Below are 55,081 nucleotides of genomic sequence, written 5' to 3' on the forward strand. Positions count from 1 at the left end.
ACGCCACTGATGACTGTTCCTTGGTACTCAGGTATGATCTTTGTGATGTTACTATAGTCCAAGGATCAAAGACCAATATTAAATTTACTTATGATGTTGATTACTACCTCCTGGATATTCTATTCCAATTACGCAATGAGTTTATCTTGGATGAAAATATAACTAGGGACCACATTGAATCGCTTTTGAGCGCACTTAGGGATAAAGTCATAGTAGTCTTTGGAGGGACAAGTGGCATTGGAGAGAAAATTGTAGATATCTCAAGAGGATATGGGGCTAAAGTGTATCCCTTCTCTAGGAGATTGGGAGTAGATGTCAGTAATCCTCAGGATGTAGAAAGGGCCATTAAGGAAGTCTACGAAAGGGAGGGAAGAATAGATTATATTATAAACACTGCTGGTATTCTTTATATGGGGCCCATTCAATCGAGAGAGCTTAAGGATATTCAGAATGAAATAAACGTTAATTATCTCGGATCTATTTATGTCACCAAATTTGGACTGAAGTATCTTGCTCCTAACGGCGCAATAGTGCTTTTTGGTTCTAGTTCATACACAAGAGGTCGTAGGAACTATTCAGTTTACTCTTCGACTAAAGCGGCTCTAGTTAACTTTGTTCAGGCAGTCTCTGATGAAATATCGGATAAAGGCCAGAGGATATTTATCGTTGTTCCTGAAAGAACAAAAACCCCATTACGGATCAGGAATTTTGGTTATGAACCGGACGAGACGTTGTTAATGCCGGAATCTGTTGCTTATGTGACGTTGCTGGCATTGACTTCTGGGATTACTGGAGTTCCAGTTCCCGTGAGAAAAAGTGTTGAAGAAAAAACACTTAGAAAACTTGGTTTAATTGACTAGGGGGGGAGATATTGTTCATCTCCCATCATATCAAACGAGAACTGGTTAATATTCCTAATAGATTCCTCCCAAAAAGGAGTGATGCAGTTTCTGTGATTACTCCTCGGATTGGTGATAATGCATTTTATGTGTTTGATTACCTATCGACTAGCACCGATTATGATGTCAAATTTTTATTTGTCCAATGGCCAATGCCTTCTAAATTGATGACCACTGTTCTTGAAAATATGAAAACAAAATACGGTGAAGATAAGGTCTTGTTTCTAAGATCTAGCAGGGGCTTAAAACACTACTACTCCTCGAGCTGGGTATTTAGTGATGGATATGTCGCTGTAACAAAACCTCTTGGAAATCAAAAAGTTGTTCAACTGTGGCATGGATATATTGGAAAAAGAATAGGCTATCTCAACCCCTCTACACCGGATGAAACTTCACTATTTCGGTGGACTACTTCTGTCTTTACAACTCAATCCTCGTTTCTTGCTCTTCAATTTATTGCAGAATTTGGATTGTCCCCTAATTCATTTGTCCTAACGTCCTCCCCTAGGTTTGATTTGATACTCCCTAAACAATCCAAAGATAGGGCGTTTAATGCACTTTCTTCAATGGGAATAGATACTTCATACAAGCATCTCGTACTTGCTGCACCAACTTTCCGTAGGGATAGAATGAATAATGTAGACCCTCACTCAAGTTTCAATATAATTTCTCATTATCTCTCTGAGGACGTGGAAAAGTTTCTGGTTGAAAATGATATTCTTCTGGTCCTTAAACCTCACCAGACCCTTACAAAATATCCTGAATATCTAAATAAGCTTTCTAAAGAAAGAGAAAATATAGTGTTTATTGATAATTCTATGTTATACTCCAATCTTCTGGGTATTACTAATATACTACCTGCATTTGATGCTTTAATAACAGATTATTCAAGCGTCTTTGTGGATTACTTACTTCTAAATAGACCTGTTATCTTTTATGTTCCGGATTATGAGGATGCAATAAAATCTTTGGGATACACTGTAAACTTTGATACGTATACTCCAGGCCCAAAGGTAAAAACAGTGAATGAACTTATATCCGCAATTGAGGCTGTATTATTTAGTGAAAAGGATCCATATCTCGAAAAACGAAAATGCATCAGGGATGTCTTAATAGAAAAATGGTACCCAGAGGATAATACTAAAATTTTGCTTAAAGATATTGGGTTTCTTTAGGGGTTAAGTTTTTTTGTTTACTTCCAGTAATGCTTTGGGAACATATGGGTCATCTAATTGATTGAGAGCAATTCTAATAACCGTTCTATCTTTATTTTTGTTTTATGTATGCTTTTTGATACCGTTCTGATCATGTAGGTAGGGATTTAAATTTCAAGATTGACAAATGAGCTATTCTCAACCCCACATTAATTTTGAGCTTGAACTGGTCTTATATACAGGCAAACTTTTCGAATTCTTAAAATACCGGTCGATATCTGAACTATAATTCCCAATTTAATGTAAAGAATCCTTTCTTAACTGTATTCTCGTAATGCCTCTGGTTGGAGTTGTTAGGGTTCAATGTTGATAAATAAGATACACCGTATTTAAAACACTTGCCACTCCTTGACTTACCACCGTCGCCACTGCCGCCCCGCTCGCCCCATAATTTAGTATCATAAAGTAATTCAGCATAACGTTTAGCAAAGCTGTGAACCCTGTTATTTTGGTAAAAGTTAGTTCCCTTCCGGTTGCATTCAAAAAGCTTCCAAATAACGAGTTCATGAACATGAATGGAATGGCAAAGGCTAGGATCCTGAGTACCGAGGCACTGTATAGGAAGCCCTCTCCAAACACGATAATGACTCCCCACTCTGCGAGTATGTAATAACCTGCTGTTCCAGCGATGCCTAGGGCTCCCAAAATCTGAAAGCTTTTCTTTAGCAGGATTCTGAGTGTTTTTCTATCCCTCTCCCAGAGTCTTGCCATAGACGGCATAGTTGTTGAGACGACGATATTTGGAACGAACAGGGAAACTTCGATCAGCGTGTAGGCTGCCCTGTAGATCCCAGTCTCATAGTCTCCACGCATTAGGCTCAGCATCACCATATCGGTACGGTAGTAGATGAGGGTGAAGAGACCAATGAGCCAAAAGGGATAGGATTTTCTGAGAAGGGAGAGCCATGCCTCCGGTTTGAAACGTATCTTGACTTCATTCGCAAACCGTGAACCCCACTTCATCCTCAGGAGTTCTCTAATTGAGTAGCCCACAAGGAGGGTTATTATGAATGGTCTGAGGGATTTAGAGAGGTAGAGAACAGCCCCCCCAACGAAAAACGCCCAGAATCTCTCGATGGTTTTTGCAATAGCCTCGTACTTCGTGACTTCATTGGCGTACATAAGTCTCACAAACACGTATGAAACCCAAGTGAGCATAGCCTCGGCTCCGGCCAGTATTATGAGAACCTTCATCCAGGCCGGCTTTGGGAGGGGTAGCGTTAGGATCAGGATTATTCCAAAATTAACTAGCGCCAACACGATCTTGAGTCCTAAGACATCTGGAAGAAGCTCTTCGGCTCTGCCCCTGTTTCTTGCAACCTCGCGCATAAAGTAGTAACCAACTCCGAGATCCGAAAAAATCCCCAGTAGCCCCACGTAGTAGAAAATGAACGAGTACTGGCCGAGTCCCTCCGGGCCTAGGGTTCTGCTTAGAATGACGATGATGCCGTAGGCCAATAACTTTGAAATGATCTCGGCACCAAAAAGCCAGCCTGCGTTTTTTATCAGCTTCAATTTTAAACTTTCGGTCATAGCGACTTCTCAATGGAAACGAGAATTAAAAACTTAATCCCCCCTCTGTATCTTCGCGTGTCCTCCGACCAGGCTCTTCTTCAGCTCGAGGTTCCTTATCTCGCACTTCTCATCGATTATAGAACGCCATATTGTTGCATTCTTAAGCACGGTGCCCTTGAAGACTATCGAGTCGCTTATATCTGAGTTCTCTATGACGCAGTCCTCTCCTATGTACGCGTATGGTCCTATTATTGATCGTCCCAGTATTTTCGTACCCCTCTTTATGACCACCGGCGGGATTATCTTTGAGTAGGGGCTTATCTGGATCTCCTCGATATGGCTCTCCTTTAGGAGCGTCTTGAGGGCCTCGAGGTAGCTGTCAGCGCTCCCGATATCGTACCAGAACTCAGAGAAGCGGTAGGCCCGTATCTCAATTCCCCTCCTCAGAAGCCAGCTGAGGAAGTACCCTGGCGCGTCTCTGTGGCCGTTTGCGAGGTATTCATCAATGAGCGCCATAACCTCCTTCGGAAGGGCGTAGACACCGGTGCTTATCAGCGTGGACTTCGGCACGGCCGGCTTCTCTTCGAAGTCCACAACCTTGTCTCCCTCCAGGAGGACAACACCGTATCTCTTGGCGAGCTCTGGATCGCCAACATCGTAGACCGCTATCAGAGGCTTCCCATTATATCTCTGAAGGAAGTCTTGGAGCGAGAACGAGAACAGGTTGTCGCCGGCGATAATCAGGTAGTCATCCAAACCGACCTCCTCGATTATCTTCTTCAGCGCTCCTATTGTTCCTAGCTTCTCCTCCTCGTGCAGGGTGTCCTCTACTATGAGTTTGACGCCCCATTTCTCAGCAAACGGCCTGAATCTGCTCTCGAAGAACCTGTTGGTCGAGATGTAGGTCTCAAGGTCGGTTTCCATAACCTTCTCCATTATGTGATCCAGTATTGTTTTGTCCCCCACCGGCAGGAGGGCCTTGGGGACGTCCTTCGTGATCGGCCAGAGCCTCGTTGCATATCCCCCGGCCATTATGACAGCCTTCATTGTTATCACCTAACGCCAGCATCATGTCTTGTTTTAAATCCTCACGAGCGCTCTAAACTGTGCTGGAAACTTATTTAAGTTCTTCCCTTTATCCTATCGAGGTGAGATAGAAATGAAAGTCCTAGTTACGGGCGGCGCCGGTTTCATCGGCTCCCACCTGGTTGACAGGCTTATGGAGAGCGGCTACGAGGTTATGGTCTTGGACAACCTGAGTGCTGGGAGCATCGACAACATAAGGCACTGGATTGGTGACGAGCGCTTTGAGTTCATAAATGGGGACATGATCGACGGGGAAACTGTGAAACGGGCCCTTGAGGGAGTCGATGCGGTCTTTCACCTTGCGGCCAATCCGGAGGTTAGAATAAGTGCCCAGAGCCCTGAGAAGCTCTACGAGAGCAACGTGACGATAACCTACAACCTCTTGGAGGCTATGAGAGATTCCGACGTTGAATACCTCATCTTCACGAGCTCCTCAACTGTTTACGGCGATGCTGAGATCATCCCCACCCCCGAGAACTATGGGCCTCTCAAACCGATAAGCGTCTACGGAGGGGCCAAGTTAGCGGCCGAGGCGATAATAAGCGGCTATGCTCACATATTTGGCTTTAAGGCCCTGAGCTTCCGCCTGGCGAACATCATCGGGAAGCGCTCGAACCACGGAGTTATATACGACTTCATCAATAAACTGCGGAAGAACCCGAACGAGCTGGAAATCCTCGGCGACGGCACCCAGAGGAAGAGCTACCTCCACGTGAGCGACACGGTTGAGGGAATGCTTCACATCTTTGATCACTTCAGGAAAAGCGGCGAGACCTACGACGTCTACAACCTCGGCAGCGACGACTGGATAACGGTAAAGGAGATAGCCGAGATAGTGAGCGAGGAGATGGGATTGAGTCCTAAGTTCCGCTTCACCGGAGGAGTTGATGGCGGAAGGGGATGGAAGGGCGACGTTAAGCTCATGCTCCTCGATATAAGCAGGGCGAAATCGACGGGCTGGAAGCCAAGGCTCAACAGCTACGAGGCCGTCAGAAAGACCGTTAGGGAACTGCTGGGAAAGGAGTGATTGATTGGTTTTTACCTCTATCATTTTCTTCGTCTTAGGCATTGTCACTCCTTGGGTATTGAAGACGTTACCCCCGGCATTTTGTACAACTTATTAACCGAAAATTTTAAATATCTTGGATGGTCTATTTTCATGACAACTACTGTTGGTGGTACAAAATGAAACGCGTGTTTGTTGTGGGATTGGTGGCCGTGCTTGTCTTCCTGGCCGGCGTCAAGTTTGGGGTTTCGTACTTCAGCGACGTTGCAAAGTCAGAAAACAACGAGTTCTCAACGGGTGAGTTCGACATCGGGATAAGCAGGGACGGGAGCAGATACTACGATGACTACAGGATCTTCGAGTTTGGGAATCTCCTTCCGGGCGAGGAAAAGACGATCCGTTTCTACCTCAAGAACCGCGGCGATTATCCAGTATCCACTATCTCAATGGTTCTTAACGTTACTGACCTTGAGGACGGCTCTCTCTCCAAGGCGGAAGTCCTCGTAGACAACACCCCCGACGTTGGAGAGCTGAGCAGGTATCTGGTGATCAAAGATTTCCGGGTAACGTTCAACGGCACCACAGTTACTCTCGATCGGTACAAAGGGAAATCCCTCAGGGAGCTCAACAACACTCAACTGAATCTCTTTAGCGGTAAACTTCCGAAAAACGGGGCCGTTGAGGTGACGATGACCATCCAGCTCTCGTCCGATGCCGGAAACGACTGTCAGACCGATACCTCGAAGGTGGCGATGCTCATCACAGCCTCCCAGTGAGCGGAAGCCACTTAAACCCCCTCTCCAATTTTCCCCTGCGATGATGAGTGATGGGCGAACCGACCGGTGAGGAAGGAAAGGTGATCGCTGAGCAACCCTTTTAAGCCCCATCTCCTACCTTTTCTGGGATGATGAGTTCAGCCTTGTCCGAGCTGTGACGAGGGAGTGACGGACTGACCGTCCAGCTTAGTTCGGAGGGTGGCCTTTGGAGGAGCTCTACCGCCCGATATGGGCCTCAGTAGTTGGGAACGTTCTCCTCGCCCTGTTCAAATTGATGGTGGGTGTTCTCTACTCCAGCATAGCCCTCATCTCCGATGGCGTTCATTCCTTAAGTGATGTGATTACCAGTGTTATGGGCTATTTTGGGATGAAGGTTTCCTCAAAGCCTCCAGATAAAAGTCACCCCTTTGGACACTCCCGCTTTGAACCCCTTGTGGCCTTCCTCATGGCTGAAGCGCTCCTTCTCGTGGTCTATGAAATCGGGAGGGATTCAATTTTCAGGCTTCTCCACGGAAATGTTATTGAGGTTAACTCCATCATGCTCGCAGTTACGGTTCTGTCGATCCTTGCAAAGGAACTCATGTTCCGCTACTCCCTCCACGTCGGCAGAAAGCTCCACAGCCAGATACTCATCGCCGACGCGTACCACCACAGGAGTGACTCGCTGAGCAGCGTGGCTGTTCTGGCTGGCTTAGGTCTCCAGAAGTTCGGCTTCAAGTACGGCGATGCTCTTGCCGGCCTTTTGGTATCGCTCTTCCTCGTGAAGGTCGCCTTTGAAATTCTTCTGGAAAACCTCGGCTACCTGACAGGTCAGGCCCCTCCCTTTGAGGTGTGCGAGGAGATAAGGGAGCGCGCCATGGGCGTCCCAAACGTCCTGGGAGTCCACGACCTCAGGGCGCACTACGTTGGAAACAGACTCCACGTTGAGCTCCACATAGAGGTTCCACCCTATCTGAGCCTGAAAGAAGCGCACGACGTCAGCGAGGAGGTTAAGGAGCGGATCGAGGAGATTCCAGAGGTTGAGAGGGCATTCGTTCATGTGGATATAAAGGGTGTTACTGAGTGATAGTGGCCGTAATTTCTCTCAAGTCCCTCAAAAACTCCTCCAAATGCTTCCGCTTGACGTGAGGCATGACTACGATCCTTATGTAGCCTCTATGGGCGCTTATTCCCCATCCCCTCGCCTTAAGCTCTTTTTCGAGCTCTTCGAGCTTTTTTGAGCCAAAGGAGACTATGTTCAGAACGGGTTCGCGGATGAGGTAAACTCCAGGGATCATCTTCAGCTCCCCCGCGAACCACCTGGCTAGCTCCATCTTCTCCTTGACGATTTCTTTGTATCCTTCGAAGCCGAGGTGCTTTATCATTGCCCACACGGCCAAGGCGTTGGCCCCTGGCCTTGTTCCGGTAATGGTTGCCTGCCATATCTTTCCACCGGCCAGATAAGGCGCTAAAATGCTTATGCTCTCCAAGAATTTCTTCTCACGGAAGATTATGCCTCCAGCCGGGATCGGCACCATGCCCATCTTGTGGGGATCTATCGTTATGCTCTTCACTCCCTTGAGCCTGAAATCGAAGTCCGGGATATTGTAACCGAGGGCTTTCGCAAAGGGTATCACAAAGCCTCCAAAGGCTGCATCAACGTGAAGGGGGAGGCCGTAATCAAGGGCCAGATCGCTCAATGAGGGGATGTCATCGACGACTCCCAGGCCGGTCGTTCCGGCTATTCCGACGATGCCTATCGTGTTGTCACCTATCCTCTCCTCAACCTCCTTCACGTTGACGGTGTAGTCGTCGTTAAGCCTTGCCCAGACGAGCTTCACACCGAGCATCTCGGCGGCCTTAATGAAAGAGAAGTGGGCGCTCTCCGGTAAAATCAGCTCCGGCTTTTCCACCCCTGCGAGGTTCCTCATTGCCCTCACGGCCAGGATGTTCGCCTCGGTTCCCCCAGAGACTATATGGCCGTAGCCCTTCTCCAGCCCCAGGAGGCTGGCCAGCATATCAACGGCCTCTTTCTCGATTCTCTGGCTCCCGACGTGAAGGCCGGGATCGCCCAGATTTCTATCGATGTACCTCATAACGACCTCTACCGCGAAGGGGTGAGGATAAGTGCACATCGAACCCAGGATTTTTCCAGAATCGAAAGTCAGATCTTCCCCAGTCTTATCTTCAAGCTCTCCAAGGACATCTTCCTCGCTCGCTCCATTCATCGGAAACCTCATTCTCCCACCAGCGTTCCATCTCAGTGGGGCAATTTAAGCTTTTGCCCGTGATTTTAACCTTTTGATGTATGCCTTAAAGAGGATCGGCGTCGTGAGGGCGGTGAGCATCGAGACGGTTATAACGCTCGCGAATATTCCCTGATCTATTAAGCCGGCGTTGAGACCGAATGTCAGGACGGCCAGCTCCAGGCTTCCCCTTCCGCCCATCCCGATTCCTATAAGGGCCGAATCCTCCCAGCTGAGGCCGAAGAGCTTTGAACCGATGCCGCAGCCGAGGAACTTTCCGAGGATGGCCGATGTGTACAGGGCTAGGATGAGGGTTGCGCTGACCTCCTCTAGTGGTGGGTTGAACATCAAGCCGACGTAGATAAAGAACAGGGGTATGAAGAACTCCGTGAGAACGACTTCGAGATTTTCTATGAGCTCGTTGAGTTTTATGCGGGTGACTATCATCGGGTCCTTCCTCTCGCGTAGCCTGCTTATCGTGAGCCCGGCTAGGTATGCGCCTATTATCTGATTGAGACCCACCCACTCGGCTATTATGGCCAGTGTGAAGGTCAGGATCAGGGTGAAGGTGAAGAACACGTTGAGGTTGCGGACAACGTTCTTGAACCAGCGGGCGCGTTTGAAGACGTGTTCGGAGATGAGGAGGATTATGGCAATGAACGTGAATATCTTAACAGTCAGCACTCCAAACGCGGCCGCGTTGAGGTTTCCCCTGGTCATCTCCGTAACGATGCCGATCAGATATACGGCCATTATGTCGTCTGCAAAGGCCGCTCCCATGAGTATTGAGGAGACCTCGCGCTTTACCCTCTCCTTTACGAGCACCCCGCTGGTTACCTCGATCGCGGTGTTGCCGAGAACGACACCTACGAATATTGCGGCCGTCGTTCCCCTTCCGAAGAGCTCCATCGTGAGGAATCCGAATACGAAGGAGAAGAGAACTCCCAGGGCCGCTACTACCGTTGCCTTCTTGGTGTTCTGAGCTATCGCCGAGAAGTTGCTAGTTAGCCCCATGTAGAGCATCATCATTATGAGGCCGAACTGGGCTAAAACTTCAAGCTGTTCGCTGGGACGGATCGCGTTGAGGATAAATGGCCCCAGAAGTACGCCGGCGCTGACGTGGGCTATTATGGGGTGTATCTCGGCTTTTTCCATGAGCCACTCCAAACTTTTGGCAACGACCAGCAGAACCGCCAGGGCAGCCAGAAAGTCCACGTCATCCCCTCCTCAGGAGCAGGGTCCCTATTATCCAGAGAACCATCAGAACCACCGCAAGGATCATGGCGAGGGTCGCACCCCTTCCTGTGCCGAATACTATGGGAACGGGGCCTATCATTATCACTCCCCCGCCCTCAACCTGGGAATCGCCCCCGTAGGCTGAGATCAGCGTTCCCACGAAGACCAGCAGGAAACCTATGAATATCAGGACGATTCCCCCCAATATCAGAGCCTCTCCCCTCATCACTTTGAACCTCTTCCCCCAGCTTTTAAAATTAACCCGCCGCCGCTAGCCTTTTTAACCCCGCCCCCTACCCGGTACAGGTGGAGAACTCCGATGCTGGTCATAGTGGATCTCGATGATACCCTCTGCAACACGTGGGATGCTGGAAAGAGCGCCCTCCTGAGGCTGGGACTGCATCTCATAAGGAGGAGAAAGTTCAGGATGATAAAATACCTCCTCTTTCAGGGCTACCGTGAGCTTGAGGACGTTGAGACCCTTCACCGCATGGATCTGGAGGAGATCGCGGAGGAAATATTCCGGAGGGTCTACGGCGAGGTCCCGAGGGAGGAACTTGTGGAGAGCCTCCGTGTGGTGGACGCGGTCTTCTTTTCCAAACTGCGCCTCTATCCTGACGCACTCCCCTTCCTTGAAAACCTCAGGGGGATGGGTGCCAGACTGGTTCTCGTTACGGATTCCTCATCCCGCTGGCAGAGGAGGAAGATAGACTACCTCGGCATAGGGAAGTTCCTCGACGGGATCATAATAAGCGGGGAGACCGGGTATTCCAAACTCACCCCCCACAACTTCCGCCTTGCCCTCTCAAAGTTTCCGGATGATGAGGTCTATGTGGTGGGGGACCGGGACGATACGGACATGTCTGGCGCGAAGGCCATAGGCGCGGTGGGCATACTCGTCAGGAGGGGCTATTTCAAACGGAAGGGGGCTAAAAGGGCTGACTACGTCGTCAGGGACTTAAACGAGGCCTTGGAGGTGATAAAACGTGAACACGAGCTTAAAAAACGAGCTGAAGCGTAAGGCCCTTCACCTCACGGGACTCAGCGTTCCAATCCTCTATATCTTCACAGACACGAAGTTCATCCTGACCTTCATTGCCTTGGCCTTTGCCCTCTTCGTTGTTCTGGAGCCTTTCAGGATAATCGAGGAGCTGAGGGACAGGATTAAGGTTCGGCTCCGCCTTATAAACCCTGAGATGGTGGCGGGGATAGAGGTTCTGGAGAAGCACGTTAAGGACATAGAGCGGACTCACGAGAGGGGCAACGTTGCGGCCCACATATATTTTGCCCTTGCATCGCTCATCGTGGTCTACTTCTTCAGCGAGGAGATTGCCATAGCCTCCGTTACCCTGGCGACTCTGGGAGATGCCCTGGCGGCCATAATAGGCAAGAACTTTGGGAGGCACAGATTCGCGAACGGAAAGAGCCTGGAGGGCAGCCTGGCCTACTTCGTGACTGGACTCCTTGTCATAACCCCTCTCCTGGGAATTAAGGCCGCGGTTCTTGGCTCGCTAGTTGGGACGCTCGTCGAGTTCTACGGGGTTCCTCCCGACGACAACTTCTCCAATCAGGTGTGCGTTGCCCTCGCCCTCTACCTCTTCTCCCTCCTCTGAAGAGCAAAGTATTTATAGCCCAAGTTTAGTATCACCTTTAGTGATAAGTAGGTGGTGGTTGCCATGGTGAACTTCATATTCGGTATTCACAACCATCAGCCCCTTGGGAACTTTGGATGGGTCATGGAGAGCGCTTATGAGAGATCTTACCGGCCGTTTATGGAGACGCTGGAGGAGTATCCGAACATGAGGCTTGCCGTCCACTACTCGGGCCCTCTCTTGGAGTGGATAAGGGACAACAGGCCGGAGCACCTCGATCTCCTTCGCTCGCTCGTCAGAAAGGGTCAGCTTGAGATAGTTGTTGCTGGCTTCTATGAGCCTGTTCTCGCCTCAATCCCCAAGGAGGACAGGATAGTCCAGATTGAGAAGCTCAAGGATTTTGCTAAGAACCTTGGCTACGATGCCAAGGGCGTCTGGCTCACCGAGAGAGTATGGCAGCCCGAGCTGGTGAAGAGCCTCCGCGCTGCTGGAATAGACTACGTCATCGTCGACGACTACCACTTCATGAGCGCGGGCCTCTCGAAGGAAGAGCTGTTCTGGCCCTACTACACCGAGGACGGTGGTGAGGTTATATCCGTCTTCCCGATAGACGAGAAGCTTCGCTACCTAATCCCATTCCGCCAGGTTGATAAAACCCTTGAGTACCTCCACTCCCTTGACGACGGGGACGAGAGCAAGGTTGCGGTCTTCCACGACGACGGTGAGAAGTTCGGCGTCTGGCCCGGAACCCACGAGTGGGTCTACGAGAAGGGCTGGCTCAGGGAGTTCTTTGACAAAGTTTCCAGCGACGAGAGGATAAACCTCACCCTCTACTCCGAGTACCTCCAGAGGTTCAAGCCGCGCGGTCTGGTTTACCTTCCGATAGCCTCATACTTCGAGATGAGCGAGTGGTCCCTTCCGGCAAAGCAGGCCAAGCTCTTCGTGGAGTTCGTCGAAGAGCTGAAGAAAGAGAACAAGTTCGACCGCTACCGCGTTTTCGTTAGAGGTGGAATCTGGAAGAACTTCTTCTTCAAGTATCCGGAGAGCAACTACATGCACAAGAGGATGCTGATGGTTAGTAAAGCTGTCAGGGACAACCCGGAGGCAAGGGAGTTCATCCTCAAGGCTCAGTGCAACGACGCCTACTGGCACGGCGTCTTCGGTGGTGTCTACCTCCCGCACCTGCGCAGGGCCGTCTGGGAGAACATTATCAAGGCCCAGAGCCACGTCGAAACTGGAAGCTTCGTTAGGGACATCGACTTCGATGGTAGAGATGAGGTCTTCATAGAGAGCGAGAACTTCTACGCCGTCTTTAAACCAGCTTACGGCGGGGCCCTCTTCGAGCTTTCCTCCAAAAGGAAGGCCGTTAACTACAACGACGTGCTCGCGAGAAGGTGGGAGCACTACCACGAGGTTCCGGAGGCGGCGACTCCAGAGGAAGATGACGGAGAGGGTGTCGCCAGCATTCACGAGCTTGGGAAGCAGATTCCGGAGGAGATAAGGCGCGAGCTCGCCTACGACAACAGTTTGAGGGCTATCCTTCAGGACCACTTCCTTGAGCCCGAAACCAGCCTCGACGAGTACAGGCTGAACCGCTACGTCGAGCTTGGAGACTTTATCACAGGTGCCTACGACTTCAGCCTCTTCGAGAACGGCATAACCCTTGAGCGCGACGGGAGCGTGGCCAAAAAGCCCGCCCGCGTTGAGAAGTCGGTTAGATTAACCGAAGACGGCTTCATCGTTGACTACACCGTCAGAAGCGATGCCAGGGCCCTCTTCGGCGTCGAGCTTAATCTGGCGGTCCACAGCGTTATGGAAGAACCCAGGGAGTTTGAGGCGGAGAAGTTCGAGGTGAACGACCCCTACGGTATTGGGAAGGTTGAGATAGAGCTAGACAAAAAGGCAAAAGTATGGAAGTACCCGATAAAGACACTCAGCCAGAGCGAAAGCGGATGGGACTTCATCCAGCAGGGCGTCAGCTACACGGTTTTGTTCCCGGTTGACGGAGAGCTGAGGTTCAGGCTCCGCTTTAGAGAGCTCCTCTGAGGCCTTCTTCTTTTATGCTCTGTTAAAATCTGACGCAGATCCCTTCAAGCTCACTGTTGATGGACTTTATGATGTGGAACTCAATCATTCTTCCCATTTTGGAGGTTCTGATGACGGTAGTTGCCATATCTTCAAGTAAATTAAGCACGAATTTGCGGTTCTCTGGAAGGATGTCACTGTTCACGAGGAGTATCGTTATCCTCCTATCGTCCCCTATGTACTTGGCAAGCTGATCGATTATGAGCTGGACCGCACGTTCCGAGAGATTCAGGGCGGTGAAGAGCTTCTCAAGCCCGAAGGCGAGGGTTAGAACCTGGCCCTTTTCCTCGGAGAGTACTGCTCTGTACGCTTCATTGAACTTCTTTGACAGTATAACTGGCTCGGAAATGTCTTTTATCTTAACCCTTACGTTTCCAGCAGTGCTTCCTCCGCCAAGTTTTATCACATCTACGTTCTCCAAGGAGCTGGTTTCCATTCCCATAAGTTTCATCTTTGAGATCAGCGTTGAATACGCATCCAGTATATCCACAACAACAAGCTTTATTCCCCTTTTCCGGGCCCAAATTGCCGTGTGATACACCCCGATACCCATACTGCCCTCTCCACTCCTCTCGAAAAGCACAGTCTCCCCGGGTTTTACACTCTCCCAGATTGTTATCAAAAACATGTCCCGTAGGTTCATTGGAACTGCCTCCTAGTTGGTACTTTATGTGTCCAGACCTTAAATGGATTGCGTCCTGATTTTCTCTAGATGGAATAATTAGGAAAGCCAGTGGGGGCTATGTTATCATGCCCCTTTTTCTATTGAGTTATTTTGTGTTCTCCATTGCGCCTCTGATTTTGAAGTCAATAGGCTCCTCCAGCCCCCAGAAGCGGCAGAATGAACACACTTCACCGCTGGATGGCATACCGCAGACCTTGCACTCCCTCAGCTCGGTCTCCTCAAGTTCGGCCTCGAAGAGGTGCTTCTTTCTCAAATAGCCTTTAACGAAGTTTATCTTCGTCCCGGGCCTCTTCTCCTCCATCTCGTTGAGAATTCCCTTCCACTCCAGGGTCGTTGCCCCCCTCGCGTGCGGGCACTCGTCTATCTCGTACTCTATGCCGTTAGCTAAAGCGTATGCAACAACCTCCCTCTCCGTGAGCTCGTAGAGCGGCTTTACCTTCTTGACGAGCTTGCCGTTGAACTGGGACGGAGTTACCGGCCCCTGCTTCGCCAGATACTGCGTGTTCCAGTTCATTATGTTGTTGAAGATGAAGCTGGCCTCGTCGTCGAGGTTGTGGCCGGTTGCTACCGCGTCGAAGCCGTTGTCGTAGGCGAACTTGTTGAAGATGTAGCGCTTGGTTAAGCCGCAGTAGGAGCAGGTAGGCCTCCTCGTCCTTACCTCTCCAATCCCGTGACCCAAAAGCTCCTTTACACGGACGATGTGAAGAGGAGCGCCTATCTTCTCGCACTGCTCCCTGGCGTAGCGCTCGCCCTTCTCCGAGTACTCACCGATGCCCAGGTTTATGTGGAGGCACTCTATATCGTAGCCGAGCTTTTTGAGAACGTGGGCGGTAACGGCAGAGTCCTTGCCCCCGCTGACGACGACTAGAACCCTCTCGTCCGGCCTCAGCATCTTGTAGCGCTCTATCGTTCTCTTCACCTTCCTCTCAAAGTACTCGGTGAAGTGCTCCTCGCAGAGGTACATTTTTGGGTAGTGGAGCTTGATGAAGGCGGGTTTCTCGCAGAACTTGCATTTCACAGGCATTCCCTCACCCCCGCCCGGTTTCGAAGACGGTTTTAAAAACCCTTTCACCGGAAGACTTTTTAAAGCGCCCTCTAACTTCCAGCGGTGGAATCAATGGGATGGCTCTCATCACTCCTCTGGGCCTTCTGGTACATCCTTCCGGCTTACTTCGCCAACGCTTCCCCCGTCCTCGTTGGGGGAGGGAGGCCGATAGACGGCGGCAGGAAGTGGAGAGATGGAAAGCGGATCCTCGGCGACGGAAAGACTTGGAGGGGCTTCATCGGGGGGGTTCTAATCGGAACAGTCGTTGGCATTCTCCAGTACGTTCTAACCCCCAGCTTCTACGGCTCCCTGGGGGAGGCAGTTCTCCTGGCTTTCCTCCTCTCCTTCGGCGCCCTCGTCGGTGACTTAGTGGGGAGCTTCATAAAGCGCCGCTTTGACCTCCCCAGGGGCTATCCGGCAGTCGGCCTTGACCAGCTCGGCTTCCTCATAAGCGCCATGGCCTTTGCCTATCCCGTTAAAACGATATCCTCCGGGCAGATGCTCGCACTCCTAATACTCACCCCTCTGATCCACTGGTCCGCCAACTACTTTGCCTACAAAATGGGCTGGAAGAGCGTTCCCTGGTGATGGCCACTTCTGTCCCCTTAACTTTTTAAGCCCATCGTTGAGGCCCCGCCGATGGTAAGGGTTTACGTCGAGAGCTACGGCTGTACAAGGAACAGGGCGGACGGCGAGATAATGGAGGCCCTCCTTCTCAAAGCCGGCTACGAGTTAGCCGAGACTCCGGAGAATGCCGATTACGTAGTCGTCAACACCTGCGCCGTTAAGGATCCAACGGAGCACAAGATGGCCAGGAGAATCCGCGAGCTGATAGACTCCGGCAGGAGGGTGATAGCTACAGGATGCCTCGTCCACGTTAACCCCGACGTTATAGACCCCCGCGTCTCCGGAATCCTCGGGGTTAAGAGCTTGGACCGGATAGTTGAAGCTATAAACGCTGCCGAGCGCGGTGGAAAGCTGGTATCGGTTGAAGGCTGGCGTGAGAGGAATCCCGACAAGCTCGAACTTCCACGGCTGTGGAAATCGGGGGTCGCCTTCGTGGTGCCGATAAGCGAGGGCTGTCTCAACGCCTGTACCTACTGCGCCACTAGGTTCGCCCGTGGAGTTCTCAAGAGCTACAAGCCGGAGCTCGTGGTGAAGTGGGTAAAGGAAGCTCTCGCAAGGGGTTACAGGGAGATACAGCTCTCCAGCGAGGACACAGGTTGCTATGGCTTCGACATCGGCACGAACTTAGCTAAGCTCCTCGATGAGATAACGGCGATTGAAGGGGATTTCAGGGTTAGGGTAGGGATGATGAACCCAAACCACGTCCTAAAGTTCCTCGATGAGCTGATAGAGGTCTACCAGGACCCGAAGATCTACAAGTTCCTCCATCTGCCGGTCCAGAGCGGGGACGATGACGTGTTGAGACGCATGGGGAGGACGTACACGGTTGAGGAGTTTGAGGGGATAGTCCGCGAGTTCCGGGGGAAAATCCCGGGTTTGAACCTCAACACTGACATAATAGTCGGCTTCCCTGGAGAGAGCGATGAGGCGTTTCAGAACACCGTCGATCTCGTGAGCAGGGTCAGGCCGGACAAGATAAACGTCTCCCGCTACTCACCGAGGCCGGGCACGATAGCGGCGAAGTGGAAGCAGATCCCGGGCTGGAAGGCCAAGGAGAGGTCGAGGATCCTTCACAGACTCCGCCTCCAGATAGCCTACGAGATAAATCAGGCCTACCTCGGAAGGAAGGTTGAGGTTTTGGTGCACGGGGCCGGTGAGAAGGGGGGAGTTGAGGGGAGAACGTTCAACTACAAGGACATCATCCTCGATTCTGGCGAGGCTGGTATGCTGGGTGCGGCCGAGGTGACCTGGGCAGGCTCCACCTATTTAAGGGGCACACTCCTGGGTTAGAACGTACTATTCCCCGTTGTCCTCCCTTTCCAGCATCTAGAGTTTCTACGTGACGATGATGGTATTTTTGGGATTTCTTCAAGATGTGGCCGACTGGGCTGTAAAATAACCACCTTGTCTTGTTGTTGGTCCAAATATGCCCCGAGATGCCTGTAAATTGTTTAAGAAACGTTTTTATAGTTCAATTTCCAAAACTGACGTCTGAGGATCTAATTGGAGGTGTGTTAAATGCGCAGAAGGGCGAATCAGAAGAAACTCATCCCGCTTGTTCTGGCCCTGCTGGCAACGATGGTCGGGGCGGCTCTGGCTGTGCCAGCCATTAATGTGAGTGTTCAGGAGCTTGACAAGGGAACTGGGGGCTACACTCAGACAGTTTCAAGTGCGGCTGTTAACTGGGAGCTCCAGTTCCAGGGCGGGCAGTACGTAGTTACCGGGGCAATTATACATCTCAATCAGGACCCACAGGGCAATGGACATGTGTATGTTGTGATCAATGGCAATAACTATGAAGCTCAGTACGATTCAAACAACGGGTACTATACTGTAGCGTTCAGTCCAGCCCTCAGTCTTGACGATATCTCCAACATCAACACGGTCACTATAGTCTACCAGGGACAAGAGGTTAACGCGTGATCCAGTATTGCCCTTTTCTAAATTTCTTCTTCACCTGTTAATGGCCATGACACGCCACCACGTCCCCCTAAAACCCCTTAGTCTCTCCCTCGTGTTCCTTCTCTTCGCCCTAGTCGTAACTCCTGCTCTTTCGGTTCCTTCCATCAGCTTGAACGTCCAGTCGATAGAATCCTGCACCGCTGGGAGATACTACATCGACGTCAACATCACCAACCTCGAAGGAGCTACCCTAGTCAATCAGACCTTCAACGTAACTATCCCCGCGGACAGAATACCTGCCTATTCCCTGCTCAAAGCTGGCAACGTCTACGCCGTCGATGAAAACGGGAACCCTCTCTACTACTGGGTCATGAGGAGGACATCGAAAGTTTTCACTGTCTTCTTCAGGGTTCCCAGGATAGAAGCCAACGGCTGGAGGGTTGTAAGGATCTACTACGGCTCCGACAATCCTTACAGGGGTTACAGAAAGCCTGGAAAACTTTTCGTTTACTTCGAGAACTTCAACCGGCTTAAAAACTATCCTCACGTGGACACGGGCATCTTCGGTAACTCACAGTCCTTCGCGGATGGTGAGTTGCAGGTGAAGAACGGAAGACTCGCGGTAAATTCCACACTTTCCAGTGGCACCTCAAAGGAGGCCCAGCTCACCACGCTGACCGTTGATGGTTCATACGAGATAGTCTTTAAGTTCCGCAGGGGATCTGATGCCCAGAACTCCACCAGCTATCCCTTTTACATGTTCATCTACGACCCTGATTGGGAAGGCTATGATTACATCGGGATCCGTGAGAAGGGTTCTAGGTTCAAGTTCGAGTTCGGGAACGACTGGAACGGGAGAAAGATGGGCTCAAAAGCCGGAAAACAGTACTATCTCGGCGAGATACTCGTGACTCCCTACAACAGCACCGGAAGGGTTGAGAAGTTCTCAAATGGAAAAACTCTGGTCTCCCATGGGTTCGAGAATTACTACGAGTTCTTTTACTCCACCGTCTCGGTGGGCTTCGGTCAGGCCAACGGAGGCTCTTCCACCGTTAATCTTCTAGCCTATGTGGACTGGGTTTATGTAGTGCACCGTGTTAATTACGACGCTGAAATCGGTGAAATGGGAGTGGAATGCGGCTGTAATTAGGTGGTGTTAAATGGTAAGACACCGGATAGGTCTAATCTCCCTGATCTTATACTCTCTCCTTGCGTTTGTCCTCCTAATCGTGGTTTTCCACTTCGCCTTCGGCTTTCAGTACGTCGTCATCCTGACGGACTCGATGAAGCCCACCATAAACCCCGGTGATCTCGTGGTTACCAGACCCGTTTCTCCAGATGAGCTCCACGTCGGCGACATCATCCTCTATCGGGTGACGGTGGGGGATTCCACGTACAGGATAACCCACAGAATCGTCGATGTTAGAACCGACGAGGATGGAAACCTCTACTACGTCACTAGGGGGGACAACAGAAAATACGCGGATCCCTGGAGGGTTTATCCGGATCAAGTGGTTGGCAGGGTGGTTTTAAGGATCCCCGGGGTTGGCAACGTTCTTTTGAGGGCTCCGCTCATAGCGGCAGTCTCGTTCATAGTGCTGATGGCTTCTATAGCCTATGAAATCGGAGTCATCCTGACGGAGGGGGAGGACTCTGAGGAAAGGGAAAAGGCTCTTCTCCAGAAAAATAGAAGGATGTACATGGTGAGGCGGGCCAGGAAGCCGGGGAAGGGTAACCTCTGATTACCACTTCTCCTCTGGGACGGCCTCTTTCTTTGCCGGAATGAGGCATAGGAACTCAAATGTCTCGGTCAGGGCCTTGTAACCGTGGGGCTCGTTGGGCGGAACGTAGAGAAAGTTCCCGGCCTTGACGTGGACTTCTTCCTTTTCGTTCGTTATTATTCCATCTCCCTTCATGATGAATATCTCGTGCTCCCAGTCGTGCTGGTGGATCGGTATTTCAGCGTCCTTTTTGAGGACGAAGTACCTCATGGCGAAGTTCTTAGCACCTAGCTTTGGATAGACGAGCCACCTTATAGTTACTCCCTCAAAACCTGTGTCCTCCTCCGGAACGTCCGTGTAGTGTCCGACGAACATGGTATCACCGGGGTAATGTGGGAGGGGAAATATTTAAACCTGGCGGGCCGCTCCAGCTTCGACCGCGGCGTTGTAGAGAGTGAGGAGTCTTTCGTAGGCATCTTCTTTTATCTCGGCCAGCTTCCCGAACAGCTCTGCAACTTTCTCCTCGCCCGTGAGCCTCTTGAGCTTTCTGTAGACGTCCCTGCCTATCATCTCCGACAGCAGGGCCATCCCAATGGCCTCTTCGACGCTTCCCACCTTGAGCATTTCACGGCACACCGGCAGGGTGTCTAGGGGTGGGGCGTTGAACTTCAGCGGTTCCATGCCGGGATAGAGATCCTTGAATAGCCCCCTTATCTGCTCCGCGTGCTTCCTCCTCTCCCGGGCCAGGGTCATGAACTCGGCGGCCAGGGCCCCCTCCACGTGATCCGCGAGCCACTCGTAGGTTTCCGCACCGCACTCCTCGTTGCATATTGCGTAGCTCAGGAGTTCGTAGCCGTTGAGGTTCTTCAGGAACGTCTCCACGTCTTGTATAATATCAACGTCTATCGCCATTTTCACCACCGTATATGGGTAGATTTTTTGTTGTATATACCATTTTCTTTGGGTTTGTTTCAATGAGAGTTTAAGCAATAGGAAAGCTTAAGTAGTGTAACCGTGCCCGTGAACGGTACTGTGATTCTTACGGGATTAGTTTTTCCGCGGGAGTACACAGTTTCGTCCGCCGGCGGTAGTGTGCGAGGTTATTACGGCGGGAGGGTTCGGATTAGGGCTTATCTCGGTGATGACGGGCTCCCCGATGCTTGGAGTGGTGTTGCACCGAAGCTGGAGCCGATATCCGGGATCGCCGTGAGTATAACGCCCGAGGTGCTCGACGTGGTTCCGGGGAGTAACGGGACCTTCGAAATTAGAATCTCGGCGGGAAGTGCAGCCTTCCGTGGAGTTTACCCCGTTTACATTGTTGCCTTGGGGGAGGACGGCTGGAGGGGATGGGCGGTCGTGGACGTGAAGGTGGATGGGTGAGCACAGTCTTCTGGGGAATTTTTGCTTTCCCAGCCAAAAAGTTTTTATTTGGTTTTTCCTTTCCCCCACCAGAAACGGTTTGAGTGCCTGTTCTAAAAAGAGGAGAGGGGTAAGAGCGATGCCAACGGTCAAAGTGGATCCAGAGGAAATAAAGAGGATCAAGAAGGAAATTGAGGCCCTGGAGAAGGAGAGGAGCGAAATCCGGGCCAAGCTCGACGAGCTCGAAAAGGAGCTCCAGAGCTGGATTCAAAAGAGGGACGAGAAGAACAAGGAGGTTCAGCAACTTCGCCAGAAGGGCAGGGAGTACAAGGCCAAGAGGGATGAAATCAATGCCCAGATACAGGCCCTTAAGAAGAACCGTGAGGAGATCAACGCGAAGCTTGACCTTCTCTATCAGGAGATACTCGAATATAGAACCAAGAGGGACGAGTACAACCAGCTTAGAAGGCTCAACATGCCAGCGGAGAAGATCCAGGAGAAGATCGAGAAGCTCGAGTGGGAGCTCCAGACCAACCCGAAGATAACCCCCGAGAGGGAGAAGCAGATCGTCGACCAGATCCAGGTTCTCGCGACGGAACTCGAGATAATCCAGCAGGCGGACAGGTTCCATAAGAAGCTCGTGGAGACCAGGAAGAAGGTCGACCAGCTTAAGAAGGCCAGGAGGGCCATAAGCCTCGAGATTCAGAAGTTGGCAAACCAGAGCCAGCAGTTCCACGAGATGATGATCAAGGCCTTCAACCAGGCGGACGAGGTCAAGAAGGAGGCCGACGAGTACCACGCCAAGGTCGTCGAGCTCCGCGACAAAGTCAGGGAGGTCAGGAGGCAGCTCAGGGAGCTTGAGAGGAAGATACGCGAGTACGACGACAAGCACAAGGAGCTCATCGCATACAGGCTCGTCGCCAGGATGAGGGCCAAGAAGGACAACAGCTTCGAAAAGGCCGTCGAGGCCCTTGAGAAGTTCAAGAAGGGAGAGAAGCTCACCCTCGACGAGCTGCTGCTTCTCCAGAGGTACAACCTCGTCTGAGGCCTCACCATGGAAGTTATCAGGCACGAGGGGCCCGGAAGGCTGGGCCTCGTTCGGCTGGGGGAGCACTCGTTCAGAACCCCCGCACTGGCAGGGGTAGACTTTACACTCTCCCCGTTCAACTCCTTCTTCCATCCCTCTGATCCCGGTGATTACGACTTCAACCTATCCCCCTCAATTCCCCTCGGCTTCTACACGCCGGAGGAGGTCATTCAGAAAGCAATTGGAAGGCTCTGGAGCATTGACTATGAAGGCTTCAACGCATTCTACCTTCCCGCCCTTAGGAGGACGGAGTATCTGGATGAGTTCTTCAAGATAATCGAGAGATACAACTTCGAAGCCGTCTACCTTGGCAACTCAAAGATCATCATCAAAGAGTACCGCTACTTCGTGAGAATTCTGAGGGAGCTTCGCGAGAGGTTCCCGAACGTCATGATCATAGCCGATTTGGAGCCCTTCTTCTATCCCCTCGCCGTTTATCTCGGCGTTGACGCCTTCGACACGCGCTCGCTCAAGCTCTACGACTTTGAGGGCAAGGGCTTCACCCAGTTCTCGCCCTTCGTCTGGAGCGATACCCCAAACTCCTTCGACTTCGCTCGCAAAACCATACTCGAGGTCAGAAAAGCCCTCGAAAGTGGAAAGCTCCGCTATCTCGTGGAGAACTTCTTCCCGACCCAGTATAACGCGGGAATCCTCAGGATAGCCGACCTTGAGCACTCGGATTACCTTGAGAGGTACACTCCGATTCAGAAGGAGACCGTCTATTTCATCAGCGACGCCTCCATAAGGAGGCCCGAGGTGAAGAGGTGGCACGAGCGCGTTGCTGAGCGGTTTGTCCCATCCAAGAATGCCGAGCTGGTCCTCCTATTTCCCTGCTCGGCCAGAAAACCCTATTCGTTCTCCCGCTCCCACACCCTCTACAGAAAGGCAGTTAAGGATGCTCTGGGTTCAGGAGTATTCAAAGTTCATGAACTCATCCTCACTTCTCCTTTCGGCGTCGTCCCAAGGGAGTGGGAGTGGTTAGCTAAGTACGACATAGTTGTTACGGGCCACTGGGGCGAGGAAGAGATAAAGCCGGCCGCGGAACTCTTAGCCAAAACTCTCGAAAAGTACCCGAAGGACGTGCCGGTGATAGCGCACCTAGATGAGGCCTACGTCGAGATCGCTAAGCTTGCCTCCGAGCTCTCCGGAAGGGAGATAATCTTCACCCGCGTTGAGAACGGGACGACGAGCAGTGAGAGCCTCCGCTCGCTCACTGAAACACTGAAGGAGTTCGAACTTCAGGCCACCAAGGAAGATAGAACCTACCGCTACTTCGAGAACATCAGGAAGGTCTTCGACTTCTACTTCGGAGCGGGAGCTGGGGAGGCGGTTCTCCCTGGGAATGGACAGGTTAAGGGCTCGAAGATGCTCCGCCTCCTCATCGACGGCCAGCAGACCGGGACGTTCAAGGACGGCGTTATAAGCGTCACACCCTTTGGAATGCAGCGTATATACGACGCTCTCAACTCCTACTGGGTGAAGGTGGACTTCGAGCTCCGCGGCGACGTCTTCGCCGTTGGGGTTGAAGAGGCTGATCCAGTAATCAGGCCGGACGACATCGTTGGAATAATCCGCGATGGGAAGGTTGTTGGCGTAGGAAAGGCAGTGCTCAGCGGCGAGGAAATGGTTAGGACGAGGAAGGGAGTGGCAGTTAAGGTGAGGAAGAGGGCATGACCTCTTCAAGTCTCTTTATTGGAGCGTAAAAGCCCTTCTTGAGCATTTCATTCAATATATTGTTTGCATCTTCCAGCTCAATGATGCCTCTTTTGACGCCAAGAACGAGGACTCCTATGGTGCCTGAAACCTTGACACCGAGCAATCTCGCTTTCTTTCTCGCGTCGTAGTCGTCACTGAGCAGAATTCCATTCCTAAACTTTGCAATGGCTATGCACGAGGCCTCTCCTTTTCCAAGACTTTGATTGAGAAGGTTGTAGAGTTCTCTCTCCGCCTCAGTAAGTTCGAGGACTTTTAGTGGAATTTCGAGATTTGGATATCTCCCTCGTTTTACCCCTACCTTGAACTCATCCACCACTTGGGGCGTTGTGACGCCATCTTTCCCCAGGATTGCTTTCATCAGGTCAAGGGACTCCGTCTTGGCGAAATTTGAAATAACTGTTGTATCCACTACAAACACCCTATCGCCTCCACCTCGGAAGCAATGTCGTCTCTGTCCGGCGTTCTTATGGGGATCCCTCGGCGCTTAAATTCTTCTACGACTTCCTCTCTGGTAACTCCAAGAACTTCGGCGGCTTTTCCAAGACTTATCAGCCCATCAAGATACGCGGAAATAATAATCTCCATAAAGAGTTCCTTATCTTGTTTTATTAGGGATAAGGCCCTCCTTGGCATAAGTTGGGCAACTTTTTCAAACTCCTTCAGTATCCAGACCTCTTCCATGCTTCTCCCCGGTCTATATCTGAGTAACTGAACTTAAGCATTGCGCAATATCTAAAAATCCTCCTTTTCTTATCCCTACCATGCCCAAGCACTTCAAGCGCGGAGTCAAGAGGGAGCATCATTTCCTCAAGGGCCTTGAGAAACCCCTGGAAGAGATAGCCGGCATTCCCGGAGTGAAAAAGGTAATCCCCGGGAGGATATACGCCAGCGATTCCAGGGGCTTTGAGATAAAGGTCACACGGGAAACACAGACCGGACTGAAGCTTGTCGCCAAGAGCGATGGGAGCGTTCAGGAGGTCTTCTTGGTCGTTGATAAAGCGGACAGGGAAAGGGTGAGGGTAGAGATAGAGAGAATCTCAGAGCGCTGGAAGAGGAATTAAATCCCTGCTCATGGCTTCATGGATGTGCCCCATAGTGAGGCCGAAAAAGTGAAATAACTTGAATCTATGGAAATATTTTTAAGCCAAAAATCTAAAAATCTGCGGTGGTGTGAGTGATCTCTATAAAGCGAGTTCTCAGGGGGATACTCAGGATCAACGCAGGTTTTGCCGTGGTCAGGATACGCTCCCTTGGCATCGTATGGCCGAAGAAGACCGACGTGGATCTGATTGAAACGATGGAGAGAAAATTCGGGAGAAACTGATTACTCCTCGAACTTGAGGCAAGCTGGACTTTCTCTTTTCACAGCTCCCTCTTCCCTTCGAAGAACTCAAGCAGTTCCTCGTCGCTTATCTCCTCCTCGGCTTCGGTATATCCAAGCTCCCTTTTCTGGAGGTCTATTAAACCCGGCGTCAGGAGGAGCTTTCCGTCAAGCTTTGGAACCGCATAGTGAAGCGTTATCTCGCTGAATTCGTCGAGCCTGATGGTTGGATTCTCCTCGTATTCTATCTCATCCAGCCGTTTTCCGTTAGCTATGAGCTTGGCCACTATTGAGGCCCCGTCTATCGAGTACTGGGGCTTCCCGATGTGTCTGACCTTCACCCCCTCCATCTTTGATGTTATGAACTCCCTCGTCCTCCCGCGCGGAACCGCATCGCCGAGGATCCCACCGACGACTATCATGGTGTCCTCCTCTATATCCTCTGGCTTCAGCTCCTCCTTCGCCTGGAGGTCGAGGACTATGAGCTTCGAGCGGTCGAATGGGAACTTCGTAACGCTCTCAGTAATGACGCTACCAAGCTTCGCGAGTTTTTCCCTCTCGTCCTCGCGGACGTTCGTGAAGATGAGCTTGTTTCCCCACCACTGGACGACGTGGGAGTACTCCAGCCAGAGCCACTCGCTTACCTCCTCAAGGTGCTCGATTATCAGGTACGGCATGGAACCACCCCTAAGGGCTTCAGGCTCCGCCATAAAACTCTTTCCATTGACCTGCCGGTGGAAAAATTTTGAAAGAATAAGAGGCTTCAGCGCCTCCTCCTGAGGAGCGGCGACAATGCGAAAAGGCCTATAACCCCAGGTCCGCAGATCGAGGTTATTCCTGAGTTACTAGTTGTCGTGTTCCCTTGCTCGCCCGGGGTACTCGTGGTAGTTGGTTCCACAGTGCTTGTGCTGTTTGTCGGGCTGAGCGGGTTCGTCCAGGTTACCCCTGGGCTTGAGTTCACCTTCATCAGGAAAACGCCGGCGCTCTCCCTGGCGTACTGGTAGAATATCATGGCGTTCTCGATTCCTTCGGTGGTGTTCTCCTTCTCGTAGCTCTCGGCGAACTCGTAGTATGCTATGGCCAGGAGGGGCGTTATCCCCTTGGTCTGGGCCAAGCCTATGGCCGTCTTCGCTGCGGACTTCATGCTTTCAAGCTTGTCCTTCAGAACCGTGGTGTTGTCTATGGCGAGGGTGTCAAGGAAGACCTCCCCCCTGACCCTTGCCTCCATGGCAGTGAAGATCGCCGCCGAGTACTTTCCGTCGTCGTAGTACTCCTCCGCCTTCTGAATAGCGTCGCTCAGGGAGTTTCCGACCACGTTTCCGTACATTGACTCAATGTACGTCGCTATGAGGCTCGACTCGTCTATGTAGTTCCTGGCCGTGTCCCTGAGCTCCTCCCTCTCGATGACGTCGCCCTTTGCAAAGCGCTCACCCAGATTGGCCCAGAAGCGCGCGGTGTCTGCCCTCTCATATGCGTAGGCCGCGTTGCCAACGGCGTCCCAGTAGTCGGCGTTGTAGAAGTCTTTCCACGCGTCCTGGAGTAGGCTTTTGGCCTCCTCGATCCTCTCCTCGGCCGCGGCTACTGCCTGGAGCATGGTTACACCCCTGATCTGCTTGCTTGAAACGAGTTCTTCCGTTTCGTTTATGTACGAGTTCACCCTGGTGAGGAGGTTGCTGACGTCCTGGACGCTCTGAACGCTCATGTACCAGTCCACGTGCCTTATGACGATCCTTGCCTGGAAGTCCTTGCTCAGCGTGGTGTAGTACATTCCCCCGTCGAGGCTCTTCTTAGCCTGGTCCAGGATCGACTTGGCCTGATCGAGGGCCTCCTTCAGTGAGGTGTAGGTGGAGTAGTCGACGTTGCTTTCCTTGAGCTTGTTCAGGACTTCGCTGTAGTAGTCGGTTGTGTTCTGGTAGTCTTCCCTGGCGTCCCCCTCGAGGAAAGAGGTATCTATCTTTATCACGTCCGGGACTTTGGGCTTCTGGAGCCTGTGCCCGGTGAAGTAGTAGACCGCGTCGTAGATGTCCCTCACCTCCTTGACCTCGAGGCCCCACCTGTCTTTGGCGTACTGGGCAACGTCGACCTTCTCTGTCTTGGTGGTTATCTGGACGATGCCCCCTATGCTCTTCCGCTGGCTCTCCTGAACCACCTGAATCCTCTGGCCCTCGGGGATGAGGAAGAGCTTTGCACCGACGGAGGCGGCGGCGCTGGCCTTCTCAAGGATTCCGCCGACTGGCCCTATGGTGCCGTCCGGGTTTATCATGCCCGTCATCATAACGTCGCTCTTTACGTTCCAGCCCTCCAGGGCCGCGATTATTCCAACCGTCATTGTTCCTCCAGCCGAGGGACCGCCTATGATGGGTGAATCAGCCCTGACCTGGATGAACACGTCGTATTTGCTCATGTCCTTGCCCGTCACTTCTCCCGCTATCTGAGTGGCCAACCTTGCGCTGGCCTGCATGTCAACCTCCGCCAGCGGCCATGTCTCCAGGTAGACGTGCCCGCTACCTGGGGCGACGGTGACGACGAAGTCTGTTGCCACTCCAACGAACCTTCCGTCGGGCGTCCTTGACACTGCCGGGGCCTTTAAGACGACGGTGTGCCCTTCGCTGGGGCACTGGGCGCCCACTGCTGGAATGAGGGATAGGATGAAGATTAAAACTGCGGCGATGCTGTATAATTTTTTCATTCCCACCACCGGAGAATGTGGAGGGAGTGTTGTTAAATGGGTTTCGGTTTGCTGAACGCTTTCTGAACCATCGGTTCTGACCAAAAGGTTTAAATCTGCTTCATATGTCCCCCCCGCCGGGGATGGACATGGACATATTCAACCGGATCATATCGAGGAAGTTCAAGAACATCGCTGGAGACAGGTACGAGCAGATAGCAAAGCGCTATCGTGAGTTCCTCCTCCTGCCGGAAGAGCTCGTCCTGCCGGAGGTTCGCTCGATCCTGTTCCCCATAGATAGGTTCTCCCTTGATATCCCCGACGAGCTGTTGGAGACGCTGAGTGCCTATTCCGGTGCCTTCGTCAAGCTGGTCTACGTATCAGAGGAGCGGACGCTCCGTCTCATCGAGCAGACCCTAGGCGAGGAGGAGGCAGAAAAACTCAGGATGGAGAAGATCAGGTTCGCCCGCCAAACTGTCAAGGACTTCGCTCCGAAGCTTGAGCGGCTCGGGCTTTCAGTGCTCAAGGAACCGATCATAGGGAGCAAGAGCGATGACGTCATAGACATGATGTCCGCCCAGGATTTCGATCTCCTCGTCATCTCCAGGAGCTTTGGGGCGGAGCCCACCAAGACGTCTCCCACCAGCCCCGTCGTCCTCAAAATCCTTCAGCATATAGAGAAGCCGGTGATAATCTACTGAGGAGGTGAGAGTTCATGGATGTTCAGCTCGCAGTGGCGGTCCTCGTGTTCCTCTTTACGTACGCCCTCATAATAAGCGAGAGGGTTCACAGAACGGTAGCTGCCCTCTTCGGCGCGGCGGTGGTCCTTTTTCTGAAGGTGGTGCCGTGGGAGGCCATTCCTGAGTACCTTGATCTGGACACGATATTCCTCCTCATAGGCATGATGATAGTCGTCAACACGGCGAAGGAGAGCGGGCTCTTTGAGTACATCGCCATAAAGACCGCCAAGCTGGCCAAGGGGAGCCCCATGAAGGTGCTTCTCCTGTTCTCCGTGGTGACTGCCCTGGTCAGCTCGATACTCGACAACGTGACCACGGTTCTCCTCCTCACGCCAATGCTGATCTACATAACCCGCCTGATGGAGGTGGATCCCATACCCTTCCTCCTCTCCGAGGTGTTCGCCTCGAACATAGGAGGAACCGCGACGCTGATTGGGGATCCCCCCAACATCATGATCGGCTCAGCGGCGGGACTGAGCTTCAACGACTTCCTGATCAACATGGGGCCGATAGCTTTCCTCGATCTGTTCATAACCGTGCTTATAATCTACCTCGCCTACAGGGGAGAGATGAGGGTGAGCCCGAAAAGGCGGGAGAGACTGCTGTCGATCATAAACGGCCTTAAGGAAGAGGACGCCATAAAGGATCCCTCCCTCTTCAAGAAGTCTCTGGTCGTTATACTGTCAGTCGTGGCACTCTTCTTCATCCACGACAGACTGGGACTTGAGCCGGCCGTTGTGGCCCTCAGCGGCGCTTCTTTCCTGCTCCTCTGGAGCAGGCAGGATCCGGAGCACATACTCGAAAAGGTCGAGTGGACGGCGATATTCTTCTTCGTTGGTCTGTTCATAATAGTTGGCTCCCTCGTTGAGACGGGGGTCATCAGCGACGTCGCGAGCTGGATGATGGGCTACGTCCACTCAACCGGGGAGGCCATACTGATAATAACGTGGTTCTCGGCCATATCATCCGCCATAGTCGACAACATACCCCTCACGGCCACCATGATCCCTCTGATAAAGGCCATGGGGACTTCGATAAACACCTACCCGCTCTGGTGGGCCCTTTCCCTTGGGGCCTGTCTAGGAGGCAACGGAACTGCAATAGGTGCCAGCGCCAACGTTGTCGTCATTGGTATAGCAGGGAAGGAGGGGATAAGGATAACCTTCAACGACTTCCTCAAGATCGGCCTCACGATTATGTTCGCCACCGTGGCGGTTGGAACGGGTATTCTGTGGCTTCACTATGTGGGGGTGTGAAGAATGAGCGTTAAGATACTCGTCCTCATAGACGGCTCCAAGTGGAGCCAGAAGGCGGCCCTCCATGCGATTGCCGTGGCCAAGAAAAAGCGGGGCAAGGTCATCCTCTTCTCGGTCCTGGACAGGAGGGAAGCGAAGGCGATGGCCTTCAACCTGAGCATGTTCAGCGAGAGGCTCGACCACATAGAGCAGTTCGAGGAGGAGATATGGAGGGACATGAAGAAGGGCATCAAGAACATAATGACGACCCTCATGGAGCTCTGCCAGGAGGAGGGCGTCAACTGCTCCTTCAGGATAGTGGAGGGGCTGGCAAAAGAGAAGATACTGGAAGAGGCCAACTCCGGGAACTACACCATGGTGGTCATGGGCGCCTACGGGAGGAGCGGGAAGACCAGGATAGGCTCGCTCCTCGAGGAGGTCGTTGGAATGATCCACATTCCGACGATGATAGTTCGCTAGACTATCCTCAGCTCTGAAGCCACCCTTGGGCCGTAGAAGGCCCCACTTCTTTCCATCTCTTTTCCGACCCTTGATACCCTCTTTAGAACCTTGAAAACGTTCCCGGCTATCATGTTGCCCCTGAAGGGCGTTATCTCTCCGTTCCTGACTGAATAACCCAGCTCGACGGTGAGGGAGAAGTCCCCTGACACTGGGTTGGCCGTGTGCTCCCCGAAGACCTTCGAGACGATAACTCCATCCCAGTCCTCTAGGCCCTCCTCCCCAGGGCCTACTAAGATGTTGCTCGTCCCTATGTGGGGTACCGTTCTGAAGTCCCTGACTGCGTTTCCCGTTGATCCCAGTCCCAGAAGGCTTCCGTACGTGTGGTCGAGGAGGAAGTTTCTTAACTTTCCCCCGCTGATAAGCTCCTTCCCCCTTCCTGGAGAACCCTCTCCGTCGAACGGATAGCTTCCGGGGGAACCCTCCACCGTGGGGTCGTCGATTATGGTGAGCTTTTCTGATGTTACTTCATCTCCGATGTTCTCCGTGGAGAAGCGCGAACGGCCGTAGTAGACGCTCTCCCCGTAGAGGTTTTCAAGGAAGAGGTATACAAGGCTCTGAAGGGTATAATGCTCGATTAGGACCTCCCCTGAGAAAGGTTCGAGCTTTTTAGCTGAATAGCTTGCATCCGCATCATCGAGGGCCTTCGTTATGATTTTCCCCGCCTCATCGAAGCCGTCTATACCCGTGTAGCTCTGGGAGTGGTAGCCGTTTCCAGACCCGTTTCCCTTTCTGACTGCGTACGCCCAGAGGGAGAGGCCCGTCTTCCCGTCCCCTACTTCCACCCCGTTGGAATTCACCAGACCCCTTTTCACGAAGGCGAGGCCCAATCCGCCTGAGAACGTGTACTCCCTTCCTTTCTTCTCCTTTAACTCGGCCATCATCCCCGAGTACTCCTCGGCCATTTCATAGGCTTCCTCAAAGGGCATCTCCTCTATTCTGCTGTCGTAGAGCCCCTTAATCGCTGGAAGCTTTCCCTCCACACTTGGAAATCCCCTGAACGGGACGGAGCCTACTTTGGCGAGCTTCTCCGCCCTCTTGACGAGCCCTTCCAGGGTTTCCCTATCGTGGGTGAGGCCGGTCACGTATGAGAAGCCGGTTCTCCCGTTGATACCGACCCTAAGTCCGATCCCGGAGAAGAACTTCCTCTGGGATCTCTCAAGCCTCTCCCGCTCTATCCTGAAAGATCCGCTCCTTCCGCTCTCCCAGTAGATCTCCCACTCCAGGTTTTTCCTTTCGAGTATTCCTATCAGAGCATCAACGGCCTCCATTCCCATCACCTCAGCCCTCCAACTACTGCCCTCGTTAGGACGTGCGGCCCGCCGTCGTCCACGGGAACCCACTGGCCTTTGCCGCAGTAGCCCGGGAAGCTCACCTCGACGTCCCTTCCCACTGCCCTTATGTTCCTCAGCACTTCAAGCAGGTTCCCGGAGAGCGAGACATCTTTTACGTGGGTCTTGATCTCCCCGTTCTCTATTATGTATCCCTCCCGGGCCCCGAAGGTGAAGGTGCCGCTCGCGACGTCGACTTCTCCCCCCTTGTCCCCTATCATGTAGAGGCCGTGCTTCACCTCTTCGAACATCTCCTCAGGTTTCCAGCTTCCAGCTTCAACGTAGGTGTTGCTCATCCTGACGAGGGGCTGGTGGGCGTAGCTCTGGGCTCTCCCGTGTCCGTTGGGCTCCAGACCGAGAACTGCCGCCGTTTCCCTGTCGGTCATGTACTCGCTGAGGATCCCTTTCTTGATGATCTCGACCCTCCTTCCTTTTATTCCCTCGTCGTCGTATGTGTAGGATCCGAACTTTTCTGGTAAAGTTGGATCGTCCACAACCGTTAGCTCGTCGATGCCCACCCTCTCACCTAGCTTTCCGATGAATATGCTCTCCCCGTTCTTGATTGCGTCCGCCTCTGCCGCGTGGCCAACGGCCTCGTGGATGAAAACACCAGTGAGTTCCGGATCCATGATAACGTCGAACTCACCAGAGGGGGGAGCTTCGGCTTTCAGGAGCTCTCTGGCTTTTCTGGAGACGAAGTCCGTCCACTCCTCAACGTCTACCCTCTCGATGATCTCCCAGCCCCCGGTTCCTCCGAAGGCCTTCCAGTACTCTTGCATGCTCCCGTTCTCCATCGCCGTTGCCGTGAGCCTGAGCCTCACCCGGGAAGTCAGCGTTCTTATCTCGCTCCCCACGGAGTTGAGATAGAGCACCTCTTTCGTTCCCTCCCCATAGCTCGTGCCCCTGTTCTTTATTTTCTCCCCCTGAAGGAGCTTATCTGCTTCTTTCACAAGTTTGAGCTTCTCTTCAAGATCGACGTCCTCCAGTTTTATCCTTCCCGCGAGCTCGGCTCGATCTTCAACAGGGTCCCCCTTGTATATCCCTGAGTTTCCCTTTGAGAGCTTGGCTATCTTCATGGCGGTCTCTATGACCTTCTCCGCCCTGGAAAGGTCGTTGGCCGATGAGAAACCCCAGCCGTTTTTGAAAGCCCTCACGCTTATTCCCCTTTCGAGGTCGCTTGAAAGGCCCTCCAGCTGGCCGTTCTGCATCGATACCGAAACCGCGCTGACCCTCGCTATTCGGATCTCAAAGTACTCAACCCCGTGTTTGGCGGCCGCTTTCTCCGCCATCTTCAGGATTCTCTCCTCCATCCTCTCACATCCTACAATTTTGAACTACCGTGACCCCATCATCAACATCACCCTCGATCGAAAGGAAACATTAATAACTGTTGTCGTCTATTATGTTCCTGGGTGGGAGCCGTGCCTGAGGATCTATCGTCGTTCTTCTCTGGCCTGAAGTTCGGGGAGACGGTTATAATTGAGTATCAGTCGACGTCATATCCCGAAGTGCTGTTTCACCTGCTTCAGAACTTCTGCTCGGCCAACTCCATGCAGGTTCTCATCGATGACATCGTAGATACCTATCCCCAGTTCGTCAGCGGCATGAAGGCCCTCGGTTTCGAGCCTGGAAGTGCGCTCGTTATAAAGATCGGCGGGGGAAAGATTGAGGCGGGAACGGTCGTGGAAAGACTGGACGTGGACAAGTACTCTATCCCTGTGAACCACTACCGGAACGTGGTCGGCAGGATTCCCAATCTGAGGGAGGAGTACATAAACCCCGTTCTGGGGGTCCACAAGTTCCCCCTGCTCCTCACTAAGAGGGAGTTGCTGTCTTTCCTTGCCACGGTCTCCACGTTCGTTGGCGACACCTCCAGGATAGCCGTCTATTTCATAAATCGGGACGTTGTGGATGCGATTGAGCCCAGCTTCCTCCCGATGTTCGAGGAGATAGCCACCACGGTGGCCGAGTGGTACAGGGATGGCTCGGACTTCGTTCTCAGCGTTATCAAGGCCGCCAATCCGGAGCTCCTTGAGAAGGAGTACAGACTTAAGGTTGAGGAAGTCCTGAAGGGATAAAGTTAAACTTTTAACCCCCTTTCTCTACCACCCTCGGTGATACTTAGATGGGAAAGAGACTTGGGGTGTTCCTCCTGCTCTTTTTGCTGACTGGCTTCCTCGCGCCCGTGAGCGCTCAGTACTCCGTTCCCGAGCGTGGGGTCATCTATCAAGTCATGGTGGACAGGTTCTACGACGGAAACCAGAGCAACAACGAGCCCTTCTACGATGCATCGCACACGGACTATCGTATGTACTGGGGCGGAGACCTGGAAGGTCTGATCCAGAAGCTTGACTACATAAAGAGCCTGGGGGTTGATATGATCTGGGTGTCCCCGCTGAACGACAACATAAACAAGATGGCCTACGCCTCGGCACCGTACCACGGCTACTGGCCGCAGGACTTCAAGAGGATCGAGGAGCACTTTGGAACCTGGGAGACGTTCAGGAAGCTCGTCGAGGAGGCGAGAAAGCGCGGGATATGCGTCATAGTAGACTACGTCCCCAACCACTCCAACCCCGCCACCGCCGGTTCCTACGGGGCCCTCTACGACAACGGCACAAGGGTGGCCGACTACCTCCACGACGAGGATAGGGCCAAGGTAAACCCGTATACTGGTAGCAAAGAGCACATCTACCATCACAACGGCGACATAGGCGAGTGGTACGGCTTCCAGCTCAAGTACGCGAACCTCTACGGCCTGGCCGACTTCAACCAGCACAACCCGTGGGTTGACGGCTACCTCAAGGAGGGCGCTGAACTGTTTGCCGATGCCGGGGCCTGCGGCTTCAGGGTCGATGCAGTGAAGCACATGGACCTCGGCTGGCTGGAGACCCTTTACCTATCCCTCTACAGGAAGGGGCCCCTCTTCATCTACGGTGAGTACTACAACACGAAGCCCGATGAAACGGACGACCTCTTCTACTTCTACCAGTACTCCAACGTTACCCCGCTCCTCAGCATCCCCATCAGGGAGACCTTGGCCAACACCTTCGCCTATGGAGGGAGCTTGAAGCGCCTTTCCAAGACCCTCACCGGCTACTACTCCCGCTTTGTGTATCCGAACAAGGCCATCAACTTCCTCGACAGTCACGACCTCGTCAGGTTCCTCAACATGAACCGCAACAGGGACAGGTTCCACATGGCCCTCGCCCTCACCATGACGCTCCCGGGGATCCCGGTGATCTACTACGGCGACGAGAGCTACCTCGTCAGCAAGGATGGCCAGGGCGACCCATACAACAGGCCCATGATGGTTTTCAACAACACGACGGAGGCCGCGAGAATAATCAGAACCCTTGCTGAGCTCAGAAAGGCCAACGACGCCCTCGCCTTCGGTGACTTCAGAACGCTCTACGCTGACTATAGAATCTGGGTCTTCGAGAGAACCTTCGGGAACCACTCCCTCCTGGTGGCGGTCAACAAGGGGAATGAGAAAGAGCTCAACCTGACCCTCAACTGGCCGGATGGAAACTACACCGATGCCCTCTACGGTGTGGGAATGGAGGTCAGAAATGGAACGGCGTCCCTCAGCATACCTTCCAGCAAAGTGCTCGTCTTCCACAGGGAAGGGAGGCAGGAAAAGCCCCTCATCGGTTCAATAACGCCCTACGCGGCGGAGCCCGGGGACGAGATAGTCCTGGGAGGAGCCGCGTTTGGGGCTGGAGGGGAGGTCTTCGTTGGAGGAGTGAAGGCCAACGTCACCCATTGGGGCAACGGGACTGTTGCGTTCATCCTTCCCGAACTTAAGAACCCACAGGGATGGATTGACGTCTACATACGCACCCCGGATGGCGAGAGCAACCACGTAAAGCTCAGGTACTATTCAGGCAACGAGATTCCGGCCCTCATAGCCATCCCCGCCGGCGACCTCAAGGGCTACCTCTGGATAAAGGGGAACCTCCCGGAGCTCTCGGAGCCGAGACCCCTCCTCAAATCCGACACCGGCTACTACTTCACCGTTGCCCCCCTGCCCAACGGCACCTCCTTCGAGGTCGAGCTATACGACGGCCTTCCCTGGGAGGAGCTTGAGCCGACCGGAAGGATCTACCACGGAACGGCCAACTGGACGACAGTCCTTGAGCCCGGGCCGCTCCCGAGGCCAACGGCCACGACAACCACAACGACTACAACCACTTCCACAACGGCAACAACGACTGCAACAACTACGACTATCAGTGTGGGAACAGCCACAATGGCAACCACGACTACGACCACGACTGCAACGACTCAGGAAACGACCCCGAGCACGACCGCAACAACCACGACGACTCCAACAACAACGTCTGCATCAGAAAAAGGTGGGATATGCGGGCCCGCCTTCATCGCGGGGCTCCCGTTGCTGGCGCTCTTCCTCAAGAGGCGTTAAATTTTTTCGAGGAGCTTTTTCCTCTTTTCTTCGTACTCCTCCTGACTTATGACGCCCATGTCCAGAAGCTCCTTGAGCTTCTTCAGCTGCTCCATTGGGTCTTCCTTCTCCACCTGAACGGGGGCCTGGGCCGGCTGATAAGCCGGCATCGTCCTCGTTATGAATTCTTTCGGCTTCTTGAGAACCCACGTCTCACTCGTGAACCTCTTGTTGACCTCTATCGACACGGGTTCAACTGCTATCGCGTTAAGGGCGTCCTTTATGGCGTTTATGGCCTTTCTTGCCTCCTCCTTGTTCATCCAGCCCAGCTTGAGCGTTATCTCCTCCTCCCCCTGGATTATGAACTCCGAACTCATGACCCCGAGCTTTACCGTTACCTGCTCGAGCTTCTGGTATGGGAGGGCCTTGAGGTCGTACCTCCCGAAAACCTTCTCATCGAGGTATATTATCCTTCTATCGGTAACGAGAAGCCACTTCGGCTTTTCGAGGCTTATCTTCTTTCTGATCGAGAACAGCACCCTTTCGTTTGGTTCAAGGTGTCTCAAAACTGACTTTGGTAGTTTGGGGTTTTCCTCAAGTCCCATCTCCTTCACCTGGATACCCTTCGCGCTCATCGTATATCTACCTTCCGGCAGGTTTAATTATCCCGGCGGATACGTTAGAGGTGGTGATAGCATGGACTTCGAGAGAAAGCCCCTCATAGGGATGGTTCACCTAAAGCCCCTTCCCGGCTCGTACCTCTACGATGGGGACTTTGATAGCGTGATAGAGGCCGCTCTGAGGGACGCGAGAACGCTGGAGGAAGCGGGCTTCGACGCGATCATGGTGGAGAACTTCGGCGACGTTCCGTTTCCAAAGTACGCCGACAAAACCACTGTCGCCGCTATGGCAGTGGTGGCGAAGGCTATCCGCGATGAAACGTCCATCCCCCTGGGCGTAAACGTCCTCAGGAACGACGGGATTGCCGCTTACTCAATAGCCTACGCAGTAAAGGCGGACTTCATAAGGGTGAATGTCCTCAGTGGCGTCGCCTACACCGACCAGGGAGTAATAGAGGGCATAGCCCACGAGCTTGCGATGCTGAGGAAAAGACTGCCCTCAAAGATAAAGGTATTCGCCGATGTGCACGTGAAGCATGCGGTACACTTCGGTGACTTTGAGGACGCCCTCCTCGACACCGTTGAGAGGGGCTTGGCGGATGCAGTTGTGGTCAGCGGGAAGGCAACTGGAAGGCCTGTTGACGTTGAGAAGCTCGCGCTCGCGAAGAAAATCTCGCCAGTCCCGGTGATAGTGGGATCGGGAACGAGCTACGACAATCTCCCTGCCCTCTGGCCACACGCCGACGGCTTCATTGTGGGCACGTGGATAAAGCGTGAGGGGAAGGTGGAGAAAGAGATATCTCTGAAGCGGGCAGGAAAGCTGGTCGAGCTGGCCGATAAACTCCGGAGAAATTCTCTGTAATTTCTCCTTTTTATCGAATTTTATTTTGCGAAATGCTTATTACCCAGAAGTGCGTAACTTGTACAAAAGGAACCTGTCCCGCTTTTCTATTTCGCGGGTGGTTTCTTGGGAAGGCGATGGATGTGAAGAATGTGAACTACTTTGGGCCTTTCGGGCCCCTTTTGAGTGTTCCGTTCTGGTTCATTGAGAGGTGTGGAAAATGAGACGTGAGGTTCTTGTTTTTCTCATCATGGCACCGTTGCTTTTGAAAATTCCACCGGCGGCTGGCACTTCAAGCGCGTGTCTTACGGCCGATGAGACGAGGGTGTACTTTCCCACTGTCTCAGAGCTGGCCGCGCTGGGTTTATCCGGCATTCAGGCGAGTGAAGACCTCGGCTGGGAGGACTGTCCATCCCACGAGGCCAAAATGGAATACACCGGAATCTACGGTGGAGTCGCTAAGGTATACGTCAGCGTGATGGTTCACATCGTTAGGGGGTTTTCGGAGCCCTCCCCTGCCTTTTCGGTGTACAAGTTTACCGTCCCCCAGGCTGGTGAGAACTGTCATCTTCAGGGTGACGAGATGGCCTATACCCTTGAATGCCCAACCGACAGGAGGGACAACATAACCTACCCCAATGGGGGCATGACCGTTCTGGTGGAGCACGAGTCCACTTACACAGCGGGAAAGATAATCGGCGGCTATTCATGCGCCGACGATCCGTCCTACATGTGCTCCTCGGGAAGTCCAGTTGTCAAGGTCTGGGTGTACGTCTACAGCAAGGACGAGGACAACACGACCTTTGACACCGCCCTCGTTCTGGGCCCATCCATATACAACCTAGTTCTCCAGAAGGTATCGGGAGTCCCTTCCGCCAACGTCACCGAGACAGAGACCGCGACGACTTCTCCGGCCGGCCCGCCGGAGGTTTCCATCCTCTCCCCTGCGGACGGCCAAACGATCTACTTCGAGCCGGGGAAGCCCCTGACGTTCGAGATACGGGTCAAGGTCACCGACGGCGACCTGACCTACGCGGGGGCGCACTACGAGAGCGGCTCTCCGAAGGTGGTGATGGTCGGCGGGGAGCTCCAGCCAAAGCTCGGGAGGAACGGTGGAGTTGGATCCGTAACCGTGACCTTAGGGCCCGGATACCTCGGGAACGTTACCGGCGTTGTAAAGGCATACGCCAAGGATGAAGCGGGAAACGACGTTGAGAGGAGCATAACCGTATACCTCAGGGAGAAAACTTCAAGCCCCAGCGCGCCCCCGACATCTTCCACCGGCACCTCTGGGGGGTTTGGCACATCCTCGGGCCAACAGTCGGGTGGAGAGGTAACGGCCGGCGATCCATCGAAGTTTGGAAACCTCTTCAAGGGCATTAGGAGTGGCCCCGTTCTCAGCGGCCCAGCGAAGCTCAGGATGAAGGCAACCCTTGACAGGCTCAAGGGAATAGGGAGCGCTGAGGGCCTTGAAGCCGTTGAGATCAAAACTCCCTACGGAAAGGACGTCAAGGTTTTCCAGAAGGACGAGAACGTGAAGGCCAAGAAGGGCTCCTCCCTGTGGTTTAAGCTCAAATATTACACCGGCAAGGCCCTTGACAACGTCATTGACTCGGCCTCGGGTGCCCTCGACAGTTTAGTGGAGAAGGTCATGCCTTCCCCGGTCGGCCTCTTTAAGGACTACGTCAAGGCCTACAAGGATTCACAGATCTTCCAGGGGGATTCAGCAACGCAGAAAACCATGAGCGACCTGCACGTTAGCAAGGGGAGTGCAGAGAGCTACAACGAAATGTCTGGGATAGAGGACAGGGAGCTATCCCTTTCCCCCTACAAGAACGCGGTTCCCTCAAGCCCCGTAACCAAACCGCTGGAGCTCACGATAGGGGCTCTCGGAACCGGCTTCAAGAAGTGCCTCGCCCACGACTACGAGTGGGAGTTCAGGAAGACGGCCGAGAGGGCTCTATTCTACAAGAAGCTCGGCATGAAGTACAGGGACATCATACTTAGAACCATAGCGGACGTTGAGGAGGAGACGAGCTACGACCACAAGGTTCAGACGATGAACGCCCAGTCCAAAGGGGACTACAGAGACCAGGAGACGAGGATACGCTACTACATCAACAGGCTCTACGGGGAGGGTAAGATATGAAGGGAAAGGTCATCTTCCTGCTCCTACTCCTGATTGCTGGATACCTCTACTTCAATGGCTATATCGAAGTCCCCGACAACAACCCCTATTCCGGAAGCTCAGGTTCAGGGAGCTTCAGCAACGGGCTCACACCCGGCGATGCCCAGAACCTCAGGCAGTCGGTCATCTCAATGGGTGCGTCGGATGCCTACGTATCGCTGTCGAGCGGGAGAACCCTCGTCCAGTTCGAGGCCCCGAGCGTAGGCGAGGCCCTGATGGGGATGGCCTACGAGATAGCCAAGAAGGCCTACGAGGCAAATCCGGTCGATGACGTTAGGGTCGAGGCCTACTATCTCGGCGAGCCGATTTTGGGGTTGACCATAGACAACGGCGACTTCGACAACCCCGAATTTGAGGATATAAGAAGACCGGAGTTCAAGGTCGAGTCCGACCTCTGGATATTCGATGTCATAGTCGAGGACGTCACGATCACCAACGAAACCGCCAGCGTCACACTTGAGTACCTCGCCGATGGGGACGGCTTCTGGAGGGACTACTTCGGGATGGGCTTCCTCATCCTCGAGGATGCCCCTTGGGTTGAGGAGATCTCAATAACCTACCTCGCCGACAACGGGAGCTTAACAGTGTCCACTTCAAGCGACGACCTACTGAAGCTCCATTCGGGAGAAATCACGACAGATGAACTTCCCAGCATAGTCCACGTAAGCGTTGGGAATGCCGGTAAAGATAGCGGGTCCAAGTGCGCCCCAAGCAAGGAGGAGGCTTACAAGCTCTTCGTCCAGGCCTACAACAACGTCACCTCCCTCCAGGCAAACAACGCGAGCGATGAGAAGATTCAGGAAGCCTACGCAAAATACCAGAAGGCCAGGGCCTGCTACGAGTCTTTCCAGAGCTCAACGACCTCCGCGGCTTCCAGCGGGGAGGTGGGAGAAATCAGAAATGCAACCCTCGACACCAATGGGGCGGTGGCGATAAAGTTCTCCACAGGCGAGGTGAAGGGCTCCGACGAGATAGGAGCTGACATGTGGAAGGACGTTGACGTGGCCGTGGAACCGTGGTGCGTTGATTATCCGGCTTTGCTCGGCCACTGGATTGACTTCGGTGAGGGGAGCCTCGATACCCTGGACCCGAACATGGTGCCGACTTCAGGTTATCCAGTGAACGAAGTGAGCGGCGAGATAAAGGCGGGACACCTCTACGTGAACCTCAACTCCGACGGAACGCTTACCGCTTTTGAGCTCATATCCCATGAGCAAATCGGCGACTGCTCCCACAGAATAACCATAAGGTACGCAAACTTTGGAGGGGGCTGAGACGGAACCCCTAACCGGACTCCACGTCTTCGGCCCGCTTCTGGGCCTTTTCCTTCTTTTGGTAGCGTTAGCTCTCCTTGTTTTGTTTGCAAAGCTGGCTTTAATGCTCATTAGGAGGCTTGTTTGATGAGATTGGAAAGAAAATGGGAAGGTGTTTGATATGGAGAAAGTGGTTTATGTTATACCCAACCTGGAGTACCACAAGGGCTTCCTGAAGAACGCTCTTGTAAACCTTGTTGTCACAGACCAGAGGATAATCATCGCCCACGTGAAGAAGGAGATGATTCAGAAGGCGAGAGAGGAGGCGAAGGCGAGGGGAGACGGCTTCTTCAAGAGAATCTCTTCCGGCTGGACGATGCACGAGCGCTATTACGAGATGTCTCCCGAGGACATAGCCAGTGAGGCCTCTGAGAACTTCTCGATCCCTCTGAACGGGATAAAGGAGGTCAAGCTCAAGAGCGGCAACCCTGACGAGGGCAAGAAGGACGAGATGGAGATAAAGTGGAAGGAGAAGAGCAAGTTCTCCGGGAACATGAACCAGCGGGAGATAAAGAAGAAGCTCTCCGGCCTCGGCGTTAAGGTCAAGGGAGGGGGCTTCTTTGGGTTTTAAAGGTAACGGAGGTGAGATATATGGGACTCATTAAAAAGCTCCTCGTTGGCTTTCTAGTGCTGTTAGTCCTTGGTGTTGCGGGAATCTTCGGCATGCAGTACTACTACAACACCTTCTACGAGAAGGTTCCGGTTGAAGTAAAGACCCAAACCGTCAGCGGCGACGTCTTCTACCTTTCACACGTCCTTGAGCCGGGGAAGTACTACATAAACGCGAGCAGCACCGGAACCGTGGAGAAGATAACGATCCTGGACGAGAACGGAAACGTCCTAACTGAGTCGGAAACGGACAGCATGATATACGGCTCGAGCAAGGCCTTCCAGGTGCGGGTTGACTACAAAAGCCCGACTAACGTCGATAGCTACACCGTGAAAGTCGGAATCTACAGGCTCGTGAAGAAGTGAGGTGGGAAAATGAGGAAGCTCTACGCGCTTTCGGCCCTGCTGCTCGTGGTTGTGGTGCTCGCAAGCGGCTGTGAGAACCCAAAGACGAACGTTAAGACCGAGAAAACGCTCACGATAAACGACGTTACGGTTCACTACTCCGGCGATGTATCTATGAGTCAAGCGAAGGAGGTCATAAACTTCATCTACAACTACTTTGATGTAACTGGAAAGACCGATGTCTACCTGGAGAAAGCGAACGGCCGCTACAAAGTCGGGATAGTAACGCCCTACAAGAGCTCTGACGAGATGGGTGGACAGATGAAGTTCGCAATAACTCTTGCAGCCTCCCGTCTCTCGCAGGACGTCTTCAACGGAGAACCTGTGGTTCTCCAGTACCTCTCACCGGACAATGATGTTCTCATCTCAGCAGAGAGCAGGTACCGCTACCTCGAGAACAGCAGGATATACGTGTGGTATTCAGGCATTGGCCAGGAGGAAGCCGGAAAAGTCCTGGATTACCTTGTGGGCTTCGCTGGACAGGGACCGTGGGACGTGATCCTTGAAAAGAGCGGCTCCACCTACCACGTTAGGGCCATGAGTTCATTCACCACCGTTGACGAGGCGAACTCCGCGAAGGACACGTACCTTGAGCTGGTCTCGGGCCTTGAGGAGAGGCTGAACGGAGACGTCGTTCTCCACGTGCTTGATCCAGATGGGAACGAGCTGACGACATTCGGTCCGTGAACTCGGCCCTTTGAGTTCTCTGCTTTTTGTGTTCTCTTCTTTTCTCGGAAAGTTAACCTCTATCCATGCTCCCGGCGGAAAGGTTATATTGCCCATTCCATACTCACAACCATAACTCTCACGGGTGGTCATCATGGGGAAGTACTTTGGAACCAGCGGAATCAGGGAGGTCTTCAACGAGAGGCTGACGCCGGAGCTGGCCCTTAAAGTTGGAAAGGCCATTGGAACTTACCTTGACGGCGGAACCGTCGTCATCGGCAAGGACACGAGGACGAGCGGAGAGGTTATCAAATCTGCGGTTATAAGTGGACTCCTAAGCGCGGGCGTTGACGTGATTGACATTGGTCTATCCCCAACCCCACTCACGGGCTTTGCGATAAAGCTCTATGGAGCAGATGCTGGGGTTACCATAACGGCTTCCCATAATCCACCGGAATACAACGGCATAAAGGTCTGGCAGGCCAACGGTATGGCCTACACTCCGGAGATGGAGAACGAGCTTGAGGCAATAATGGACTCCGGAAACTTCAAAAAAGCATCTTGGAACGAGATTGGAGCGCTCAGAACTGCGGATCCGCGTGGGGAGTACATAAAAGCGGCATTAAAGTTCATCGGGCTTGAGAACTCCTACACTGTAGTTCTCGATGCCGGAAACGGTGCAGGCTCTATCATAAGTCCCTACCTCCAGCGTGAGCTCGGCAACAGGGTAATCTCGCTCAACTCCCACTCGAGCGGCTTCTTCGTCAGGGAGCTTGAACCTAACTCAAAGAGCCTTTCCGCACTGGCAAAGACCGTTAAAGCAATGAAAGCGGACGTTGGGATAGCCCACGACGGTGACGCCGACAGGATTGGGGTCGTTGATGACCAGGGAAACTTCGTCGAATACGAGGTCATGCTCTCGCTCATAGCGGGCTACATGCTGAGGAAGTTTGGGAAGGGGAAGATCGTAACGACTGTTGATGCGGGCTTCGCTTTGGACGACTATGTAAGGCCCCTCGGAGGGGAGGTTATAAGGACTCGCGTTGGGGACGTTGCCGTTGCCGACGAGCTTGCCAAGCATGGGGGAATCTTCGGCGGCGAGCCGAGCGGAACCTGGATAATCCCGCAGTGGAACCTCACTCCGGACGGAATCTTCGCCGGGGCTCTGGTTCTGGAGATGATCGACAGGCTGGGGCCGATAAGCGAGCTGGCAAAGGAAGTCCCGCGCTACGCAACCCTCCGCGCCAAGATCCCCTGCCCGAACGAGAAGAAGGCAAAGGCAATGGAGATAATAGCCCGCGAGGCCCTGAACGCCTTTGACTACGACAGGCTGATAGACATCGATGGGATCAGGATAGAGAACTCAGAGTGGTGGATACTGTTTAGACCGAGCGGGACCGAGCCGATAATGAGGATAACCCTTGAGGCCCATACAGCGGAGAAGGCAAAGGAGCTGATGGAGAAGGCCGAAAAGCTTGTAAAGAAGGCCATCTCGGAGGCTTGACAGTGAAAATTCCTCTCTACATTATTTACGCCCTTCTCGCGGCTTTCTTTGCCGCTTTGGTTCCGATCTTTGGAAAACTTGGCCTTAGGGACGTCGATTCAACGGTAGCTACGGTTATCAGGGCGTTCATAATGTTCGCCTTTCTCCTTTTCGTCGCGCTCATAACGGGCAAGACGAACACAGCAGGCTTTGACCACCGCGCCCTCTTCTTAGTAACCCTCTCGGGCCTCGCTGGGGCTCTTTCCTGGCTCTTCTACTTTATGGCAATAAAGAACGGAAAAACCACGGCCGTCATCGCGATAGACAAGACGAGCGTTGCCCTCGCGATAGTTCTTGCGTGGATTGTTCTGAGGGAGGAGTTCACTTTGAGATCCGCTGTGGGAGCGCTGTTGATAGTTATAGGAGCGCTGCTGGTATCTCTGTGATTCATGGTGACGATCATCCTGTAATTCTCTGGAGGATGTGCCACTCCTTCTCGTCCCATACCTTGCTGTCCGTTACTACAATCACCCTCCCTCTGTTGGCGTAAGCTATGTCCCTCAGCGTGCTGAGAAACTTGGCAATCGCGTTAAAGCCATTGTACATGCTGAGATACTCAACACCGTCAACAATAACTATACCTTCATTCCCAGCGGTTCTGAGGTGTTTGTTCACGATTTCCGTGATTTTTGGTAGGTTTGTGGGGTTTATAGTATACCCCTGATTTACTTGACTTAGGGGGTACACCGTCCATTTCTCTGGCATCTCCCGAGGTTTCCGGGTAAAGACCAGTACTGGATGATCGTGGTATGTCTGGAGGAGCTTCTCGTATTCTTCGGAGGTCACCAGGGTGAGTCCAGCTTTTAATTTTCCCTCTGTATTAAGGTCTTCGGAGTGGGGTTTCATGAATTCTTCATGGCTGGCGAACTTCACAAAGAAATACGCAATGAGAACGACCAGGAATGCCGCTATGGAGAACCCTATAGGTGCGAACCACTCAACTGGGCGGAGGAAGGGATAGTCCATCTTATGTAGTCCGTACAGGATGAGCATGCTTCCAAGATACCTTGTCCACCTTCCGTAGATGCCTCCCAGATCCGCGATTAAAACACCGGAAAGCAAAAAGAACAGCCCTGAACTCGCGTACGCAACGCTCAGGGCGGCAAACCAGCTGAAGTTGCCTGAGCGCGTGACGGCGAGCATGTATACCGTCAGAAAAAGTGGGGTTATGGAAACGTAGTAGCCTCTGCCGACGGTGAGTGAAAACTCTTCTTCTATGAGTGTTAGGCTGCCATAAAAGAGGAGTGACGCTGACAGTGCCTCCATGATTGCTGGGACTTCTTTAACTCCTGTTATTTCTCCCAGAACTGAAAGTGAGGAGGTTAAAAGTACAAAGGCAAAAATAAGGGCTGACTTTCTTAGTGAGTGCCGGTAAGAGTGGAACAGATAAAGAGATGCGAATAGCTTTGCCCCTACGTTAAGGGACTGCCCGATGAGGAGTATGGTTGGGTCCATCCTGCCTCATCCCATCCCAACTTAAGGTAAACCATCTCATGTTTTTACGTGCCATTGTTTATGCGGCGTGCTATATAATGCCATAAAAAAGGGTATGAGATAAAGTTATATAAGCGTTTTGGACGTTTATCTTCAGTTTATTGCATTTACCGTTTTTTTCTGCTCCTTGACGAACTTTTTGCCTCCCCCAGCCCATTCTTTTTTGGATAATCCTCAACGCTCTCGGTGGAAGAGGATAATTTCTCTATAGTATCTCCTCAAGCCTTTTGAGGCTCCCCTTTATATCCTCCTTGTCAAATTCGGCGTAGACTCCCTCTGGGAACCTGGCCGTGAGTATTTCAAAGAGTATTCCCGGCAGGGGCTTCAGCTCGAAGTTTCCCTCCTTTACGAGCTCTTTTGAGCGCTTTATCCTCTCTTCCTTGCTCAGGTAGAAGAACTCCTGCATGTCTGTGTATGGATACTTATCCGGGTCGCTGGAGCTCGTGTGGAAGACACCGCAGGTGGGCGAGCCTTTAACGCCGACAAAAACTACCTTCTCCGGCTTTTCCTCGGTCAGAGCCCTGCCAATGAAATCCGCTATGATCTTCACCCTCTCCCTCATGCCGAGCCTCTCGTAGACTTCTCTGCTGGCGGGGGCACGCGGCCAGCCGATCAGCTCGTATTCTGGGCAGGGATAGGCTAGGATCTGCCACTCGTCTCCGAGCTTTCCTATGAGTTCCCTCAACTTTTTGGCAGTTTCGTACTCCTTTTCCTTCGGCCCGCGGTAGACGTAGAAGGGACTGAGCAGACAGGGGGCTATGATGAGGAGCTTCATACTTTCACCCCTCGAAAGTTTGTCTCCTTTCTTAAAAGCCCTAGCGTCCCGAAATACTTTTAAACTGCGGACTTTCAGGATTCTCAGGTGGTAGTAATGAAGAAAGCTCTCGGAGTTCTCATGATCGGGATGCTCCTCCTTCCCTTCGTTTCGGGTGCGGTTGTCCTTAAAAGTACCGGCTACGAGCTCCACGTGACCCCCGCTGGAAACTACTACGCCGGCTACGCCACGGCCTTCTGGCGGGGCTTTCATCGGCCTTACTACGGGGTTTTCATGAAGGTTTCGAGGGATGGAAGCCTTGAATGGGCCTACAACTACTCCGCTGGGAGGGGAATTATTCTCTCCACTACCCTCCCTCTCGACGACGGCTTTCTCCTGCTCGGAGAAGTTGCAGGGGCCGAGAATGCCTTCCCCCTGGCCATGAAGGTCGACGAATCCGGGAAACCCCTCTGGGTCAGGTTTTACAACGTAAGCCTACCCGACGTTTACAGCGGGACCTTCATTAACGCGATCCGGAGCGAATCGGGTTTTCTGATTCTCGGGTTGATCTTCAGATGGAGCGGTTCCGAGATTCATACAGCGCCCATGCTCCTCAACATGAGCCCCTCGGGAGACGTCGCCTCCGCTGAAGTTCTGGACGTGAGGGACGTTAAAGAGTTCCTCTCTGAGCACGGAGACGGCTGGCTTTCAATGGGAATGAATCTCAGCGATGGAAAGCTCGCTGTGGTTAAAGTCTCCCCTTCCGGGGCCGTTGAAAGTGCCTGGAGCTACACGCTTCCCAGCTCCCTCGTTGGCCATGATGGAACCAAACTGCCAGGAGCCCTTTACTCATACATTTACCCAACCGGAAGCGGCGGCGTTATCCGGGCGTTGTACTACCTGAACGACCGTCCGAACGAGTGGAGCTTCGAGTGGATGACAACCGTCCGCGTTCAGGATGGAAAAGTCGTCTCCTGTCTCAACTCGACGAATCCCTTGCCCGGGAAGCACTTTTACCCCTCTTCCAGAAGCACGCTGGAGAACCCGGGGATGATTTACGGCACTTTCTTGGACAACTTTACCTTCGAGGAGCTGTCCGGTTCCAATTCTCCAGCCTATTCCCGCTTCAGGGTTGTTATGATCAACGTCTCCCTTGGGATCCTTGAGCCGGATGAAAAAGGTGGTAAAGCCTACATCAAACCTCTGGGGGACAACGTTACCTATGCCATCCTATCCCCCAGGGGCATCGCCGAATACACGGCTGATAACAGAAGCATAGTAACGATCTTTGATAGCGAAAACATCGACCCCGAGAACTTCGGGTTCAAAGAAGTCGGCATGGAGACGAAGCCCTGCAAGGTAGAGCTGAAGGCTGAGCCTTTGAACGTGAGCTTTTCGAGCGTTCCAGTGAGCTACGGGTCTTTGGATGTGCAGTATTCCCCTCTCCATCTTGAGGTCTCTTTGATCAAGGAGGCCAGTGAAACAGCCATGTCCCCTCCCTGGCTGTCCTTTCTTCTGGTTTTGATAGCTTCGCTCTCCCTCGCCCTCTGGGTCAGGAGGGGGTGACCTCTCTTATTATTCCCTCGACTTTTTCTCTGAGTTCTTTTAGAGTCCCCTCGTTCACGATCACGTAGTCGGCAATCCCCTTGAGCTTCGTCGTGTGGTAGAGCTTCTCTTCTTCATCATCCATCCTGAGAAAGTCTTCAAAGCTCTGAATGACCTTGTCCTTTTTGGCTTTCCTCTTCATCAGCCGCTCGTACCTTATCTCTGGGCTTGCTTCCACGTAGATAACCTTCCCGCCGAGCCGCTTGATAGCCTCGACCTCCTCCCGCGAGCGGACGCCGTCGATGACGATGTTCTCGCAGTTCCTCTTCTTGTCGACGGCGAGGCGAATGAGGATGTCGCCACCGTACTTATCCTTCAGGTACTTTCCGAACTCTATCAGCCTGTCCCTCGTTGGCTCACTTCTCTCAGGTAGCTCAGGAATCCATGAGTAGTCGGAGGTATTGTGGGTGAGCAGGTCTATCAGAGGGTCGCTGCAGGAAACCCTGCAGAAGCCCTTTTCCTCGAAGAATTTCGCGACAGTTGTTTTTCCGGCCGCTATCTTACCTACGACGCCTATTATCATTTCCTCCGCCTCCAGGCACGCCATATCAGGTTTGCCCCGTCCGTTGACTCCATAAGGCCCTCGTACGTCAGATCAACAACGAACTCGACGAGGGTGTTTTTATCGATGACCGTTGGCCACTCGAAGCCGAAGAGGTACTTGGTTTCAAAAAACCCTATGTGGAGGAAGCGGAACGGGTTCATGAGAGCTGCATCTCCCTTCCATCTCAGGCCGAAGGGAAAATCTGCAAGAACTAATCCAGCGCCTTTTTCCTCTGCGACCTTCGCAAGCTTCTCCTCATCTGGGGAGAAGAGCTCTCTCGGTTCCCCTTCAATCGGCTCGTACTCGAGTTTTGGGAACGCGTACCTCAGCCCTACAGCCGTGTAGGGAAGCTTGAGCCTCTCGGCAAGGCCGACTAAAGCCCTCGCGTTGAAGCTTAGGAATATCAGGGTTCTAAGATCCCCCCTCACCTCCGGCCATTCCCTTGGAGGAAACCTCATCTCGGCCCCGATTATCGGCAGGAGAAACTCAAGCTTAGTTCCCTTAACGGCTTCTTCGGCCTCCTCCAGCTTTCTCCTCTTTATCTCAAGGTCGAGGTTTGAATAGACAGTCACCTGCTTAATCTTGAGCCTCTCCCTGAGCTTTCCGATGACGAAGCTGTTGCCGATGATAACGCTCTTGTCCGTCCTGTCGTGGGCGATTATGAAGAGCTTGTCGTTCTCCTCGTCGTAGCGGATCTCGTCTATCCTGAACGGACTGTCTGGAAAGCCGTTCTCCCTTCGTATCTCCCTCACGAGGTTCTCTATGAGTTCTGGTGTTATCTCGACCATCGGAGAAAAGTTGGAGGGAAGGTTAAAAGTCTTCCTCAGAGGTTGCCCAGTATCTCTTCTCCCTCTATGGTTCTCTCGCAGTAGTGGCAGCGGAGCTTGAGGGGCTCCCTGCTCTCGACGCGGAACCTCGGAAGGACATACTCGTGGTTGCTCACGCAGTTGGGGTTCGGACAGTGGAGTATTCCAACGACCTCGTCCGGTATCTCAACGTTGAACTTCTCCACTATCTTGTAGTCCTTCACTATGTTTACCGTCGCCATCGGCGCTATGAGGGCTATCTTGTTGACCTCCTCCTCGCTCAGATAGCGCCCCTCGACCTTGACAATGTCCTTCCTCCCGAGCTTCTTGCTTGGAACGTTCGAGGCTATTAGGAGAGTCCCGCCGTTCGGCTTTGTTAGATGGAGTATCTCGACGACTTTAAGCCACTTTCCTGCCGGGATGTGGTCTATAACCGTTCCCTCGGGGATTACCTCTATCTTGAGGTTCTCAGGCACTTTTCACACCTCCAGAACTCCGAGCGTCAGTCCAAGAAGGGCCATCCTCACTGGTACGCCGGAGAATACCTGCCTGAAGTAGAGAGCGTGCTTCGTCTTGTCCACTTCTGGATGGATTTCATCGACCCTCGGGAGCGGGTGCATCACTTTGAGCGTTTCCTTCGCTTTTCTCAGAACTTCGAGGTTCACTCGGTAGCTCCCCTTCACCTTCATGTACTCCTCCTCGTCAGGGAAGCGCTCCCTCTGTATTCTAGTCACGTAGAGGACGTCAAGTTCCGGAATTGCCCCCTCAAGGTCAGTCATCTCGTGAACCTTAACTCCCTTCTCGCGCAGTTCCTCGATTATGTGCTTCGGCATCCTGAGGAGTTCCGGCGAAATCAGGTAGAGCTCGACGTCGTAGAAGGTCAAAGCCTCCGCAAGACTGTGAACAGTTCTTCCGTACTTGAGGTCTCCCAGGAGTCCTATAGTAAGGCCGTCGATCTTCCCGAAGGCCATTTTGATCGTGTAGAGATCTAAGAGCGTCTGCGTTGGGTGCTGATTGCTCCCATCGCCGGCGTTGATTACCGGGATTTCGGCGACCTCTGCCGCTAACCTCGCCGCCCCCTCCATCGGGTGTCTTATCACTATGACGTCGCTGTACTGCTCAACGGTCTTTATCGTGTCGGCTAAGCTTTCCCCCTTCTTGACGCTCGTGCTCGCGGCCGAGGAGAACCCTATAACCGAGCCCCCGAGGCGGTGCATAGCTGACTCGAAGCTCAGCCTCGTCCTCGTTGACGGCTCAAAGAAGAGCGTCGCGAGGATCTTCCCGCGGGCATAATCGAGGGCGCCCTTCTCGTTGAGCTCGTTCTCAAGCCTTTCCGCTGTTTTCAAAACAAACTCTATGTCTTCCTTCGAGAAGTCCCGTATGCTTATCACGTCGCGACCTTTCCAATCCATAGAAGCCCTTCGGGTGTAAAAATCGATGGGTTTTTAAACATTTTTTGCCATGATAATGTCAATGAAATAACCGTCAGGTCTTTAAGAAACAACCCGATTATTAGAGGGGCTGGTGGTAGCCATGAGAACTCCCGCCGTGTACTTAGCGGAGGAGATTATGCCATATCTCAGGGGAAAGTTAGCCGAAATTTTGTATAGAGGGGGCTTTAAGCAGGCGGAGATAGCGGACTACTTGGGTGTCACTCAAGCGATGGTCAGCAAATACTTGGCCGGGAAATACAAGAAGCCTCCCACTGAACTTGCTGGAAGGATCGATGGGATAGCTGAGGAAGTGGGGAAGTTCATAATATACGGCGGGAGCAAGGAGGATGCTGTAGTCCTGGTCTCCAGGCGCTTGGTGGAGCTTTTCCAGAGCGGTTTTCTGTGCAAATTCTATTCCGAGTACGCTGGAATAAGCGAGGAGGCGTGCCGCACTATATACTCTGTCCAGAGGCACAGGGGGGAGGTTCTTGAGAAGCTGGCGGTTGCACTTAGAACTCTCCTGGAGCTTCGGGGGTTCGGTGAGCTTATCCCCGAAGTTAGAACCAACTTTGCCTACGCCCTTCCATCCCCCATGGGGCCTGAGGACGTTGCGGCGGTTCCTGGGAGGATAACCATCGCCAAGGGCAAACCCTACGCCCTGCCTCCTGAGTTTGGGGCCAGCAGGTTTACCTCTGGGATACTGGTGGAGGTGGGGAAGCTGAGGCCCGAGATAAGGAGCGTCATCAACTTGAGGTACGGGGAGGATGTGGAGAACGCCCTAAAGAGGGCAGGATTTGAATACGTGCGGGTCAGAACAGGCGGAATGAGTGAGGAAGAGGCTGTAAAGGTTATTGCCTCCGTTTTTGGCTCTGGGCTATATGATGCTGTCGTGGATGAAGGCGGTCATGGGGTAGAGCCATTGGTGTACATCTTTGGGAGAGATCCCTTTGAGGTAGTTGACAAGCTAAGAAAGCTGGTGAGAGCCCTTGAAAACGAAAAGGCGAAATGATGTTCTTTTAGTGATATACCTGCTCTTCCTGTTTCTGGCTAATCTCTCCCCGCGCGTTCCTCAGTCCCCTCTGGATAACGGCGACAAGATTGCTCATTTCTCGATGTTTCTCCTGCTTGGGCTGATCGGCTACGCTCGCTGGCCCTATCTTCTTCCGCTTCCTTTCCTTGAGTTTCTCCAGCGGTTCATCCCCGGCAGGACCTTCTCGCTCCTCGACCTCTCCGCAAACCTAATAGGCTTTGTTGTTGGAGTCCTCCTCGGGTGGTGGTATGAAAGTTCACACCGAGGAACTCCGCTTCTCGACTGAAGGGGAGATAGACTTGGTTGACATAACCGCGGAGGTTGAGCGGGTCGTTGAGGAGAGCGGAATAGAGAACGGCCAGGTTCTCGTCTTCGTACCAGGTGCCACTGGGGCAATAATAACGATAGAACACGAGAGCGGCCTTCTGGAGGACTTCAAGAGGGCTTTGAAGGAGCTGATACCGAGGGGAAAGGGCTACCTCCACGACAGGATAGACGACAACGCCCACAGCCACCTCAGGGCCACTCTACTGGGCGCGAGTGAGTGCTTCCCCGTGGTGGATGGAAGGCTCGTTAGAGGAACGTGGCAGCAGATATTCTTCGTTGAGCTCGACGTGAGGCCGAGGCACAGGCGTGTTATCGTGCAGGTTGTTGGGGAGTGAGAACTGGCGATTCTCACCAGTTTATAAACTTTGAGAACTTTGAGTTCTCACCTTTTATAAATGAACACTGGCATAACGGTATTTGCCTGCTTTGGTTCATAGAATAAGGGGGTAATAACCCGCCCAAGTTCATCGGCTCCGCCTTCGGCGGCACTCCCCGGGCGGAGGGAGTAGGTGTTCATCCCTAAAAAGCTTCCGCTCAGAACACTATGGGTTCATCCGGATTCTCGATGTTATCCACCTGCTTCTCTTCGTACTTGTGGCTGGCCTTGACAACGATGTAGTACACTACAGCGCCGATTATGCCGAGGAAGAGGGCAACGATTATCCAGATGACCTTCTCAACGTCTGGCATGGCTTTCTGCTTTGTGAGAACGTCGTATATCACCCAGATCATCGAGCCGAGGCTGATTATCCACAGTATCACTCCAATTCCCCACAGCGCAAAGAACATTCCCATTCCCATCATCGCGTTCACCGAGTATGCGGGGGTTATTCTCCATAAAAAGGTTACCATTAAGAAAGAGTATAGAAAAGAAAACTGGGATTTGAAATCACTTCTTGAGCTTCTCGCACTTCTCAACGAAGTCCTTGAGGATGTCCTTGAGCTTCGGCTCGCCGATCTCCTCGAGCTCGTAGCGGACCCTTACGGCCGGCTTGTTGAGCTTCATAACGCGCCTGAGGTCGATTGGGGTACCCATGATGACGACGTCGGCGTCAGCGCGGTTGATGGTCTCCTCGAGCTCCTTGATCTGCTTGGCGCCGTATCCCATTGCCGGGAGGATGACGTCGAGGTGGCTGTACTTCTTGTAGGTGTCGACTATTGAGCCGACGGCGTAGGGCCTTGGATCGACGATCTCAGCGGCACCGTACTTCTTGGCCGCGATGTAGCCGGCTCCGTACTTCATGCCGCCGTGGGTGAGTGTCGGGCCGTCCTCAACAACGAGAACGCGCTTGCCCTTGATGAGTTCTGGCTTGTCAACGTAGAGCGGTGAGGCGCCGTCGATGACGATGGCGTTCGGGTTAACCTTCTCGATGCTCTCCCTGACCTTCTGGATGTCGTCCCTGTTGGCGGTGTCGATCTTGTTGATGATGATGACGTCAGCGGCCCTGAAGTTGGTCTCACCGGGGTGGTATTTCAACTCATGCCCGGGCCTGTGCGGATCCGTGACGACTATCCAGAGGTCCGGCTCGTAGAACGGGAAGTCGTTGTTTCCTCCGTCCCAGAGGATTATGTCTGCCTCCTTCTCGGCCTCTCTGAGGATCTTCTCGTAGTCAACGCCGGCGTAGACTACCATTCCCCTGTCGATGTAGGGCTCGTACTCTTCCCTCTCCTCGATGGTGCACTCGTACCTGTCGAGGTCCTCGTAGCTGGCAAAGCGCTGGACGATCTGCTTCCTGAGGTCGCCGTAGGGCATCGGGTGTCTAATAGCGACGACCTTGTAGCCCATCTCCTGGAGGAGCTGAGCGACCTTCCTGCTGGTCTGGCTCTTGCCGCAGCCGGTCCTCACGGCGGTGACCGCTATAACCGGCTTGCTTGACTTGAGCATGGTGCTCTTCGGTCCAAGGAGCCAGAAGTCGGCTCCGGCGCTGTGGGCCCTTGAAGCGAGGTGCATGACGTGCTCGTGGGAAACGTCGGAGTAGGCGAAGACAACTATGTCGATGTCGTGCTCCTTGATGATCTTCTCAAGGTCGTCCTCGCTCCATATCGGGATTCCGTTCGGGTAGAGCTCTCCAGCGAGCTCGGGCGGGTAGATCCTTCCCTCGATGTCCGGAATCTGGGTCGCGGTGAAGGCAACTACCTCGTATTCGGGATTGTCCCTGAAGAACGTGTTGAAGTTGTGGAAGTCCCTTCCGGCGGCCCCAAGAATAACAACCCTCTTCCTCCTCTTCTCGGCCATCCTAGTTCACCTCGGACTCTTTGTGCGTTCGTGTATATGTTTTGGCGTTTATAACGGTTTTTGTTGAATGGCGCAACCTTTTGGCGCGGTTTATTCGGAAATGGTTGAACAGAATTGAAAAACATTCAAAAAGGGCTGAACAACTCCAGTGCCGCTGTACTATTGTCTGTGGGTTTTCCTCTAGTTGGGACGTTACCTTTCGATGTCTTGCCTTACCCACAGCGCTCCGGCCATGCCGAAGTAGGTTGGGCAGGCGTAGGCGCTCGCCTTGAGTTCGAAGTTCCCCTTTCTCATAGCTCCAAGCATTATGAGCATCTGCCAGTAGCTGTCGGGGAGAGCCCTTTCTATCAGCCCATCTGGAATTGACGGGAGCTCCTCAAGGCGGTTTTCATTTATCAGTTTCATTATCAGCTCATCGTACTCCTCGCTCTCCTTTCTGTAGCCGTAGGGGCCGTTCTCGTCGTGTGCGTGCCCGTGGTCCGCGCTTACTATGAGCGCAATTTTCTTTTCACTCCCCTCAAGGACCTCGCCGAGGACTTCCCCAGCTTTGATGAGGGTCTCCCTACCCAGTCCTCTCGCTGGAGTGAGCAGAACGAGGGACTTCTTCTCAAGGAACTGGAGAGGTATGAGCTCTCCCCATGTGAGGGGCCACCTCGAATACTGCCCGCTCCT

The 55,081-nt window shown here is 53.0% G+C and carries 60 protein-coding genes (2 of these 60 only partly in view); 35 read left to right on the forward strand and 25 right to left on the reverse strand.

Annotated elements, in window-relative coordinates; genetic code table 11:
• Both ispD and A3L09_RS01830 read left to right on the forward strand, forming a co-directional pair.
• Nucleotides 1-860: the 3' portion of a 2-C-methyl-D-erythritol 4-phosphate cytidylyltransferase gene (gene ispD, locus A3L09_RS01825; protein ID WP_088857357.1), read on the forward strand. It extends 556 nt beyond the left edge of the window; 860 of the gene's 1,416 nt are visible here — the last part of the coding sequence; the start codon falls outside the window, past its left edge; it ends in the stop codon at nt 858-860.
• A 128-nt stretch (nt 861-988) separates the two neighbouring features.
• A complete protein-coding gene (locus tag A3L09_RS01830) occupies nt 989-2,074 on the forward strand; it encodes a CDP-glycerol glycerophosphotransferase family protein (protein WP_232473603.1) in 1,086 nt (361 codons plus the stop codon).
• A 339-nt stretch (nt 2,075-2,413) separates the two neighbouring features.
• On the opposite strand, the gene A3L09_RS01835 is transcribed toward A3L09_RS01830, so the two are convergent.
• Both A3L09_RS01835 and A3L09_RS01840 read right to left on the reverse strand, forming a co-directional pair.
• Nucleotides 2,414-3,646: a flippase gene (locus A3L09_RS01835; RefSeq protein ID WP_088857359.1), complete on the reverse strand. Its 1,233-nt coding sequence runs from the start codon at nt 3,644-3,646 to the stop codon at nt 2,414-2,416.
• A gap of 33 nt (nt 3,647-3,679) precedes the next feature.
• Nucleotides 3,680-4,675: a sugar phosphate nucleotidyltransferase gene (locus A3L09_RS01840; protein ID WP_088857360.1), complete on the reverse strand. Its 996-nt coding sequence runs from the start codon at nt 4,673-4,675 to the stop codon at nt 3,680-3,682.
• A gap of 112 nt (nt 4,676-4,787) precedes the next feature.
• On the opposite strand from A3L09_RS01840, the gene A3L09_RS01845 reads away from it, so the two are divergent.
• The 3 genes from A3L09_RS01845 (at nt 4,788) to A3L09_RS01855 (ending at nt 7,562) form a co-directional block, all read left to right on the forward strand.
• The gene (locus A3L09_RS01845; protein ID WP_088857361.1) at nt 4,788-5,741 is read left to right on the forward strand and encodes an NAD-dependent epimerase/dehydratase family protein; all 954 of its coding nucleotides are present in this window, start codon (nt 4,788-4,790) and stop codon (nt 5,739-5,741) included.
• Nucleotides 5,742-5,899: 158 nt separating this feature from the next.
• Entirely contained in the window at nt 5,900-6,496 is a 597-nt protein-coding gene (locus tag A3L09_RS01850) for a TasA family protein (RefSeq protein ID WP_088857362.1), read from the forward strand.
• Between the two features lie 205 nt (nt 6,497-6,701).
• Nucleotides 6,702-7,562 carry a cation diffusion facilitator family transporter gene (locus A3L09_RS01855; RefSeq protein WP_088857363.1) on the forward strand — a complete coding sequence of 287 codons (861 nt, stop codon included), beginning with the start codon at nt 6,702-6,704 and terminating at the stop codon, nt 7,560-7,562.
• Here A3L09_RS01855 and mfnA read toward each other — a convergent pair.
• The 3 genes from mfnA to A3L09_RS01870 are packed head-to-tail and all read right to left on the reverse strand — an operon-like array spanning nt 7,552 to nt 10,183.
• Nucleotides 7,552-8,715: a tyrosine decarboxylase MfnA gene (gene mfnA / locus A3L09_RS01860; RefSeq protein ID WP_088857364.1), complete on the reverse strand. Its 1,164-nt coding sequence runs from the start codon at nt 8,713-8,715 to the stop codon at nt 7,552-7,554. The two genes, A3L09_RS01855 and mfnA, sit on opposite strands and share 11 nt — an antisense overlap.
• A gap of 33 nt (nt 8,716-8,748) precedes the next feature.
• Nucleotides 8,749-9,936, reverse strand: a complete 1,188-nt coding sequence (locus A3L09_RS01865; RefSeq protein ID WP_088857365.1) for a cation:proton antiporter — start codon at nt 9,934-9,936, stop codon at nt 8,749-8,751.
• Between the two features lies 1 nt (nt 9,937).
• A complete protein-coding gene (locus tag A3L09_RS01870; protein WP_088857366.1) occupies nt 9,938-10,183 on the reverse strand; it encodes a TIGR00304 family membrane protein in 246 nt (81 codons plus the stop codon).
• Nucleotides 10,184-10,276: 93 nt separating this feature from the next.
• Here A3L09_RS01870 and A3L09_RS01875 point away from each other — a divergent pair, with 93 nt between their 5' ends.
• From A3L09_RS01875 to A3L09_RS01885, 3 genes are all read left to right on the forward strand, one after another.
• A complete protein-coding gene (locus tag A3L09_RS01875; protein WP_088857367.1) occupies nt 10,277-10,978 on the forward strand; it encodes an HAD family hydrolase in 702 nt (233 codons plus the stop codon).
• On the forward strand, nt 10,944-11,570 hold the full coding sequence (locus A3L09_RS01880) for a diacylglycerol/polyprenol kinase family protein (protein ID WP_088857368.1): 627 nt from the start codon (nt 10,944-10,946) through the stop codon (nt 11,568-11,570). The genes A3L09_RS01875 and A3L09_RS01880 overlap by 35 nt, the downstream gene beginning before the upstream one ends.
• Before the next feature lie 63 nt (nt 11,571-11,633).
• Nucleotides 11,634-13,595, forward strand: coding sequence for an alpha-amylase/4-alpha-glucanotransferase domain-containing protein (locus A3L09_RS01885; RefSeq protein ID WP_088857369.1), 1,962 nt, complete (start codon nt 11,634-11,636; stop codon nt 13,593-13,595).
• 22 nt (nt 13,596-13,617) lie between these two features.
• Here the strand turns inward: A3L09_RS01885 and A3L09_RS01890 are convergent, their stop codons facing one another.
• Entirely contained in the window at nt 13,618-14,217 is a 600-nt protein-coding gene (locus A3L09_RS01890) for a DUF257 family protein (protein WP_157727180.1), read from the reverse strand.
• 187 nt (nt 14,218-14,404) lie between these two features.
• Nucleotides 14,405-15,343: a tRNA-5-methyluridine(54) 2-sulfurtransferase gene (gene ttuA / locus A3L09_RS01895; protein WP_088857371.1), complete on the reverse strand. Its 939-nt coding sequence runs from the start codon at nt 15,341-15,343 to the stop codon at nt 14,405-14,407.
• Between the two features lie 93 nt (nt 15,344-15,436).
• On the opposite strand from ttuA, the gene A3L09_RS01900 reads away from it, so the two are divergent.
• The 5 genes from A3L09_RS01900 to A3L09_RS01920 all read left to right on the forward strand — a co-directional run bounded on the left by A3L09_RS01900 (nt 15,437) and on the right by A3L09_RS01920 (nt 19,635).
• Nucleotides 15,437-15,952, forward strand: coding sequence for a CDP-2,3-bis-(O-geranylgeranyl)-sn-glycerol synthase (locus tag A3L09_RS01900; protein ID WP_088857372.1), 516 nt, complete (start codon nt 15,437-15,439; stop codon nt 15,950-15,952).
• 51 nt (nt 15,953-16,003) lie between these two features.
• The gene (locus A3L09_RS01905) at nt 16,004-17,281 is read left to right on the forward strand and encodes a tRNA (N(6)-L-threonylcarbamoyladenosine(37)-C(2))-methylthiotransferase (protein WP_088857373.1); all 1,278 of its coding nucleotides are present in this window, start codon (nt 16,004-16,006) and stop codon (nt 17,279-17,281) included.
• Between the two features lie 228 nt (nt 17,282-17,509).
• On the forward strand, nt 17,510-17,914 hold the full coding sequence (locus A3L09_RS01910; protein ID WP_088857374.1) for a hypothetical protein: 405 nt from the start codon (nt 17,510-17,512) through the stop codon (nt 17,912-17,914).
• A 40-nt stretch (nt 17,915-17,954) separates the two neighbouring features.
• The gene (locus A3L09_RS01915) at nt 17,955-19,043 is read left to right on the forward strand and encodes a DUF2341 domain-containing protein (protein ID WP_157727181.1); all 1,089 of its coding nucleotides are present in this window, start codon (nt 17,955-17,957) and stop codon (nt 19,041-19,043) included.
• 10 nt (nt 19,044-19,053) lie between these two features.
• Nucleotides 19,054-19,635 carry a signal peptidase I gene (locus A3L09_RS01920; RefSeq protein ID WP_088857376.1) on the forward strand — a complete coding sequence of 194 codons (582 nt, stop codon included), beginning with the start codon at nt 19,054-19,056 and terminating at the stop codon, nt 19,633-19,635.
• Here the strand turns inward: A3L09_RS01920 and A3L09_RS01925 are convergent, their stop codons facing one another.
• Both A3L09_RS01925 and A3L09_RS01930 read right to left on the reverse strand, forming a co-directional pair.
• On the reverse strand, nt 19,636-19,989 hold the full coding sequence (locus A3L09_RS01925; protein WP_088857377.1) for a cupin domain-containing protein: 354 nt from the start codon (nt 19,987-19,989) through the stop codon (nt 19,636-19,638).
• A 33-nt stretch (nt 19,990-20,022) separates the two neighbouring features.
• Complete coding sequence (locus A3L09_RS01930) at nt 20,023-20,526, reverse strand: ferritin-like domain-containing protein (RefSeq protein ID WP_088857378.1); 504 nt, start codon at nt 20,524-20,526, stop codon at nt 20,023-20,025.
• 180 nt (nt 20,527-20,706) lie between these two features.
• On the opposite strand from A3L09_RS01930, the gene A3L09_RS01935 reads away from it, so the two are divergent.
• The 3 genes from A3L09_RS01935 (at nt 20,707) to arcS (ending at nt 23,734) form a co-directional block, all read left to right on the forward strand.
• Entirely contained in the window at nt 20,707-20,994 is a 288-nt protein-coding gene (locus A3L09_RS01935) for a hypothetical protein (protein WP_088857379.1), read from the forward strand.
• A 118-nt stretch (nt 20,995-21,112) separates the two neighbouring features.
• Nucleotides 21,113-22,018, forward strand: coding sequence for a coiled-coil protein (locus tag A3L09_RS01940; protein WP_088857380.1), 906 nt, complete (start codon nt 21,113-21,115; stop codon nt 22,016-22,018).
• A 9-nt stretch (nt 22,019-22,027) separates the two neighbouring features.
• Entirely contained in the window at nt 22,028-23,734 is a 1,707-nt protein-coding gene (gene arcS / locus A3L09_RS01945; RefSeq protein ID WP_088857381.1) for an archaeosine synthase subunit alpha, read from the forward strand.
• Here arcS and A3L09_RS01950 read toward each other — a convergent pair.
• Nucleotides 23,712-24,194, reverse strand: coding sequence for a DUF3368 domain-containing protein (locus A3L09_RS01950; RefSeq protein WP_088857382.1), 483 nt, complete (start codon nt 24,192-24,194; stop codon nt 23,712-23,714). The genes arcS and A3L09_RS01950 overlap by 23 nt on opposite strands.
• Nucleotides 24,185-24,457: a UPF0175 family protein gene (locus A3L09_RS01955; RefSeq protein WP_088857383.1), complete on the reverse strand. Its 273-nt coding sequence runs from the start codon at nt 24,455-24,457 to the stop codon at nt 24,185-24,187. The genes A3L09_RS01950 and A3L09_RS01955 overlap by 10 nt, the downstream gene beginning before the upstream one ends.
• Before the next feature lie 80 nt (nt 24,458-24,537).
• Between A3L09_RS01955 and A3L09_RS01960 the strand changes: the two genes are divergently transcribed.
• Together A3L09_RS01960 and A3L09_RS10820 are read left to right on the forward strand one after the other, a co-directional pair.
• Nucleotides 24,538-24,837, forward strand: a complete 300-nt coding sequence (locus A3L09_RS01960; RefSeq protein WP_088857384.1) for a DUF2103 domain-containing protein — start codon at nt 24,538-24,540, stop codon at nt 24,835-24,837.
• 113 nt (nt 24,838-24,950) lie between these two features.
• The gene (locus A3L09_RS10820; protein WP_157727183.1) at nt 24,951-25,100 is read left to right on the forward strand and encodes a hypothetical protein; all 150 of its coding nucleotides are present in this window, start codon (nt 24,951-24,953) and stop codon (nt 25,098-25,100) included.
• Between the two features lie 38 nt (nt 25,101-25,138).
• Here the strand turns inward: A3L09_RS10820 and A3L09_RS01965 are convergent, their stop codons facing one another.
• Together A3L09_RS01965 and A3L09_RS01970 are read right to left on the reverse strand one after the other, a co-directional pair.
• Entirely contained in the window at nt 25,139-25,774 is a 636-nt protein-coding gene (locus A3L09_RS01965; RefSeq protein ID WP_088857385.1) for a hypothetical protein, read from the reverse strand.
• Nucleotides 25,775-25,860: 86 nt separating this feature from the next.
• Nucleotides 25,861-27,786, reverse strand: coding sequence for a S16 family serine protease (locus tag A3L09_RS01970; RefSeq protein ID WP_088857386.1), 1,926 nt, complete (start codon nt 27,784-27,786; stop codon nt 25,861-25,863).
• 122 nt (nt 27,787-27,908) lie between these two features.
• On the opposite strand from A3L09_RS01970, the gene A3L09_RS01975 reads away from it, so the two are divergent.
• The 3 genes from A3L09_RS01975 to A3L09_RS01985 are packed head-to-tail and all read left to right on the forward strand — an operon-like array spanning nt 27,909 to nt 30,220.
• Entirely contained in the window at nt 27,909-28,466 is a 558-nt protein-coding gene (locus A3L09_RS01975) for a universal stress protein (protein ID WP_335755341.1), read from the forward strand.
• A gap of 14 nt (nt 28,467-28,480) precedes the next feature.
• Nucleotides 28,481-29,761 carry an ArsB/NhaD family transporter gene (locus tag A3L09_RS01980; RefSeq protein ID WP_088857388.1) on the forward strand — a complete coding sequence of 427 codons (1,281 nt, stop codon included), beginning with the start codon at nt 28,481-28,483 and terminating at the stop codon, nt 29,759-29,761.
• Nucleotides 29,762-29,764: 3 nt separating this feature from the next.
• Nucleotides 29,765-30,220, forward strand: coding sequence for a universal stress protein (locus A3L09_RS01985; protein WP_088857389.1), 456 nt, complete (start codon nt 29,765-29,767; stop codon nt 30,218-30,220).
• Here A3L09_RS01985 and A3L09_RS01990 read toward each other — a convergent pair.
• Nucleotides 30,217-31,536: a TldD/PmbA family protein gene (locus A3L09_RS01990; protein ID WP_335755342.1), complete on the reverse strand. Its 1,320-nt coding sequence runs from the start codon at nt 31,534-31,536 to the stop codon at nt 30,217-30,219. The two genes, A3L09_RS01985 and A3L09_RS01990, sit on opposite strands and share 4 nt — an antisense overlap.
• The gene (locus A3L09_RS01995; protein ID WP_088857391.1) at nt 31,536-32,900 is read right to left on the reverse strand and encodes a TldD/PmbA family protein; all 1,365 of its coding nucleotides are present in this window, start codon (nt 32,898-32,900) and stop codon (nt 31,536-31,538) included. The genes A3L09_RS01990 and A3L09_RS01995 overlap by 1 nt, the downstream gene beginning before the upstream one ends.
• A gap of 111 nt (nt 32,901-33,011) precedes the next feature.
• On the opposite strand from A3L09_RS01995, the gene A3L09_RS02000 reads away from it, so the two are divergent.
• Together A3L09_RS02000 and A3L09_RS02005 are read left to right on the forward strand one after the other, a co-directional pair.
• Nucleotides 33,012-33,668, forward strand: coding sequence for a DUF257 family protein (locus A3L09_RS02000; protein ID WP_088857392.1), 657 nt, complete (start codon nt 33,012-33,014; stop codon nt 33,666-33,668).
• Nucleotides 33,669-33,715: 47 nt separating this feature from the next.
• Entirely contained in the window at nt 33,716-36,016 is a 2,301-nt protein-coding gene (locus A3L09_RS02005; RefSeq protein ID WP_088857393.1) for an alpha-amylase family glycosyl hydrolase, read from the forward strand.
• Here A3L09_RS02005 and A3L09_RS02010 read toward each other — a convergent pair.
• Nucleotides 36,013-36,600, reverse strand: a complete 588-nt coding sequence (locus A3L09_RS02010) for a PH domain-containing protein (RefSeq protein ID WP_088858951.1) — start codon at nt 36,598-36,600, stop codon at nt 36,013-36,015. The genes A3L09_RS02005 and A3L09_RS02010 overlap by 4 nt on opposite strands.
• A gap of 91 nt (nt 36,601-36,691) precedes the next feature.
• Between A3L09_RS02010 and A3L09_RS02015 the strand changes: the two genes are divergently transcribed.
• The 8 genes from A3L09_RS02015 to A3L09_RS02050 all read left to right on the forward strand — a co-directional run bounded on the left by A3L09_RS02015 (nt 36,692) and on the right by A3L09_RS02050 (nt 44,566).
• Nucleotides 36,692-37,477: a BtpA/SgcQ family protein gene (locus A3L09_RS02015; RefSeq protein ID WP_088857394.1), complete on the forward strand. Its 786-nt coding sequence runs from the start codon at nt 36,692-36,694 to the stop codon at nt 37,475-37,477.
• Between the two features lie 199 nt (nt 37,478-37,676).
• Nucleotides 37,677-39,605, forward strand: a complete 1,929-nt coding sequence (locus tag A3L09_RS02020) for a hypothetical protein (protein WP_088857395.1) — start codon at nt 37,677-37,679, stop codon at nt 39,603-39,605.
• On the forward strand, nt 39,602-40,918 hold the full coding sequence (locus A3L09_RS10935; protein WP_198362280.1) for a hypothetical protein: 1,317 nt from the start codon (nt 39,602-39,604) through the stop codon (nt 40,916-40,918). The genes A3L09_RS02020 and A3L09_RS10935 overlap by 4 nt, the downstream gene beginning before the upstream one ends.
• A 160-nt stretch (nt 40,919-41,078) precedes the next feature.
• The gene (locus A3L09_RS02030; protein WP_088857396.1) at nt 41,079-41,528 is read left to right on the forward strand and encodes a hypothetical protein; all 450 of its coding nucleotides are present in this window, start codon (nt 41,079-41,081) and stop codon (nt 41,526-41,528) included.
• A 20-nt stretch (nt 41,529-41,548) separates the two neighbouring features.
• Complete coding sequence (locus A3L09_RS02035) at nt 41,549-41,932, forward strand: hypothetical protein (RefSeq protein WP_088857397.1); 384 nt, start codon at nt 41,549-41,551, stop codon at nt 41,930-41,932.
• Between the two features lie 9 nt (nt 41,933-41,941).
• Nucleotides 41,942-42,658 carry a hypothetical protein gene (locus A3L09_RS02040; protein WP_088857398.1) on the forward strand — a complete coding sequence of 239 codons (717 nt, stop codon included), beginning with the start codon at nt 41,942-41,944 and terminating at the stop codon, nt 42,656-42,658.
• A 133-nt stretch (nt 42,659-42,791) separates the two neighbouring features.
• Nucleotides 42,792-44,141 carry a phosphoglucosamine mutase gene (glmM, locus tag A3L09_RS02045; RefSeq protein ID WP_088857399.1) on the forward strand — a complete coding sequence of 450 codons (1,350 nt, stop codon included), beginning with the start codon at nt 42,792-42,794 and terminating at the stop codon, nt 44,139-44,141.
• Between the two features lie 2 nt (nt 44,142-44,143).
• Nucleotides 44,144-44,566: an EamA family transporter gene (locus A3L09_RS02050; protein ID WP_088857400.1), complete on the forward strand. Its 423-nt coding sequence runs from the start codon at nt 44,144-44,146 to the stop codon at nt 44,564-44,566.
• Between the two features lie 13 nt (nt 44,567-44,579).
• On the opposite strand, the gene A3L09_RS02055 is transcribed toward A3L09_RS02050, so the two are convergent.
• A complete protein-coding gene (locus A3L09_RS02055; protein ID WP_088857401.1) occupies nt 44,580-45,635 on the reverse strand; it encodes a DUF835 domain-containing protein in 1,056 nt (351 codons plus the stop codon).
• A 244-nt stretch (nt 45,636-45,879) separates the two neighbouring features.
• Nucleotides 45,880-46,449, reverse strand: coding sequence for a hypothetical protein (locus tag A3L09_RS02060; RefSeq protein WP_088857402.1), 570 nt, complete (start codon nt 46,447-46,449; stop codon nt 45,880-45,882).
• 87 nt (nt 46,450-46,536) lie between these two features.
• Here A3L09_RS02060 and A3L09_RS02065 point away from each other — a divergent pair, with 87 nt between their 5' ends.
• Nucleotides 46,537-47,994 carry a hypothetical protein gene (locus A3L09_RS02065; protein ID WP_157727184.1) on the forward strand — a complete coding sequence of 486 codons (1,458 nt, stop codon included), beginning with the start codon at nt 46,537-46,539 and terminating at the stop codon, nt 47,992-47,994.
• Here A3L09_RS02065 and A3L09_RS02070 read toward each other — a convergent pair.
• From A3L09_RS02070 to pyrB, 4 genes are read right to left on the reverse strand one after another with little or no spacing between them, the layout of a single operon-like run.
• A complete protein-coding gene (locus A3L09_RS02070) occupies nt 47,981-48,556 on the reverse strand; it encodes an AAA family ATPase (RefSeq protein WP_088857404.1) in 576 nt (191 codons plus the stop codon). The two genes, A3L09_RS02065 and A3L09_RS02070, sit on opposite strands and share 14 nt — an antisense overlap.
• Nucleotides 48,553-49,365, reverse strand: a complete 813-nt coding sequence (locus A3L09_RS02075) for a hypothetical protein (RefSeq protein WP_088857405.1) — start codon at nt 49,363-49,365, stop codon at nt 48,553-48,555. The genes A3L09_RS02070 and A3L09_RS02075 overlap by 4 nt, the downstream gene beginning before the upstream one ends.
• 35 nt (nt 49,366-49,400) lie before the next feature.
• Nucleotides 49,401-49,859 carry an aspartate carbamoyltransferase regulatory subunit gene (gene pyrI / locus A3L09_RS02080; RefSeq protein ID WP_088857406.1) on the reverse strand — a complete coding sequence of 153 codons (459 nt, stop codon included), beginning with the start codon at nt 49,857-49,859 and terminating at the stop codon, nt 49,401-49,403.
• A 3-nt stretch (nt 49,860-49,862) separates the two neighbouring features.
• Nucleotides 49,863-50,795, reverse strand: coding sequence for an aspartate carbamoyltransferase (pyrB, locus tag A3L09_RS02085; protein ID WP_088857407.1), 933 nt, complete (start codon nt 50,793-50,795; stop codon nt 49,863-49,865).
• Nucleotides 50,796-50,916: 121 nt separating this feature from the next.
• Here pyrB and A3L09_RS02090 point away from each other — a divergent pair, with 121 nt between their 5' ends.
• Genes A3L09_RS02090 through A3L09_RS02100 form a run of 3 tightly spaced genes read left to right on the forward strand, consistent with a single transcriptional unit; the run spans nt 50,917 to nt 52,508 of the window.
• Nucleotides 50,917-51,825, forward strand: coding sequence for a thiamine-phosphate synthase family protein (locus A3L09_RS02090; protein ID WP_088857408.1), 909 nt, complete (start codon nt 50,917-50,919; stop codon nt 51,823-51,825).
• A 10-nt stretch (nt 51,826-51,835) separates the two neighbouring features.
• A complete protein-coding gene (locus tag A3L09_RS02095; protein WP_232473559.1) occupies nt 51,836-52,132 on the forward strand; it encodes a VanZ family protein in 297 nt (98 codons plus the stop codon).
• On the forward strand, nt 52,095-52,508 hold the full coding sequence (locus A3L09_RS02100; RefSeq protein ID WP_088857410.1) for a secondary thiamine-phosphate synthase enzyme YjbQ: 414 nt from the start codon (nt 52,095-52,097) through the stop codon (nt 52,506-52,508). The genes A3L09_RS02095 and A3L09_RS02100 overlap by 38 nt, the downstream gene beginning before the upstream one ends.
• Nucleotides 52,509-52,707: 199 nt before the next feature.
• Here A3L09_RS02100 and A3L09_RS02105 read toward each other — a convergent pair whose 3' ends face one another.
• The 3 genes from A3L09_RS02105 to A3L09_RS02115 all read right to left on the reverse strand — a co-directional run.
• A complete protein-coding gene (locus tag A3L09_RS02105; RefSeq protein WP_088857411.1) occupies nt 52,708-52,977 on the reverse strand; it encodes a PLDc N-terminal domain-containing protein in 270 nt (89 codons plus the stop codon).
• An 85-nt stretch (nt 52,978-53,062) separates the two neighbouring features.
• Entirely contained in the window at nt 53,063-54,409 is a 1,347-nt protein-coding gene (locus tag A3L09_RS02110; protein ID WP_088857412.1) for a cyclic 2,3-diphosphoglycerate synthase, read from the reverse strand.
• Nucleotides 54,410-54,601: 192 nt separating this feature from the next.
• On the reverse strand, nt 54,602-55,081 hold the 3' portion of the coding sequence (locus A3L09_RS02115; RefSeq protein WP_088857413.1) for a DODA-type extradiol aromatic ring-opening family dioxygenase. It continues 321 nt past the right edge of the window; the window shows 480 of its 801 coding nt (coding positions 322-801); its start codon lies off the right edge, out of view; its stop codon occupies nt 54,602-54,604.

The organism is Thermococcus profundus, from assembly GCF_002214585.1.
Taxonomy (GTDB): Archaea; Methanobacteriota_B; Thermococci; order Thermococcales; family Thermococcaceae; genus Thermococcus; species Thermococcus profundus.

Excerpts from the sequence above, each read along its gene's own strand:
- A3L09_RS01835 (WP_088857359.1), bottom strand. The coding sequence starts at position 3,646 with ATGACCGAAAGTTTAAAATTGAAGCTGATAAAAAACGCAGGCTGGCTT.
- A3L09_RS01840 (WP_088857360.1), bottom strand. The coding sequence starts at position 4,675 with ATGAAGGCTGTCATAATGGCCGGGGGATATGCAACGAGGCTCTGGCCG.
- A3L09_RS01845 (WP_088857361.1), top strand. The coding sequence starts at position 4,788 with ATGAAAGTCCTAGTTACGGGCGGCGCCGGTTTCATCGGCTCCCACCTG.
- A3L09_RS01850 (WP_088857362.1), top strand. The coding sequence starts at position 5,900 with ATGAAACGCGTGTTTGTTGTGGGATTGGTGGCCGTGCTTGTCTTCCTG.
- mfnA (WP_088857364.1), bottom strand. The coding sequence starts at position 8,715 with ATGAGGTTTCCGATGAATGGAGCGAGCGAGGAAGATGTCCTTGGAGAG.
- A3L09_RS01870 (WP_088857366.1), bottom strand. The coding sequence starts at position 10,183 with ATGAGGGGAGAGGCTCTGATATTGGGGGGAATCGTCCTGATATTCATA.
- A3L09_RS01875 (WP_088857367.1), top strand. The coding sequence starts at position 10,277 with ATGCTGGTCATAGTGGATCTCGATGATACCCTCTGCAACACGTGGGAT.
- A3L09_RS01885 (WP_088857369.1), top strand. The coding sequence starts at position 11,634 with ATGGTGAACTTCATATTCGGTATTCACAACCATCAGCCCCTTGGGAAC.
- ttuA (WP_088857371.1), bottom strand. The coding sequence starts at position 15,343 with ATGCCTGTGAAATGCAAGTTCTGCGAGAAACCCGCCTTCATCAAGCTC.
- A3L09_RS01900 (WP_088857372.1), top strand. The coding sequence starts at position 15,437 with ATGGGATGGCTCTCATCACTCCTCTGGGCCTTCTGGTACATCCTTCCG.
- A3L09_RS01905 (WP_088857373.1), top strand. The coding sequence starts at position 16,004 with ATGGTAAGGGTTTACGTCGAGAGCTACGGCTGTACAAGGAACAGGGCG.
- A3L09_RS01910 (WP_088857374.1), top strand. The coding sequence starts at position 17,510 with ATGCGCAGAAGGGCGAATCAGAAGAAACTCATCCCGCTTGTTCTGGCC.
- A3L09_RS01915 (WP_157727181.1), top strand. The coding sequence starts at position 17,955 with ATGGCCATGACACGCCACCACGTCCCCCTAAAACCCCTTAGTCTCTCC.
- A3L09_RS01920 (WP_088857376.1), top strand. The coding sequence starts at position 19,054 with ATGGTAAGACACCGGATAGGTCTAATCTCCCTGATCTTATACTCTCTC.
- A3L09_RS01925 (WP_088857377.1), bottom strand. The coding sequence starts at position 19,989 with ATGTTCGTCGGACACTACACGGACGTTCCGGAGGAGGACACAGGTTTT.
- A3L09_RS01930 (WP_088857378.1), bottom strand. The coding sequence starts at position 20,526 with ATGGCGATAGACGTTGATATTATACAAGACGTGGAGACGTTCCTGAAG.
- A3L09_RS01940 (WP_088857380.1), top strand. The coding sequence starts at position 21,113 with ATGCCAACGGTCAAAGTGGATCCAGAGGAAATAAAGAGGATCAAGAAG.
- arcS (WP_088857381.1), top strand. The coding sequence starts at position 22,028 with ATGGAAGTTATCAGGCACGAGGGGCCCGGAAGGCTGGGCCTCGTTCGG.
- A3L09_RS01955 (WP_088857383.1), bottom strand. The coding sequence starts at position 24,457 with ATGGAAGAGGTCTGGATACTGAAGGAGTTTGAAAAAGTTGCCCAACTT.
- A3L09_RS01960 (WP_088857384.1), top strand. The coding sequence starts at position 24,538 with ATGCCCAAGCACTTCAAGCGCGGAGTCAAGAGGGAGCATCATTTCCTC.
- A3L09_RS01965 (WP_088857385.1), bottom strand. The coding sequence starts at position 25,774 with ATGCCGTACCTGATAATCGAGCACCTTGAGGAGGTAAGCGAGTGGCTC.
- A3L09_RS01970 (WP_088857386.1), bottom strand. The coding sequence starts at position 27,786 with ATGAAAAAATTATACAGCATCGCCGCAGTTTTAATCTTCATCCTATCC.
- A3L09_RS01975 (WP_335755341.1), top strand. The coding sequence starts at position 27,909 with ATGGACATGGACATATTCAACCGGATCATATCGAGGAAGTTCAAGAAC.
- A3L09_RS01980 (WP_088857388.1), top strand. The coding sequence starts at position 28,481 with ATGGATGTTCAGCTCGCAGTGGCGGTCCTCGTGTTCCTCTTTACGTAC.
- A3L09_RS01985 (WP_088857389.1), top strand. The coding sequence starts at position 29,765 with ATGAGCGTTAAGATACTCGTCCTCATAGACGGCTCCAAGTGGAGCCAG.
- A3L09_RS01990 (WP_335755342.1), bottom strand. The coding sequence starts at position 31,536 with ATGGGAATGGAGGCCGTTGATGCTCTGATAGGAATACTCGAAAGGAAA.
- A3L09_RS01995 (WP_088857391.1), bottom strand. The coding sequence starts at position 32,900 with ATGGAGGAGAGAATCCTGAAGATGGCGGAGAAAGCGGCCGCCAAACAC.
- A3L09_RS02005 (WP_088857393.1), top strand. The coding sequence starts at position 33,716 with ATGGGAAAGAGACTTGGGGTGTTCCTCCTGCTCTTTTTGCTGACTGGC.
- A3L09_RS02010 (WP_088858951.1), bottom strand. The coding sequence starts at position 36,600 with ATGGGACTTGAGGAAAACCCCAAACTACCAAAGTCAGTTTTGAGACAC.
- A3L09_RS02015 (WP_088857394.1), top strand. The coding sequence starts at position 36,692 with ATGGACTTCGAGAGAAAGCCCCTCATAGGGATGGTTCACCTAAAGCCC.
- A3L09_RS02020 (WP_088857395.1), top strand. The coding sequence starts at position 37,677 with ATGAGACGTGAGGTTCTTGTTTTTCTCATCATGGCACCGTTGCTTTTG.
- A3L09_RS10935 (WP_198362280.1), top strand. The coding sequence starts at position 39,602 with ATGAAGGGAAAGGTCATCTTCCTGCTCCTACTCCTGATTGCTGGATAC.
- A3L09_RS02030 (WP_088857396.1), top strand. The coding sequence starts at position 41,079 with ATGGAGAAAGTGGTTTATGTTATACCCAACCTGGAGTACCACAAGGGC.
- A3L09_RS02035 (WP_088857397.1), top strand. The coding sequence starts at position 41,549 with ATGGGACTCATTAAAAAGCTCCTCGTTGGCTTTCTAGTGCTGTTAGTC.
- A3L09_RS02040 (WP_088857398.1), top strand. The coding sequence starts at position 41,942 with ATGAGGAAGCTCTACGCGCTTTCGGCCCTGCTGCTCGTGGTTGTGGTG.
- glmM (WP_088857399.1), top strand. The coding sequence starts at position 42,792 with ATGGGGAAGTACTTTGGAACCAGCGGAATCAGGGAGGTCTTCAACGAG.
- A3L09_RS02055 (WP_088857401.1), bottom strand. The coding sequence starts at position 45,635 with ATGGACCCAACCATACTCCTCATCGGGCAGTCCCTTAACGTAGGGGCA.
- A3L09_RS02060 (WP_088857402.1), bottom strand. The coding sequence starts at position 46,449 with ATGAAGCTCCTCATCATAGCCCCCTGTCTGCTCAGTCCCTTCTACGTC.
- A3L09_RS02070 (WP_088857404.1), bottom strand. The coding sequence starts at position 48,556 with ATGATAATAGGCGTCGTAGGTAAGATAGCGGCCGGAAAAACAACTGTC.
- A3L09_RS02075 (WP_088857405.1), bottom strand. The coding sequence starts at position 49,365 with ATGGTCGAGATAACACCAGAACTCATAGAGAACCTCGTGAGGGAGATA.
- pyrB (WP_088857407.1), bottom strand. The coding sequence starts at position 50,795 with ATGGATTGGAAAGGTCGCGACGTGATAAGCATACGGGACTTCTCGAAG.
- A3L09_RS02090 (WP_088857408.1), top strand. The coding sequence starts at position 50,917 with ATGAGAACTCCCGCCGTGTACTTAGCGGAGGAGATTATGCCATATCTC.
- A3L09_RS02100 (WP_088857410.1), top strand. The coding sequence starts at position 52,095 with ATGAAAGTTCACACCGAGGAACTCCGCTTCTCGACTGAAGGGGAGATA.
- A3L09_RS02105 (WP_088857411.1), bottom strand. The coding sequence starts at position 52,977 with ATGATGGGAATGGGAATGTTCTTTGCGCTGTGGGGAATTGGAGTGATA.
- A3L09_RS02110 (WP_088857412.1), bottom strand. The coding sequence starts at position 54,409 with ATGGCCGAGAAGAGGAGGAAGAGGGTTGTTATTCTTGGGGCCGCCGGA.